Here is a 43,579-nt window from a genome sequence, read left to right on the forward strand (position 1 = left end):
GGCCGGTCGGTCGCGGCGCCGAGAGCGGACTCGGGCAGCGGTGCGGAGAGGATCGCGGCGATCTCGGGCCGGGGCGCGGGCTGCGGCGCGCACGCCCCGGCGTAGTCCTTGGCGCGGACGGCCTTGGTGATCCAGGTGCGGTCCAGCACGCGCCGCTCGTCGGCCTCGGCGACCAGGTCCTCGGACTGGTTGTAGTCGCCGTCGGCGGCCTGGACGGCCCACAGGTGGACGGCGACGCCGTGCTCCTTGGCGGCCATCATGCCGGGCAGCAGGTCGCCGTCGCCGGTGACGAGGACGACGTCGGAGCAGGCGCGGTTGCGGGCCAGTTCGGTCAGCTCGGCGTGCATCGCCGCGTCCACGCCCTTCTGCGCCCAGCGGCCGTCGCTGCGGGTCAGGGCGCCGAGCCGGACGGTGACCCGGGGCATCACGCGCAGTCTGCGGTGCTCGGGCTGCGGGACGCGGTCGGGGGCGCCGTCGAACCAGTAGATACGCAGCAGTGGCTGCTGTGTGTCGGATTCGGCGCGCTCACGAAGCCCCTGGATGAGGGCGGCGTGGTCGACGGTGATCCGGGACCGCGAGGGCTCCCCGGCGAGGAGACTCGCCGCGGCTCCCAGCAGATACCCAGCGTCCACCAGGACGATGCAGCGGTCCACGCGACTCACCCTCTTCCCAGGAGGTTTGCTTCGGGCTTGCTTCGAGTCTGCCCGACGGCGCGAAGGTTAACGGCCGGAACTCGATCTTCGGCGTGGCGTTTCGGGACGGGCCGCTCCGACCAGCCCTGTCACACACGGTAATTGTCCGACATGCGATCGTTGTCGGCCTGTGTGAATCTGGTCCCGGCCCTGGCCCCTAGTCCCCCACAGGAGGCATCACCATGGCCAAGAACAAGAACCGTGACCGTAAGCAGCAGCGTCCGACCGAGCGTGGTCAGCGGGCGGACCGCAACCCCGCCTCGCAGACGGAGCCCCAGCCCGAGGTCGAGGTGACCCCCGGCGAGATGGCGCCGTCCGGCAAGCGAAAGCGCAGCTTCGGCCACAACTGACATCTGCGTGACGGCTGTTGAGCCCACGCACATGCACGAGGGGCGTACCCGGTGACGGGTACGCCCCTCAAGCGCATCAAGTGCCGTGCGTCGCCCGGCCGGGCAGGACGGCCACCCGGCCAGGCGGGACGGTCATCCGGCCAGGCAGGACGGTCCGAGCAGCACCTTCAGGTCACCGAAGAGCGCCGGGTCCGGCTTCACCCGGTGCCGGTCCAGCCGCAGCACGGTCGTCTTGGTCGGTCCCTGGAGCTTGATCCGGACCTCGCTGTCGCCCTTGTGGTGACTGAGGACCTCGCCGAGGCGGCTGACCAGCGGCGGAGTGACCCTGGTGGCCGGGATGGTGAGGACCACGGGCGCGTTGGTGCCCGCGTTCGACAGGTCCGGCACCATCAGCTCCATCGCGACGAGCCGCGGGATGTCCTCGCGCTTGTCGAGGCGGCCCTTGACGAACACCACGGCGTCCTCGACGAGTTGGGTCGAGACGAGCTGATAGGTCGCCGGGAAGAACATGCACTCGATCGAGCCGGCGAGGTCCTCGACGGTGGCGATGGCCCAGGCGTTGCCCTGCTTGGTCATCTTGCGCTGCAGGCCCGAGATGATGCCGCCGATGGTGACGACCGCGCCGTCGGAGTGCTCGCCCCCGGTCAGCTGGGAGATGCCCGCGTCGGCCTTGTCCGACAGGATGTGCTCCAGGCCGAACAGCGGGTGGTCGGAGACGTACAGACCGAGCATCTCCCGCTCCTGGGCGAGCAGATAGGTCTTGTCCCACTCGTCCGGGGAGAAGTCCACGTCGAGCCCGAACCCCGGCTCGCTGGTCTCGGCCTCGCCCATGCCGCCGAAGAGGTCGAACTGGCCCTCGGCCTCCTTGCGCTTGACCGCGACCACGTTGTCGATCATCGGCTCGTAGTGCGCGGTGAGGCCCTTGCGGGTGTGGCCCATGGCGTCGAAGGCGCCGGCCTTGATCAGGGATTCGGTGGTGCGCTTGTTGCAGACCACCGCCTCCACCTTGTCGAGGTAGTCCGGGAAGGAGACGTACTTCCCCTTGGCCTTGCGGCACCTGATGATCGACTCGACCACGTTCGTACCGACGTTGCGGACGGCGGAGAGGCCGAAGAGGATCACGTCGTCGCCCTGGGCCGCGAAGTTGGCCATCGACTCGTTGACGTCCGGCGGGAGCACCTTGATGCCCATGCGGCGGCACTCGTTGAGGTAGACGGCCGACTTGTCCTTGTCGTCCTTCACTGATGTGAGGAGCGCGGCCATGTACTCGGCGGGGTGGTTCGCCTTGAGGTACGCCGTCCAGTACGAGACCAGTCCGTACGCGGCGGAGTGCGCCTTGTTGAACGCGTAGCCGGCGAAGGGGACCAGCACGTCCCACAGGGCCTGGATGGCCTCGTCGCTGAAGCCCTTCTTGCGGGCGCCCGCCTGGAAGAGGACGAAGTTCTTCGCGAGCTCCTCGGGCTTCTTCTTGCCCATCACGCGGCGGAGGATGTCGGCCTCGCCGAGGGAGTAGCCGGCGATGATCTGGGCGGCCTTCTGCACCTGCTCCTGGTAGACGATCAGGCCGTGGGTGACGTCCAGGACCTCCCTGAGCGGCTCCTCCAGCTCGGGGTGGATCGGTGTGATGTCCTGCTGCCCGTTCTTGCGCAGGGCGTAGTTCGTGTGGGAGTTCATGCCCATCGGGCCCGGGCGGTACAGGGCCGACACGGCGGAGATGTCTTCGAAGTTGTCCGGCTTCATCAGCCGGAGCAGGGAGCGCATGGGGCCGCCGTCGAACTGGAAGACGCCGAGGGTGTCGCCGCGCTGGAGCAGTTCGAAGGTCGTGGGGTCGTCGAGCGGGAGGCTCAGGAGATCGATGTCGATCCCCTTGTTGGACTTCACCATCTTGACGGCGTCGTCCATGATCGTCAGGTTGCGCAGGCCCAGGAAGTCCATCTTCAGCAGGCCGAGCGACTCACAGCTCGGGTAGTCCCACTGGGTGATGGTGACCTTGTCCGTGTGCCTGACCCAGACGGGGACGTGGTCGGTGATGGTCTCGCTGGACATGATCACGCCGGCGGCGTGCACGCCCATCTGCCGGACCAGGCCCTCGACGCCCTTGGCGGTGTCGATGACCTTCTTCACGTCCGGCTCGTTCTCGTACATCGCCCGGATCTCGCCGGCCTCCGAGTAGCGGGGGTGCTCGGGGTTGGTGATGCCGTCGAGGTTGATGCCCTTGCCCAGGACGTCGGCGGGCATGGCCTTGGTGAGGCGGTCGCCCATCGCGTAGGGGTAGCCCAGCACGCGCGCCGAGTCCTTGATCGCGTTCTTGGCCTTGATGGTGCCGTACGTGCCGATCATGGCGACCTTGTCGGCGCCGTACTTCTCCGTCACGTAGCGGATCACCTCGACGCGCCGGCGCTCGTCGAAGTCGATGTCGACATCGGGCATGGAGATGCGCTCGGGGTTGAGGAACCGCTCGAAGATCAGGCCGTGCGGGATCGGGTCGAGGTCCGTGATGCCGAGGGCGTAGGCGACGATCGAGCCGGCCGCGGAGCCCCGGCCGGGGCCGACCGCGATGCCCTGCTTCTTGGCCCACATGATGAAGTCGGCGACCACGAGGAAGTAGCCCGGGAAGCCCATCGAGATGATGGTGTCCATCTCGTACTCGACCTGCTTCATGCGGTCGTCCGGGATGCCGTCCGGGAAGCGGCGGTTCATGCCGCGCAGGGTCTCCTCGCGGAACCAGCTGACCTCGGTGTAGCCCTCGGGGATGTCGAACTTGGGCATCAGGTCGCGCTTCTCGAACATGCCCGTGGTGTCGACCATCTCGGCGATCAGGCGGGTGTTGGCGCAGCCCTCCTGCCAGGCGTCCGAGGAGTCGATGGCGTACATCTCGTCGGTGGACTTGAGGTAGTAGCCGGTGCCGTCGAACCTGAAGCGGTCGGGGTCGGAGAGGTTCTTGCCGGTCTGGATGCACAGCAGGGCGTCGTGGGCGACCGACTCGTGCGCGTACGTGTAGTGCGAGTCGTTGGTGACCAGCGGGGGGATGCCGAGCTTCTTGCCGATCTCCAGCAGGCCGTCGCGGACCCGGTGCTCGATCTCGATGCCGTGGTCCATCAGCTCCAGGAAGTAGCGGTCCTTGCCGAAGATGTCCTGGTAGTCGGCGGCGGCCTTGAGGGCCTCGTCGAAGTGGCCGAGGCGCAGCCGGGTCTGGACCTCGCCGGAGGGGCAGCCGGTGGAGGCGACGATCCCCTCGGACCACTTCGCGATGGTCTCCTTGTCCATCCGGGGCCACTTCTGCAGCCAGCCCTCGGCGTACGCGTCGGAGGACAGCCGGAAGAGGTTGTGCAGGCCGGTCGAGTTCACGGCCCACATCGTCTTGTGGGTGTAACCGCCGGAGCCGGAGACGTCGTCCCGCTTCTGGTGCGGCTGGCCCCACTGGATCTTGCGCTTGTTGCGCCGGGACTCGGGGGCGACATAGGCCTCGATCCCGATGATCGGGGTCACTCCGGACTTCTGGGCGGTGTGGAAGAAGTCGTAGGCGCCGTGGAGGTTGCCGTGGTCGGACATGGCGATGTGCGTCATGCCCATCTCGTTGCACGCGTTGAACATGTCCTTCAGCCGCGCGGCACCGTCCAGCAGCGAGTACTGGGTGTGGACGTGCAGGTGCGTGAACGGCGGCTTTGACACGGCTGCGGCCTCCAGGGGGAACGGGGTCGGACGGGGTCCGGCAGGCTGCGGAGAGTCTGGGGGACAGCGTCGAAGTCTATGCCTCGGCACTGACACCTGGAGGGCCGACCCGCGTACCTTCGTGCGAGGCTTCGCGGGCACTCCCGCGGGCCGCCGCACGTTAGGCAGAGGGCGGACCTGCCGCCCCGAACGTATGCACCAGGAGGCACCCAGCGATGTCGTTCCCGCCGCTCGACGACGAGCACCGCGGTGAGGAGATCCTCGCCGTCATCGACACCGCCTTCGGGCAGCTGCTGGCCGCCGACCCGGCCGCGTTCCGCGTCAAGTTCCGCAAGATGGCCGCCTCGGCCTTCGCCTTCTACCGGGGCACGGCCGGGCTGTTCTACCACGACCTCACCATGTCTGATCAGTTCGGGTCGAAGCGGGGCGGCCCGTACCTGGACGAGCGCACCTCGCGCGTGTGGATCCACGGCGACCTGCACGCGGAGAACTTCGGCACGTACATGGACGCCAACGGCCGCCTGATCTTCAATGTCAACGACTTCGACGAGGCCTACGTCGGCCCCTTCACCTGGGACCTGAAGCGCTTCGCCGCCTCCGTCGCCCTCATCGGGTACGCGAAGGCCCTCGCCGACGAGCAGATCACCGAGCTGGTGCGGGTGTACGCGGGCGCGTACCGGGAGCGGATCCACGCCCTGGCGACGGGCGCGAAGAGCGACGAGGTGCCGCCGTTCACGCTGGACACCGCGCAGGGCCCGCTGCTGGACGCGTTGCGTGACGCCCGCTCGCTGACCCGCTTCGGCCTGCTGGACTCGATGACGGAGATCCGCGACTTCGAGCGCCGCTTCGCCCCGGGAGGCGGCTCGGTCGAGCTGGACGCGGCCACGCGCTACAAGGTCCTCGCCGCCTTCGACGGCTACCTGGAGACGCTCCCTGACAGCTCCCTGGCCCGCCCGGACTCCTACCGTGTGAAGGACGTCGTCGGGCGGCGCGGCATCGGCATCGGCTCGGCGGGGCTGCCGTCGTACAACATCCTGCTGGAGGGGCACAGCGACGCCCTGGAGAACGATGTCGTGATCTACATCAAGCAGGCCCAGACCCCGGCCGTCTCCCGGCACATCACGGACCAGGCGATCCGCGGCTACTTCCAGCACGAGGGGCACCGCACGGTCATCTCCCAGCGCGCCCTGCAGGCGCACGCCGACCCGTGGCTGGGCTGGACCGAGCTGGACGGCGCGGGCCAGCTGGTCGCCGAGGTCTCGCCGTACGCGGTGGACCTCGACTGGGGCGACATCGACGACCCGGAGGAGATCGCCCAGGTGGTGGCCGACCTCGGCCGGGCGACGGCCACGATGCACTCGGCGGCGGACGACCAGTCCGGCGAGTCCCTGGTGCCGTTCTCCACGGAGCGGGCCATCGACGCGGCGATCGCGGCCGACGAGGAGGGCTTCGCGCCGATGCTGATCGACTTCGCGCACAGCTACGGGGCCCGCGCGCGTGCCGACCACCAGACCTTCGTGGACCTGTTCCGCAACGGCCGGATCCCGGGCCTGTAAGGACCCCTGAGCCGGGGCTTTGGCCATCCGCTCACTCACAGGCATCCTTTAGGGGTCCCTTACCGGTCCCCATGACAGACTCTCCTTTCGCTATGGACATATCCGGGATCCAGCTCAGAGCCGTACGCGCGGCGCTGTTCACGGCCGTGGTCGTGACGCTCAGCACCGCGTCGCACGTACTGCTGTCCCAGGCTCCGCTGCCGGTTGGCACGGTGGCCGCGGTCGCCGCCGCCGTGTTCGTGATCGCGTTCGCCCTGGCGGGCCGGGAGCGCTCCTTCGGGAGGATCTCGGCCCTGCTGATCCCGCTGGAACTGGCCGCCGACACGGTGTTCACCACCGGTCAGCACGCCTGTTACGGCCGCGCGGGCGGTCCGGTCACCGGGCCACTGCGCTCGGTCGGCCTGGATGTGCTCTGCGGCGGCGGAGAGGTCGGCACCCCTCTGGCCCGGATGGCCGGGGCCACCGGCACCGACCGGCTGGCGGCCACGGTCGCCCATGCCGAACCGGTCACCGCCTGGCTGCTGCTCGGCGCGCACATCGGCGTCGGGCTCATCGCCGCCGTCTGGCTGCGCCGCGGCGAGCGTGCCCTGGCCCAGCTGCTGCGGGCGGTGACGGCGACGACGTTCCGGCCGCTGCTGCTGGCGGTCGCCGCGGTCGCGGTGGAGCGGGCCCCGGCCGGACGGCGCCTGGAGCGTGCCGCCGACCGCACGCCCACAGCCCGCGACCGGATCCTCACGTACTCCCTGGGGCGGCGTGGACCGCCGTGCTCACCCGCCTTCGCGTAAGGCACCCCCGTCGCTGGAGGCTCCTGCGCCTCCCCGCGGCCCTTCGAGCACCAGCAGTCCCCCTACGTTTCCCGCACACACAGGTGTGCGCGTCCCCACGGAGAAACCACCATGAGCAAGCGGAACAGCCAGGCGTCGAAGACGGCGGCCCGCGAGCGGCTGCGCATCGAGCGTGAGCGCGAGGCGAAGCGGGCGAAGACCAAGCGGCAGGTCATCGTCGCCTGCTCGATCGTCGGCGTCCTGGCGATAGCCGGCGGCATCGGCTACGCCGCCGTCCAGGCCAACAAGCCCACCCACTGGGAGGCGGTCAAGGACGAGAAGGTCGTCGCCCCGGCCAACACCACGGGCACCGACGGCACCACGGTCGTCATCGGCAAGGACTCGGCGAAGAAGACGCTGAAGATCTATGAGGACGCGCGCTGTCCCATCTGCGCCCAGTTCGAGCAGACGGTCGGTCCGACGGTGAAGAAGGACATCGACGACGGCAAGTACAAGATGCAGTTCGTCGGCGCCACCTTCATCGACAACAAGGACAACGGCGAGGGCTCCAAGAACGCGCTGAGCGCCCTGGGCGCCGCGCTGAACGTGAGCGACAAGGCCTTCCTCGACTACAAGGCCGCGCTGTACTCGGCGAAGTACCACCCGGAGGAGACGACCGACAAGTTCAAGGACGACAGCTACCTCATCAAGGTCGCGGACAGCGTCCCCGAGCTGAAGGGCAACAAGAAGTTCCAGGACGCGGTCGAGAAGGGAACCTACGACGCCTGGGCGATGGCCATGTCGAAGACCTTCGACGACAACAAGGAAGGCGTGAAGGGCACCCCTGCCTTCGTCATGGACGGTAAGCAGTTGAACGGCGGCAGCCCGCTGATGACGGTGGCCGACTTCAACCGGGTCGTGGGCGAGGCCCTCAAGAAGTGACGGCAGGCCGGGCACCGGTCGGCATGTGAAGAGCGGGCGAACTTCCGGAGTTCGCCCGCTCCGGCGCATACCGACCAGTAACCTGATCGGTCGTGACCAGTCGATACAGATCATCGAATACGTCAGAGGGCCTCAACTCCCTCACCCCACGCCGCCGTACGGTCGTCAAGGCCGCGGCGGCGACCGCTGTCCTGGCCGGCCCGCTGGCGGCAACCCTGCCGGCGCGCGCCGTCGACCAGGCACCCGGCTTCCTGCACGGCGTCGCCTCCGGCGACCCGTTGCCGGACGGCATCCTGCTGTGGACCCGTGTCACCCCGGTACCGGAGGCGATACCCGGCTCCGGGCTCGGCCCGGACACCGAGGTGAGCTGGATCGTCGCCGAGGACAAGGCGTTCACCACCGTCGTCGCCAAGGGCTCGATCACCGCCACCGCCACCTCCGACCACACCGTGAAGGCCGACGTCCGCGGTCTGCGGCCGGGCACCGGCTACTGGTTCCGCTTCTCCGCCGGCGGCACCGACTCCCCCGCCGCGCGCACCCGTACCGCCCCGGCCCACGACGCCGCCGTCCCGGGCCTGCGCTTCGGCGTGGTCTCCTGCGCCAACTGGGAAGCGGGCTGGTTCTCCTCGTACCGCCATCTCGCGGCCCGCGGCGACCTGGACGCCTGGCTGCACCTCGGCGACTACATCTACGAGTACGGCACCGGCGAGTACGGCACCCGCGGCAAGGTCGTCCGCCCGCACACCCCGGCCCACGAGATCGTCACGCTCGCCGACTACCGCGCCCGGCACGCCCGTTACAAGACCGACCCCGACCTCCAGGCGCTGCACGCCACAGCCCCGGTCGTGGCGATCTGGGACGACCACGAGTTCGCCAACGACGCCTTCTCGGGCGGCGCGGAGAACCACACGGAGGGCGCGGAGGGCACCTGGTCCGCCCGTCAGGCCGCCGCCAAGCAGGCCTACTTCGAGTGGATGCCGGTGCGCACGGCGACCGCGGGCACCACCTACCGCCGGCTGCGCTTCGGCAAGCTGGCCGACCTCTCACTGCTGGACCTGCGCTCGTTCCGCTCCCAGCAGGTCACGGTCGGCGACGGCGAGGTCGACGACCCGGACCGCACGCTCACCGGCCGGGCCCAGCTCGACTGGCTCAAGGCGGGGCTGAAGTCGTCCGACACCACCTGGCGGCTGGTCGGCAACTCGGTGATGATCTCGCCGTTCGCCATCGGCTCGCTCTCCGCCGAACTGCTCAAGCCGCTGGCCAAGCTGCTGGGCCTGCCGCAGGAGGGCCTCGCCCTCAACACCGACCAGTGGGACGGCTACACCGACGACCGCCGCGAGATCCTGGCGCACCTGCGGACGAACGCCATCCGCAACACGGTCTTCCTCACCGGCGACATCCACATGGCCTGGGCCAACGACGTGCCGGTGGACGCCGGTACGTACCCGCTGTCCCCGTCGGCCGCCACGGAGTTCGTCGTCACGTCGGTGACCTCCGACAACCTCGACGACATCGTCAAGGTCCCGGAGGGCACGGTCTCCGCGGTCGCCTCGCCGGTCATCCGCGCCGCCAACCGCCATGTCCACTGGGTCGACACCGACCGGCACGGCTTCGGCGTCCTGGACATCACGGCCGAGCGCGCGCAGATGGACTACTACGTCGTCTCCGACCGCACGAAGCGCGACGCGACCGCCAAGTGGTCCCGCTCGTACCGCACCCGCAGCGGAACGCAGAAGGTCGAGCGTGCCTACGACCCGGTGTAACCGCCGCTACAGGGTCTCGAGGAAGCCGAGCGCCACCCGCCAGGTGGCCTCGGCGGCCTCCTCGTCGTAGTCCGGCAGGTCGGGGTCGGTGTAGAGGTGGCCGGCCCCGGCGTACCGGTACACCTCGACGTCGGCGCCGGTGCGGCCCATCTGGAGGTACCAGGCGCTGAGCCAGTCGTCCGTCTCGAAGGGGTCCGGCTCGGCCACGTGCAGCTGGACCGGCAGGTCCTCGGCCGTGACGTCCGGCGCGATGTCCGACGTGCCGTGCAGGAGCAGCAGGCCGCGCGCCTTGTCGTCGCCCAGGGCGAGGGTCTGGGCGACGGAGGCGCCGAGCGAGAACCCGGCGTACACCAACCCGCGGTCGGAGTAGGGAGCGGCGGCCAGCACGGCCCGCTTCAGCAGCTCCTCCTTGCCGATCTTCTCCTTGTGCTCCATGCCCTCCTCGACCGACTCGAAGGTGCGCCCCTCGAAGAGGTCGGGCGTCCACACCTCGTGTCCGGCCGACCGCAGCCGGTCAGCGGCCCGGAGCACCGCGGGCCGCAGCCCGAAGGTCGAGTGAAAGAGCATGATGTTCATGAGGCCATGGTGCCAGCCGGGTGTGACGAGCCCGGGCCCCGGCACTACCCAGCACGCAGCGGAAGTCACATGTTCATACACCCCGGGAGCCGGTTAGGTTCGGGGGCATGGAAAACCTGCTACGACCGCTGATCGTGGTCGGTGGCTCGGTCGTGCTCACGCTGGTGATCGGCTGGGCCACCGACTTCCTGCTGCGCAAGGCCGACGAACGGCACCACGAGACCCCGCTGTGGGGTCTGCTCCGCCGTGGCCGTATCCCCTACATGATCGTCCTCTTCGCGGCCCTGCTGAGAGGGTCCTACGACGAGGCGGACCTGCTGGAGAGCCGCGCGGACGGAGTCGGCCGGACGCTGACCCTGATTCTGATCGGGTCGGCCGCCTGGCTGGTCATCCGTATCGCGGCGGCGATCGTCGAGACGTCGTACAGCCGGTACGCCAACGCCCGGGTCCACCGTGATCCGGCCAGGGTCCGCCGGGTGCGCACCCAGGTGACGCTCATCATGCGGGTGGTGTCCGCTGTCGTCGGTGTGGTGGCCGCGGCGACGATGCTGCTGACCTTCCCGGCGTTCCGGGCGGCGGGCGCCTCGCTGCTGGCCTCGGCCGGCATCCTCGGCATCGTGGCCGGTGTGGCCGCGCAGTCCACGCTGAGCAATATGTTCGCAGGGTTCCAGATCGCCTTCGGCGACATGGTGCGCATCGGGGACACGGTGGTGGTGGACGGCGAGTGGGGCACGGTCGAGGAGATCACCCTGACCTTCCTGACCGTCCGTACCTGGGACGAGCGGCGCATCACCATGCCGGTGTCGTACTTCACGTCCAAGCCGTTCGAGAACTGGTCGCGCGGCACCCCGCAGATGACGGGCATCGTCTTCTGGCACCTCGACCACTCCGCCCCCGTGGAGGCGATGCGCGACAAGCTCCGCGACATCCTGCGCGAGTGCCCGGCCTGGGACGGCCGCGCCTACAACCTGTCGGTCACGGACACCACTCCGAACACGATGCAGGTGCGCGCCCTGGTGACGGCCAAGGACGCGGACGACATCTGGACGGTGCGGGTCACCGTCCGCGAGCAGATGATCGGCTGGCTGGCCGACGAGCACCCGTACGCCCTGCCCCGGGTCAACACGGCCGACGCGGTCCTTCCGCCGCCCTACAGCGGCAACGGCCACCGCTCGTCCCCGGACGGCGTACCGGCCCAGCAGCGCCGCTACCACGGCAACCACAACTCGGGGCGGCCGGAGCGCTGAGCCCCCGCACGGAAGGAAAGGAGGGGCTCCCCGCGGCGTGGGGAGCCCCTCCTTTCCTTCCGCCGGTCAGTGGCCGCGCTCGGCGCCGCCGTTGACCTGGATGATCTGCGAGGTGATGTGCCCGGCGCCCGGGGAGGCCAGCCAGTGCAGGGTCTCGGCGACGTCCCCCGGGGTGCCGGCCCGGCCGTTCGAGGTCTCACCGATGAGTCGCGCCCGCCGTTCCCCGGCCATCGCGTCCCCGAAGAACTCGGTGTCCTCGATGTACCCGGGCGCCACCAGGTTCACGGTGATGCCGCGCGGCCCCAGCTCCCGGGCCAGATCGTGGGCGTAGGGATGCAGCCCCGCCTTGGCCGCCGCGTACGCCCCGCTCCCGGACCCCCGGTAGGCGGCGATGGAGCTGAGGAACAGCACCCGTCCGCCGGGCTCGGCGAGCCGCGGCTTCAGCGCCTCGGTGAGCAGGACCGCCGTCAGGGTGTTGAGCCGGAAGTTCACACTCCAGGTGTGTGCGACGGCCGCGAGCGGATCGTCCCCCGGGGCATCCGGTTCGAGCAGCCCGTTGCCCCCGGCGCTGTGCACGAGCACGTCCACAGCCCCCAGCTCCCGTTCCACGAAGGCGGCGACACCGCGCACGTCCTCCGGCTCGGCGAGATCGGCGGCGTACGTCAGCGCGCCGGGCACCTCGGCCCGCTCCAGCACGTCGGCCCGCCGCCCGAGCAGCAGCACCCGATCCCCGTCCGCGGCGAACACCCGGGCCGCCGCGAGCCCAATTCCGGTTCCTCCACCACTGATTACCACATTCCGTGCCATACGGCCGACCCTACGGCTCCCCGGCCGCCCACCGTCAAACCGGCAGCCGCAGCGGCCGGTGACTCACCGCAGGCTACGGACGTCGAGGTGCCGCAGAACCCGGTCGACCACCTCGGGATCCGCCCCGGGCTCGCTGCGCGCCGCCAGCACCTCGTGCCGCGCCGCGCTCAGCATCTCCTGCTGGATGCGCCTCAACCGCTTCACCCGCCGGGTGCCCTCCCGGTACGCCTCCCGCCGCTCGTCCTCCGCCAGTTCGGGACTGATCCGCACCCCGATGTCGTAGGCCCGCCGCAGCATCTGCTCGGAGAGTTCCTCCGGCAGCTCCTCGTTGTCCTCGATCTCCCGCAGCCGCTGCTTCGCCGCCTTGGCCGCCCGGATCGCCAGCGCCTTCGCGAGTTCCTTCTCCCGGTCCGTGTCGGCCTTCACCCCGAGCCGCCGCACCAGCCACGGCAGCGTCAGGCCCTGCAGCACCAGCGTCGCCATGATCACCCCGAACGCGATGAAGATGATCTCGTCCCGGCTGGGGAACGGCGCGCCCGCATCGGTCTCCAGCGGAATGGCCAGCACCAGCGCCACCGAGGCCACCCCGCGCATCCCCGACCACCACATCACCACGGTCTCGCGCCAGCTCACCGGGATGTCCTCGTCGTAGTCCCGCCGGGCGTGCAGCCGTTTGGTCAGCCAGGTCGCCGGCAGCAGCCACAGCAGCCGGGCGAACACGACGACGACCACCACGACCGCCGCCCACCCCAGCAGCTCGCCCCACCGCCCGGAGGCCGTGCGGATCGCGTTGTGCAGCTCGAGACCGACCAGCCCGAACGCGACGCCGGTGACGAGCGTGTCGACGACGTTCCAGAACGTGTGTCCGGCCAGCCGTGTCATGACGTCGTCGGCGTCCGAGCCGTACTCCGCGAGGAACAGCGCGGTGGTGAGCACGGCGAGCACGCCGGACCCGTGCAGCTCCTCGGCCATGACGTACGCGGCGTACGGCACCAGCAGGGTCAGGCCGACCTGCAGGGTGGCGTCGCCGAGCACTTCCATCAGCTTGTTCGCGCCCCAGCCCAGCGCGAGGCCCACGGCCACCGCCACCACGGCGGACAGCACCAGATCGAGCCCGGCCTCCCAGGGCGAGAACGTCCCGCTGACGGCGGCGGCGATCGCCACGTGGTAGAGGACGATGGCCGTCACGTCGTTGAACAGGCCCTCGCCCTCAAGGATCGACACCAGCCGGCGCGGCAGTCCCAGCTGTCCGGCGACGGCGGTCGCCGCGACCGGGTCCGGCGGCGCCACCAGCGCGCCCAGCGCGAACGCCGCGGCGAGCGGCAGCCCCGGCACGATCGCGTCGGCGACGGCCGCCACGCAGGCCATGGTGACGAACACCAGCGCCACGGCCAGCAGGAAGATCGGCCTCTTGTTCGCCGCGAACTGCCGCCAGGACGTGCGCCGCACGGCGGCGTACAGCAGGGGCGGCAGCAGCAGCGGCAGGATCAGGTCCGGCGCGATGTCGACGTTCGGTACGAACGGCAGCAGAGCGAGAACGATCCCCAGAAGCGTCATCAGTACCGGCGCCGGCACCTTGAACCGGTCGCCCAGCGGGACACTGATCACGGCCCCGAGCAGCAGCACGAACAGCAGGGCCAACTGATCCACGGTCAGCGCTCCGGGAGGTCAAGTGGTCACACGACTGACTTCAAGCCTGCCACGCAACTCCCATGACAAACCGTTTCGGCGCCGGCCACGGGAGACTAGAGGGAACGCCGCATCGCCTGGTGCGGAAGGCCCGCCTCCAAGTACTCGGGCCCGTACGGCTCATAGCCGAGCCGCTCGTAGAAGCCGAGCGCGTGCGTCTGCGCGTGCAGGTCCACGGCCGCGAGCCCCCGTGAGCGTGCCGCGTCCTCGACGGCCCGCACCAGGGCGGCACCGACACCGAGCCCGCGCGCGGGTCTCGTCACGGCGAGCCGGCCGAGGGAACCCACCGACGGGCCGGCGCCGGTCTGCGCCACGGCCGCCTCCCCGTGCAGCAGCCGCCCCGTCCCGAGCGGCACGCCGTCCTCCCGGACCGCCAGCACATGGACCGCGCCGGCGTCGTAGGCGTCGTACTCGAGGTCCTCCGGCACGCCTTGCTCGCCGACGAAGACCTCCTTGCGCACCGCGAAGCACGCTTCACGATCTGCCGGGTCCTCGGCGACCCGCACGACGTACGGGGTGCTCACGCGTACGTCTCCTCGCGGACCTGCTCCAGGGCCTTCTGCAGGTCCTCCGGGTAGTCGCAGGAGAACTCCGCCCACTGCCCGTCCCCAGGGTGCTCGAACCCGAGCCGCACCGCGTGCAGCCACTGGCGGGTCAGGCCCAGGCGCTTGGCGAGCGTCGGGTCGGCGCCATAGGTGAGGTCGCCGACGCAGGGGTGCCGGTGGGCGGCCATGTGGACGCGGATCTGGTGCGTGCGGCCGGTCTCCAGCTTCACATCGAGGAGCGACGCCGCACGGAAGGCCTCGATGAGGTCGTAGTGCGTGACGGACGCCTTGCCCTCGGCGGTGACCGCCCACTTGTAGTCGTGCTGCGGGTGCCGGCCGATGGGCGCGTCGATGGTGCCGCTCGTCGGGTCGGGGTGGCCCTGGACGAGCGTGTGGTACCGCTTGTCGACCGTGCGCTCCTTGAACTGGCGCTTCAGCGAGGTGTAGGCGCGCTCCGACTTGGCGACGACCATCAGCCCCGAGGTGCCCACGTCGAGCCGGTGCACGATGCCCTGGCGCTCGGCGGCGCCGGAGGTGGAGATCCGGTACCCGGCGGCGGCCAGGCCCCCGATGACGGTCGGCCCCGTCCAGCCCGGCGACGGGTGCGCGGCGACCCCGACGGGCTTGACGATCACGACCACGTCATCGTCGTCGTGCACGATCTCCATACCCTCGACCGGCTCGGCGACGACCTGTACCGGCGCGGGCGCCTGCGGCATCTCGACCTCCAGCCAGGCGCCGCCGTGCACGCGCTCCGACTTGCCGACCACCGATCCGTCGACCGTGACCTTCCCCGCGGCGGCGAGCTCGGCCGCCTTGGTACGGGAGAAGCCGAACATGCGGGAGATGGCGGCGTCGACGCGCTCGCCCTCCAGGCCGTCGGGCACGGGCAGGTTACGGATCTCGGGAAGCGTGCTCACCCGTCGAGTATGCCGGACGGCTCCGTCGGGGCTGCACGCGCGCTCAGTCCTTGTGGACGGTCCCGTCGGGGTCGAGGCCCCTGAACGACAGCAGCACGATCAGGATGCCGCCGCACACGATCGCCGAGTCGGCCAGGTTGAAGACGGCGAAGTGCTTGGGCGCGATGAAGTCCACGACCGCGCCCTCGAAGACGCCCGGCGCCCGGAAGATCCGGTCGGTGAGGTTGCCCAGCGCACCGCCGAGCAGCAGACCGAGCGCGATCGCCCAGGGCAGGCTGTAGAGCTTGCGGGCGAGACGGGCGATCACCACGATCACCGCCGCCGCGATCATGGTGAAGATCACGGTGAAGGCCTCACCGAAGCCGAAGGCCGCGCCCGCGTTGCGGATCGCCTCGAACCTCAGCCAGTCGCCGACGATCTCGATGGGCGGGTGGTGCTCCAGCTTGGCCACCACGATCATCTTGCTGATCAGGTCGAGGGCGTACGCGAACGAGGCGACGGCGAACAGCACCGCGATCCGGCGCCGGCCCCGGGGCTGCCCGGCACCGGACTCGCCGGGCGGGGTGCCTTCGGAGTCGGGCCGCTCCTTGCCGCCCCCGGCCGCGTCCGGTGTGTCCGGCGTACCGATGATGCGCTCCGCCTCTGCCACGTGAGTCCCTCAACCTAGGTGCCTGACTGAGGACGAGGGTACGGCACACCCCGTACGTCCCACGTGCTCAGGAGACATTCCGCGGCCGGTCAGTACCGGCGCTCCTGCTTCTGCTTGCACTCCACGCAGAGCGTGGCCCGGGGGAAGGCCTGCATGCGTGCCTTGCCGATGGCGTTTCCGCAGTTCTCGCACAGGCCGTAGGTGCCCGCGTGCAGGCGTTCCAGGGCACGCTCGGTCTGGAGGAGCATCTCCCGCGCGTTGGCGGCGAGGGCCAGCTCGTGCTCGCGGGTGATGTTCTTGGTGCCGGTGTCCGCCTGGTCGTCGCCGGCGCCGTCCCCGGAGTCCCGCATCAGACCGGCGAGCGACCGCTCCGACGAGGAGATCTCCTCGCGCAGCCGGATCTCCTCGGACGTCAGCTCGGACCGCGCTTCCTCGACCTCCTCCGCCGTCCAGGGGTCCTCGCCCGGGCGTACCGCGAGCTCACCGGGCTCCGCCGCGGCGATCCGTGCCTTCGGAACGGCGGTCTTCGCCGCCGTGGCCGTGCCAGGAGTCTTCTTCGCAACCACCGTCGTCGCTCCCGTCTGCTGGGCGGCCTCGGCCGCACCCGCTTTCTTGGCCGTGCTGCTCGCGGCCGTGTCCTGTGTGACCGCGCCGGTCCGGGCAGCGCCCTTCCCGGCGGCGGTCCTGGTGGTGCTCTTGCCTCCGGCGGCCTTCTTGGCCGGGGCCTTCTTCGCGGCGGGCTTCTCGGGGGCGGCCTTCTTGACGCCCACCGCTTTGTCGCCCGTCGCGCCCGTCGCCTTACCGACGGCGCTCTTCCCGGCGCGGGCGGTCTTCCCGGCGTCGGTCTTCCCGGTGGTGGCTTTCCCGGCCGAGGCGATCTTCGCGGCTGTCGCCTTCCCGGCCGAGGCGGTCTTTCCGGCTGCGGCCTTCCCGGCCGAGGCGGTCTTCCCGGCCGCCGCCTTCCCGGCCGAGGCGGTCTTCCCGGCTGCCGCCCTCTTCCCTGCCTCCTTCTCGGCCGGTGCTCTCTCCGCCGGTGCCTCGGCCGACTCCATCTCCGCCGATGCCCCGTCCGCCGGCACCTTGGCCCGCGCCGTCTTGGCCGGTGCCTTCACCGCCGATGCCTTGGCCGACGCCCGGGGGCGTGGTGTCTTGGCCGGTGCCTCGGCCGGTACCTCGTCCGCCGACGCCTTGGCCTGTGCCTTCCCTGCCGCCGGCTCGGCCGCGGGCTCCTCGCTCGCGGCCCCCTTGGCCGCGGCCTTCCCGGTCGCCGTCTTCTTCTCGGCCGCCGTCGTGCCCTCGACCGTCTTGCCCCGGTCCTCCTTCGCCGCCCGCCTCGCCGAGCCCCCCTGCGTGGACTTCTTCCCGCCCACGTCCTTGGCCGCGCCGCCTGAGGCCTCCGCGGATCTGCCGGACGCCGGCTGCTGTACGGCGGTCTTCTTCGCCACCATGGCCGCGGCCCCTTCACATATTGTGATCTTGCTCGCGAATCGTGCTGGGACGATAAATCGACTCGAGTCCCGCGGCAACGGGGCACACCGCCCGATTCGCCCGCCTCGCGCACGCCGCGGCGAACCTGCATCCGTTGTGCCCAGCTCCCCGCCCGGTAATCCGCTGAGCCGGACGTCCCAGGATCCGAACACCTATACCACCCCATTAAGGTCATCAAACCCATTTCGCACTCCCCGGCACCCGGCGGCCCGGAAAACCGGTCGGCCGCCGCCCGCGCGGCGCCGTACACTGGTCGGAGCGAAAAAGCGTGGATGGGGACGAGTAGCGGCGTACGCAGCCCAGAGCGACCCGGGGACGGTGGAAGCCCGGGGGCCGGCGCGACGTGAAGATCACCCCGGAGCCGCCGGAAGAACGCCGCAGCGAGAATGCGGCCAGTAGACCCGGCATCGCGACCCCAATGAGGGGGCCAACCGGCGCACACCCCGTGCCGGAGGGCCAAGGAGGGTGGTACCGCGGGAGCGCGCCGAAGGCGGCGCAGGCAGACGTAGCTCTCGTCCCTCCGGACGGAAGGCAGCAAGTCCGCCGGAGGAAGCCCGCTGATGACATCGCCGACGTACCGCCAGGTGCCCGCCCAGGTCGACCTGCCCGCCCTCGAGCACGCCGTGCTCGACTTCTGGCGTGAGCAGAAGATCTTCGCCAAGAGCCTGGAGCAGTCCGAGGGCCGCCCCGAATGGGTGTTCTACGAGGGCCCGCCCACCGCCAACGGCATGCCGGGTGCCCACCACATCGAAGCACGCGTCTTCAAGGACGTCTTCCCCCGCTTCCGCACCATGCGCGGCTACCACGTGGCCCGTAAGGCCGGCTGGGACTGCCACGGCCTCCCGGTGGAGCTCGCCGTCGAGAAGGAGCTCGGCTTCTCCGGCAAGCAGGACATCGAGGCGTACGGCATCGCGGAGTTCAACGAGAAGTGCCGCGAGTCGGTGACCCGGCACACGGACGCCTTCGAAGAGCTCACGACCCGCATGGGCTACTGGACCGACCTTCAGGACCCGTACCGCACGATGGACCCCGAGTACATCGAGTCGGTCTGGTGGTCGCTGAAGGAGATCTTCGACAAGGGCCTGCTCGTCCAGGACCACCGTGTCGCCCCCTGGTGCCCCCGCTGTGGGACGGGCCTGTCCGACCACGAGCTGGCGCAGGGCTACGAGACGGTCGTCGACCCGTCGGTGTTCGTCCGCTTCCCCCTCACCTCCGGCCCGCTGGCCGGCGAGGCCGCGCTCCTGGTGTGGACGACCACGCCCTGGACCCTGGTCTCCAACACGGCGGTCGCCGCGCATCCCGAGGTCACCTATGTCGTCGCGACCGACGGCGAGGAGAAGCTCGTGGTCGCCGAGCCGCTCGTCGCCAAGGCCCTCGGCGAGGGCTGGGAGACCACCGGTGAGACCTTCACGGGCGCCGAGATGGAGCGCTGGACGTACCAGCGCCCCTTCGAGCTGGTGGAGTTCCCGGAGCCGGCGCACTTCGTCGTCAACGCCGAGTACGTCACCACCGAGGACGGCACGGGTCTGGTCCACCAGTCCCCCGCCTTCGGTGAGGACGACCTCAAGGTCTGCCGCGCCTACGGCCTGCCGGTCGTGAACCCCGTCCGCCCGGACGGCACCTTCGAGGAGGACGTCCCGCTGGTCGGCGGCGTCTTCTTCAAGAAGGCCGACGAAAAGCTCACCGAGGACCTCCAGCAGCGCGGCCGGCTCTTCAAGCACATCCCGTACGAGCACAGCTACCCGCACTGCTGGCGCTGCCACACCGCGCTGCTCTACTACGCGCAGCCCTCCTGGTACATCCGCACCACCGAGGTCAAGGACCGCCTCCTCGCGGAGAACGAGGGCACCAACTGGTTCCCGGACACGGTCAAGAACGGCCGGTACGGCGACTGGCTGAACAACAACATCGACTGGGCCCTGTCCCGCAACCGCTACTGGGGCACCCCGCTGCCCATCTGGCGCTGCGAGGACGACCACCTCACCTGCGCGGGATCCCTCGCGGAGCTGACCGAGCTGACCGGCACGGACCAGTCGGGCCTGGACCCGCACCGCCCGTTCATCGACGACGTCACCTTCGCCTGCCCGCAGGGCGGCTGCGGAAAGACGGCCACGCGCGTCCCGGAGGTGATCGACGCCTGGTACGACTCGGGTTCGATGCCGTTCGCGCAGTGGGGCTACCCGTACAAGAACAAAGAGCTGTTCGAGGCCCGCTACCCGGCGCAGTTCATCTGCGAGGCCATCGACCAGACCCGCGGCTGGTTCTACACGCTGATGGCGGTCGGCACGCTCGTCTTCGACAAGTCGTCCTACGAGAACGTCGTCTGCCTCGGCCACATCCTCGCCGAGGACGGCCGCAAGATGTCCAAGCACCTGGGCAACACCCTGGACCCGATCCCGCTCATGGACCGCCACGGCGCCGACGCGGTGCGCTGGTTCATGGCGGCCGGCGGCTCCCCGTGGGCGGCCCGGCGCGTGGGCCACGGCACCATCCAGGAGGTCGTCCGCAAGACACTCCTGACGTACTGGAACACGGTCGCCTTCCAGGCCCTGTACGCCCGAACGTCGAACTGGGCCCCGTCCGAGGCCGACCCGGCCCCGGCCGACCGCCCGGTCCTGGACCGCTGGCTGCTGTCCGAACTGCACGCCCTCACCGACCAGGCCACCCAGGCGCTGGACGCCTACGACACCCAGCGCGCCGGCAAGCTGCTGTCCGCGTTCGTCGACGACCTGTCGAACTGGTACGTGCGCCGCTCGCGTCGCCGCTTCTGGCAGGGCGACAAGGCGGCGCTGCGCACGCTGCACGAGGTCGTCGAGACGGTCACGCAGCTGATGTCCCCGCTGACGCCGTTCATCACCGAGCGGGTCTGGCAGGACCTGATCGTCCCGGTCACCCCGGGCGCTCCGGAGTCGGTCCACCTGTCCACCTGGCCGGAGGCGGACCTCACCGCCATCGACCCGGAGCTGTCGAAGCAGATGGTGCTGGTGCGCCGGCTCGTGGAGCTGGGCCGTGCCACGCGCGCGGAGTCGGGCGTCAAGACGCGCCAGCCGCTGTCCCGCGCGCTGATCGCGGCGACGGGCTTCGAGACGCTGGACTCCGAACTGCGCGCGCAGATCACGGAGGAGCTGAACGTCGAGTCCCTGGCGACCCTGAGCGAGGTCGGCGGCAGCCTGGTCGACACCACCGCGAAGGCCAACTTCCGCGCCCTGGGCAAGCGGTTCGGCAAGCGCGTCCAGGACGTGGCCAAGGCCGTCGCGAACGCGGACGCCGCCGCCCTGTCGCTTGCCCTGCGCGAGGGCACGGCGTCGGTCGAGGTCGACGGTGAGACCATCACGCTGGCACCCGACGAGGTCATCATCACGGAGACCCCCCGTGAAGGCTGGTCGGTGGCCTCCGACTCGGGCGCGACGGTCGCACTGGACCTGGAGATCACCGAGGAGCTCCGCCGTGCGGGACTGGCCCGTGACGCGATCCGCCTGATCCAGGAGGCCCGCAAGAACAGCGGCCTCGACGTGGCCGACCGCATCGCACTGCGCTGGACGGCCACGGACCAGGCGACGGTGGCGGCCCTGACCGACCACGCAGGCCTGATCGCCGACGAGGTTCTGGCAACCGACTTCGGTCAGGGCGAGGCGGACGCCGGCTACGGCGACCCGTTCACGGACGAGGGCCTCACCCTCACGTTCCGCCTGCGCAAGGCGTAGCCCACAGGCCGAAGGCCCGGTCCCGCCAAAGATCTCGGCGGGACCGGGCCTTCGGCGTTGCGTACGCACGAACATGGCTACGCGGACACGAACGCGCGTGGCAAAAGGGCGGGCCCCGGGTTCACACCCGGGGCCCGCCCTGAACGCTGCCGACGTCTATGCCGTACTACTGGCCATCAGGCCGTCAGTTGTCATCCTCGTCGATCAGGAAGCCCCGCATGGGCGAGGGCGCCTGGCCCATCGGCGACGGGCCCTGCGGGCGTACCGGCGCCATCGGCTGGGTCATCGCCGGCGACATCTGCTGCTGACCGCCGTAGGACGGAGCAGCCGGTGCGGGACCGCCGCCCATCGTCGGGTTGCCGCCGCCGTAGGACGGTGCGCTCGCGCCGGCCGGAGCCATGGAGGGCGCCGAGGACGGCGGGAGGGACGCGGTCGCCGGAGTGCGCGGCGGGGCCAGCGAGTCGTCGGCCTGGGTCTCCAGCTGACGCAGCTGCGACTCCAGGTACGACTTCAGGCGCGTGCGGTACTCGCGCTCGAAGCCGCGCAGGTCCTCGACCTTGCGCTCCAGCGTGGCGCGGGCGGACTCCAGGGAGCCCATCGCGACGCGGTGCTTCTCCTGCGCGTCCCGCTCCAGGGCGTCGGCCTTGGCACGGGCGTCACGCTCCAGACCCTCGGCACGCGAACGCGCCTCGCCGACGATCTTGTTGGCCTCGGAACGAGCCTCGGCGATCGCCTGGTCGGCGGTCTGCTGGGCCAGCGAGAGGACACGGGCGGCGCTGTCGCCACCGGGGCCTCCCTGACCGGGGCCGCCCATCGGACCGCCCATCGGGCCGGGGCCGCCCATGGGGCCGCCCATCTGCTGCTGCATCGGGGGCTGGCCCATCGGACCCGGACCCTGGCCCATCGGGCCGGGACCCTGGGGTCCACCCTGACCGCCGGGACCGGCGGGCAGCTGCGGGGCACCGCTCGGCAGCTGGGGCGGACCACCCATGGGGCCACCCATCTGCTGCTGCGGCGGGCCCGATATGCCGGCGGGGACAGGACCACCCGGACCGCGCATACCCTGCTGCTGCTGTTGCTGTTGCTGCTGGTGTTGCTGCTGGTGTTGCTGCTGCTGATCCTGCTGCGGCTCCGGAGGCTTGCGCATGTTCTGCTGGTTCTGCGCAGCAGCGCGAGTGGCCGCGGCCAGTTTGGCGCGCAGGTCCTCGTTCTCACGGAGCAGGCGGGTCAGTTCGGCTTCGACCTCATCGAGGAAGGCATCGACCTCGTCCTCGTCATAGCCTTCTCGGAGGCGGACGGTCGTGAACTGCTTGTTCCGCACGTCCTCGGGGGTCAACGGCATCTCTTCACCTCAACGTAGTCGTCGGCATTCGGCAAGACCGCATCTCTCACATCGTTCACATCGCGTTCCGCACAAGCGTGATCAGGATGTAGACGATGATCATCAGCACGAAGAAGGACAGGTCGAGCGCCACGCCCCCGAGACGCAGCGGCGGAATGACCCGCCGCAGAAGCTTGAGCGGTGGATCAGTGACAGTGTAGGTGGCCTCCAGAACGACCACCATCGCCTTGCCGGGTTGCCATGAGCGGGCGAACTGGAAGACATAGTCCATGACCAACCGGAAGATGAGCACGATGAGGAAGCACATCAGCGCGATGTAGACGACATCCAGAACCACGCTCATGACCTCTTGCTTCCCTCTCCCCTGTGCCCTGCTCGGTACTGCTGTTTCCGGTGGTGCGTCTCAGCTCTGGTTGAAGAACCCGCCCTCTGCGATGCGGGCCTTGTCCTCCGCTGTGACATCGACGTTAGCAGGCGACAACAGGAACACCTTCTGCGTCACCCGCTCGATGCTGCCGTGAAGACCAAACACCAGACCGGCCGCAAAGTCGACAAGTCGCTTTGCATCTGTGTCATCCATCTCAGTCAGATTCATGATCACCGGGGTGCCTTCACGGAAGTGTTCCCCGATGGTACGGGCCTCGTTGTAGGTCCGTGGGTGAAGCGTGGTGATCCGGTACGGCTCTCGTTCCGACACGACCTTGGGCATGATCACCGGTGCGTTCTTCTCCAGACTTGCGCGTTCTTGTGTGATGGATGCCACGGGCGCGATGCGCGCCGGACGGCTGGATTCCGCGGGGAGCGAAGCGGAGCGGGCGGCCGGTTCGCGGGGCGCGGGCGGCTGTACGACTCGTACCTCTTCGTCCCTTTGGGGCTGATGTGAGACGTGCGGCTGGTGGGACGGCTCGTGCCGTCGGTGGTCCCGCTCGGGCTCCGGGTCCAGCTCGGGTTCGAAGTCGTCGTCGGGGTCGAATCCGCGGCCGTCGTACCCATCGTCCTCCACGAGGCCGAGGTAGACCGCCATCTTGCGCATCGCGCCGGCCATGCTCTGAGTCCTCCGCTCTGTGGTGGATCGGCTGACGACTGCCAAGTGCCCGCGATCCACGTGGTCCTTGAATCCGCCTATCGGCGGCAATGACCATATTTTCTGCTGTGGTCCGACTTCTTGGCGACGTTACCCGAGCCTGGGGCGGACTCCGAGTACCGCACTGCCGACGCGCACATGTGTCGCTCCGGCCGACACGGCCTGTTCGAGGTCCGTACTCATCCCTGCCGAGACCATGGTGGCAGCCTGATGACTCCGGCGCAGGTCGGTCGACAAAACCATCAGCCGCTCGAAGGCCGCTTGTTCGCGTCCCGCGTACTCGCCCGTGAGCGGCGCCACGGTCATCAGTCCGTCGAGCCGGAGCCCCGGGGCCCCGGCCACGAGATCGGCCAACTCCCCGATTCCGCCGGGCCCGATCCCGCCCCGCTCGCCCCGGCCGCTCTCGTCGGCGTCGAGTGCGACCTGGAGGAGACATCCCAGTTCACGCCCGGCCCGGACCGCCTCCTTCGACAGGGCGGAGACGAGCCTGGAACGGTCGACGGACTGCACGAAATCCGCGTAACCGACCACCGATCGCACCTTGTTGGTCTGGAGTTGCCCCACGAAGTGCCATGTGAGGGGCAGATCCGAGCAGGCCTCGGCCTTCGGGGCCGCGTCCTGGTCACGGTTCTCTGCGACGTGCCGCACGCCGAGTTCGGCGAGGATCCGCACATCGCTCGCGGGATAGGTCTTGGTGACCACGATGAGGGTCACCTCGTCGCGCGCACGCCCCGCTGCGGCGCACGCGTCGGCGATGCGCCGTTCCACTTTCGCCAGGTTCGCGGCGAGTTCGTCCCTACGGTCCGTCATGTCCTGTCAGTCCAGCCACACATAACCCGCGAGCCGACCGGTGGTGCGGTCGCGGCGGTACGAGAAGTGATCGCGCGACTCCAGCGTGCACACCGGCGACTGCTCCCGGTCGCGCACCCCGAGCCGATCCAGCTGGGCGTGCACTCCGGCAGTCACGTCGACCGCCGGTGTACCCCAACTCGTCTCGGCGTACGCCGCCGGCTCGACGGCGGACACCTCGGCGCGCATCGCCTCGGGCACTTCGTAACACCGGCCGCAGACGGTGGGCCCGGTGCGGGCCACGATCCGGGAGGGCTCGGCACCCAGGTCCGTCATCGCGCGCAGCACGGCCGGGACCACTCCGGCGATCATGCCGGGCCGGCCCGCGTGTGCCGCGGCGGCGACACCGGCGACCGGGTCGGCCAGCAGCACCGGCACGCAGTCGGCGGTGAGTACGGCGAGGGCGAGCCCCCGGCGCGTGGTGACGACCGCGTCGACCGACGGGACCGGGGCCGAGGATCCCCACGGCCCGTCCACCACCGCGACGTCGGCCCCGTGCACCTGGTTCATCCAGACCACCCCCTTCGGCTCGATGCCGAGGGACTTGGCGGCCAGGTCCCGGTTGGTGCGTACGGCGTCGGGGTCGTCACCGACCGCTCCGCCGAGGTTGAGCTCCTCATACGGAGCGGCGCTCACCCCGCCCCACCGGTCGGTGAAGCCGAAGTGCGCGCCGCTCGCGCTTTCGCGCTGTCCTATCACGACTGAAGGATCACTTGAGGAAGTCCGGTACGTCCAGTTCCTCGGCCGCGCTGTCCGAGTAGGTCCGCGGCGCCGGCGTGACCGGCGGGGCGACCGGGATGTCCTTGACCGGCTCCGGAGCGGGCTCCGGGTCCTCCTTCGGGGTCACGCTGCCGAGCGATCCGAAGGACGGGCGGCTCTCGGTCTGCCGCGCCGGGACCGGCTCCTCGCGCTTGGCCGAGGAGGAGCCGAGGACGTTGTCCCGCTTGGCGGGCGGCTGGCCACCGTCGAAGCCGGCCGCGATCACGGTGACCCGCACCTCGTCGCCGAGGGCGTCGTCGATCACCGCGCCGAAGATGATGTTGGCCTCGGGGTGGGCGGCCTCGCTCACCAGCTGGGCGGCCTCGTTGATCTCGAACAGGCCGAGGTCGGAGCCACCGGAGATGGAGAGCAGTACGCCACGGGCGCCGTCGATGGACGCCTCCAGCAGCGGCGAGGAGATCGCCATCTCGGCCGCGGCCACCGCGCGGTCGTCGCCGCGTGCCGAGCCGATACCCATCAGGGCCGAGCCGGCCTCGGACATGACCGACTTGACGTCGGCGAAGTCGAGGTTGATGAGGCCCGGGGTCGTGATGAGGTCGGTGATGCCCTGGACACCGGAGAGCAGGACCTGGTCGGCCGACTTGAAGGCGTCCAGCACCGAGACCTGGCGGTCCGAGATGGACAGCAGCCGGTCGTTCGGGATGACGATGAGGGTGTCGACCTCTTCGCGGAGTTCGGCGATGCCGTCCTCGGCCTGGTTCGCGCGGCGCCGTCCCTCGAAGGTGAACGGGCGCGTGACCACGCCGATGGTGAGGGCACCGAGCGAGCGTGCGATGTTGGCCACGACGGGCGCGCCGCCGGTTCCGGTGCCGCCGCCTTCACCGGCTGTCACGAAGACCATGTCGGCCCCCTTGAGGACCTCCTCGATCTCCTCGCGGTGGTCCTCGGCGGCCTTGCGGCCCACGGCCGGGTTGGCTCCGGCGCCGAGTCCGCGGGTGAGTTCACGGCCGACGTCCAGCTTGACGTCGGCGTCGCTCATCAACAGAGCTTGCGCGTCGGTGTTGATGGCGATGAACTCGACGCCCTTGAGACCGACCTCGATCATCCGGTTGATGGCATTGACACCACCGCCGCCGACACCGATGACTTTGATGACTGCGAGGTAGTTCTGCGGTGCTGCCACGTCGAAGGCCTCTCGCCTCGAGTTACGTGTCGCCGAATCAACGTGACGCCCTGCGCCCCGCGACCCGACGACTGATGCCGAATGGGACGGTCCGTATCGCCGACCCGAACCCTAACCCTGAAGTTTAGGGTTACCAGTGTGTCTGTTCCTTGGAGTCTTCTGAACAGGACACTAAGTCGACAAGTGGCGCACGTTCAACGAACACGCCGAACCTCCCGTTTTTCTTTTCACCCTATGTGATCAGCCGTAGCACTGCCCAACCAGGGTGCTGGCCTGCGCTGATGTGCGTCAACTCCCTGATGACGCCGGGGCGGTGGGCACACTCACGTCGAAGTACCCCGCATCGGGCGTTGCTTTCAACAAGGCGGTGAGGGTACGGGCCTTCGCGGTGCCCTTCTCGCTGCTCCCCCAGACGACCGTGCGGCCGTCTCTCAACTCCAGCGAGATGTCGTCGTAGGAACGGACCTTGACGGTCCGTGTCTCGCGCGCGACGGCGGCCGGAACGGCGCGGGCGACACCGACCGCCTCGCGCACCAGCCGGGACTCCCCGAAGCGGCGCAGACTGGCGGCGGCCGAGCCAGAGCGGGAGAGCGTCAATTCCAGTGCCGGGACGCCTTTCGGGGCTTCAGAAACCGTGGCGAAGCGGACACCTTCATCGTCCACTTCGACGAACTTTTCACCCTGGTGGACAATCAGAACCGGAGTCCGCTCCACCACTTTCAGATCGATTCCATGAGGCCAGGAACGGACCACGTCAACCGCGTCAATTCGGGGCAATTTCCGGCGCAGTCGTGTCTCGATCGCACCGGTGTCGACGGAAATCAGCGGCTTCCCGAGCGGAACCGCTGCGGCGGATTCGACCTGATCGGAAGTCAGAACCCGGGTGCCCGACACGGAGACCTCCTCGGCGCGCAGCCAGTCGGAGCCGTAGAAGAGCCAGGCCGTCGGGATGCCGAGGAAGACCAGGGCGAGGCCCAGGAGGACGATCGCGCGGAGCCTGGCCCGCCTCGACCGCAGGCGGGGCGGCGGGCCGGACGACTCCTGCTGACGTTCACCGCGCTCGGCGGTGGTCGATCCGGCCACGCTCCCTGCCTTCCGTCATACAGTCCTATCGATGTGCACGACTGGCGGCGATCGCCTCGTACACCATGCCGACGAGCAGGTCGTCGGCGTCCCGGCGGCCGAACTCGGCGGCGGAGCGGGACATCTGGTACAGCCGGTGCGGGTCGGCGAGCACGGGCAGGACGTTGTGCTGGACCCACTCGGGAGTCAGCTCCGCGTCGTCGACCAGCAGTCCGCCACCGGCCTTGACCACCGGCTGGGCGTTGAGCCGCTGTTCGCCGTTGCCGATGGGCAGCGGGACGTAGGCGGCCGGGAGCCCGACGGCGGAGAGTTCGGCGACGGTCATCGCACCCGCGCGGCAGAGCATCATGTCGGCCGCGGCGTACGCGAGGTCCATCCGGTCCAGGTAACTTACCGGGATGTAGGGGGGCATCCCCGGCATCTGGTGGACCTGCGGCAGTTCGTTCTTCGGGCCGACCGCGTGCAGGATCTGGATCCCGGCCTGCTGGAGCCAGGGCGCGACCTGCTGGACGACCTCGTTCAGGCGGCGGGCACCCTGGGAGCCGCCGGTGACCAGCAGGGTGGGCAGATTCGGGTCGAGGCCGAACGCGGCCCGGGCCTCGGGACGTACGGCGGCCCGGTCGAGCGTGGCGATGGAGCGGCGCAGCGGAATGCCGATGTAGCGGGCGCCCCGCAGCTTGCTGTCGGGCGTGGAGACGGCGACCTGGCTGGCGTACCGCGAGCCGATCTTGTTGGCCAGGCCCGGGCGGGCGTTGGCCTCGTGGATCACGATCGGCACGCCCAGGCGCTTGGCCGCGAGGTAGCCGGGCAGGGCGACGTAGCCACCGAAGCCGACCACGGCGTCCGCCCGGGTGCGCTCCAGGATCTGCTCGGTCGCCTTGATGGTGCCGCGCAGCCGGCCCGGGACGGTGATCAGTTCGGGGGTGGGCTTGCGCGGCAGCGGAACGGCGGGGATCAGCGCCAGTTCGTATCCGCGCTCGGGCACGAGACGGGTCTCGAGGCCGCGCTCCGTGCCCAGGGCCGTGATGCCCACGCTCGGGTCCTGCCTGCGCAGGGCGTCCGCGAGGGCGAGCGCGGGCTCGATGTGGCCCGCGGTTCCCCCGCCGGCGAGTACGACATGCACCGAAATTCACCGCTCTCCGGACGAGCGCGCCGCCGAGGCGCGCCGTCTCATCGTGTTCCATCTCCGGGAGGCTCCGGCCGGCCTTTCGGTCCGCGCAGGGCCCCCCGCCCCCCGCTTTCTACCAAAGCGGGGTTGCCGCATCGCAAGCGCCATCCGCGCAGCGGGGTCCTGGCGCGCGAAGGCGATCAGCAACCCGATGGCGAACATGGTCGGCAGCAGGGCGGACCCTCCGTAGGAGAACAGCGGGAGGGGGACACCGGCGATCGGCAGCAGACCGAGCACCGCACCGATGTTGATCACGGCCTGCGCCGTGATCCAGGTGGTCACGCCTCCCGCGGCATACCTCACGAAGGGGTCCTCCGTGCGTCCGGCCACGCGGATACCCGCATAGCCTAGAGCCGCGAAGAGGGCGAGTACCGACAGCGTCCCCGCCAGGCCCAGTTCCTCACCGGTGACGGCGAAGATGAAGTCGGTGTGGGCTTCGGGGAGTTGACCCCATTTCTCCACACTCGCACCCAGCCCGGAACCGAAGATTCCGCCCGAGGCGAGGGCGTAGATCCCGTGCACGGCCTGCCAGCAGTCGACGGGTCCCGACTGGGGCTCGGTGGCGCCCAGGCACTGCAGCCGGGCCATGCGGTTGGGGCTGGTCTTGATGAGGATCAGGCCGAGGACGGCGGCGATCGACAGCACGCCGGCGAACAGCCGCGTGGGCGCGCCGGCCAGCCAGAGCAGGCCGAACAGGATGGCCGTGAGGATGATCGCGGTTCCCATGTCGCCGCCGATCATGATCAGACCGAGCAGCATGAAGCCCGCAGGCACCAGCGGCACGAGCATGTGCTTCCACTGGGTCAGCAGCTTCCTCTCCTGCTTGCGGGCGAGCAGGTCCGCGCCCCACAGCACGAGGGCGAGCTTGCCGAACTCGCTGGGCTGGATCTGGAAGGAGCCGCCGAGGGAGATCCAGTTCTGGTTGCCGTTGACCGACACCCCTATCCCCGGGATCTGCACCAGGACCATGAGGACGACGGCGCCCGCGAGGATGGGGTAGGCGAGTGCCCGGTGCAGTCTCACCGGCATCCGCGAGGCCGCGAGCAGCAGAACGGTGCCGATCCCCGCCGCGAGCAACTGCTTGCGGAAGAAGTACGAACCGGGCAGCGACATCTGGAGCGCGGTGATTTGGGAGGCCGAGTAGACCATCACCAGGCCCAGCACGGTGATCAGCAGACTGCCGCCGAGGATCAGGTAGTAGGCGGTCAGCGGCCGGTCCCAGCCGCTGCGTGCGCGGAGGTAGAGGCTCAGGGCGCGGTTCTGGCGCGCGAGCCGGGGCGCGACGGGGCGCTTGGGGGCACGTGAGGTCGCAGGCCGTCCGGTGCGGCTGGTGGGCATCGCGGCTCACCCCGCCATGCCGGAGGGGAGCGTCGCGCGGTGCACGCCCCCTGGCCGCTCGGGCACCAGCCACATCCGTGTCACGCGTCCCTCCCAGGTACGCCCGGCACCGCCGCCGGGCGAGGCGGACCCGGGTCAGCCGTCGGCGGAGCCGAGTTCACGGACGGCGTCCGCGAAAGCGTCCCCGCGCTTGTTGTAGTTGGCGAACATGTCCATGGAGGCACAGGCCGGAGCCAGCAGTACCGTGTCGCCCGCTTGAGCGAGTTTCCGCGCCTCCCGGACCGCCGCGCGCATCGCCCCAGTGTCGGTCCGTTCGAGGTCGACGACGGGTACCTGCGGGGCGTGTCGCGCGAGGGCTTCCCGGATGAGCGCGCGGTCCGCGCCGATCAGCACGACACCCCGCAGCCGCTTCGCCGACGCTGCGACCAGTTCATCGAAGGTCGCGCCCTTCGCGAGCCCGCCCGCGATCCACACGATCGGCTCGTACGCCGCCAACGAGGCTTGTGCGGCATGCGTGTTGGTGGCCTTGGAGTCGTCGACGTAGGCGACCCCGTCCACGTCGGCCACGTGAGCGATGCGGTGGGCGTCCGGGGTGAAGGCCCGCAGGCCGTCCCGTACGGCCCTGGCGGGCACGCCGTAGGCGCGGGCGAGGGCCGCAGCCGCGAGGGCGTTGGCGATGTTGTGCGGGGCCGGCGGGTTCACGTCGGCGACCTCGGCGAGCTCCTGGGCGTTCTTCTGCCGGTCCTCGACGAAGGCCCGGTCGACCAGGATGCCCTCCACGACGCCGAGTTGGGACGGCGCCGGGGTGCCGAGGGTGAAGCCGACGGCCCGGCAGCCCTCCTCGACGTCGGCCGCGCGGACCAGGTCCTCGGTGGACGGCTTGTCGGTGGCGTCCACGTTGTAGACGCAGGCGACGCTGTTGCCCTCGTAGATACGGCCCTTGTCGGCGGCGTAGGCCTCCATGGAGCCGTGCCAGTCGAGGTGGTCGGGGGCGAGGTTCAGCACGGCCGCCGAGTGGGCGCGCAGGGAGGGCGCCCAGTGCAGCTGGTAGCTGGAGAGTTCCACGGCCAGGACGTCGTACTGCTCCTCGCCGAGCACCGCGTCCAGCAGGGAGACGCCGATGTTGCCGACGGCGGCGGTGCGCAGGCCCGCCGCCCTCAGGATCGAGGCCAGCATCTGGACGGTGGTGGTCTTGCCGTTGGTGCCGGTGACGGCGAGCCACGGAGCGGCGTCGGGGCCGCGCAGGCGCCAGGCCAGTTCGACGTCGCCCCAGACGGGCACGCCCGCCTGCTCCGCCGCCGCGAACAGCGGCTTGTCCGGCTGCCAGCCGGGCGCGGTGACGATCAGCTCGGAGCCCTCGGGCAACGTGTCGCCGTCGCCGAGGCGCACGGTGACGCCGAGCGCCTCCAGCTCGGCCGCCTGCGCCCGCGCGCGCTCGTCCGCGCCGTCGTTGACGACCGTGACGCTCGCGCCGAGGCCGTGCAGCACCTTGGCCGCCGGGACGCCGGAGACGCCGAGTCCGGCGACGGTGACGTGCTTGCCCTGGAAGTCGAAGGGCTCCGAGGAGGTCACTTGTCCGCTGCCCATCCTGCGTAGAAGAGGCCGAGTCCGACGATCACACAAATGCCCTGGATGATCCAGAAGCGGACCACGATGAGTACTTCGGACCAGCCTTTGAGTTCGAAGTGGTGCTGGAGTGGCGCCATCCGGAAGACGCGTTTCCCGGTCAGACGGAAGGAACCGACCTGGATCACCACGGACATGGTGATCAGGACGAACAAGCCACCGAGGATGGCGATCAGCAGCTCGGTGCGGGAGCAGATCGCGAGGCCGGCGAGCACACCGCCGAGCGCGAGCGAACCGGTGTCACCCATGAAGACCTTGGCCGGCGACGTGTTCCACCACAGGAAGCCGAGGCAGGCGCCCATCAGCGCCGAGGAGACCACGGCGAGGTCGAGGGGGTCGCGCACCTCGTAGCAGGCGCCCGGGTTGGTCAGGGTCTGCGCGTTGGCGCAGGACTCCTGGAACTGCCAGACGCCGATGAAGGTGTAGGCGCCGAAGACGAGCACCGAGGCGCCGGTGGCCAGACCGTCCAGGCCGTCGGTCAGGTTCACGCCGTTCGACATCGCCAGGATCATGAACAGCGCCCAGACGACGAACAGCACGGGGCCGATCGTCCAGCCGAAGTCCGTGATGAACGACAGCTTGGTGGAGGCCGGGGTGTTGCCGCGGTTGTCCGCGAACTGGAGCGACAGCACCGCGAAGGCGATGCCGACGGTCAGCTGGCCGGCCATCTTGGCCTTGGCGCGCAGACCGAGCGAGCGTCGCTTGACGATCTTGATGTAGTCGTCGAGGAAGCCGACCAGACCCATGCCGACCATCAGGCCGAGCACCAGCAGACCCGAGAAGGTCGGCGCCGCGTCGACGTCCGGGTCCAGATACCCCGTGATCACCTTGGCCAGGAAGTACGCGGCGACCGTCGCCAGGATGAAGGCGATGCCGCCCATGGTCGGCGTACCGCGCTTGCTGGCGTGCTCGCGCGGGCCGTCGTCGCGGATGTACTGGCCGTAGCCCTTGCGTGCGAGGAGTTTGATCAGCAGCGGGGTGCCGACCAGCGTGAGAAAGAGACCAATGACTCCTGCGAACAGGATCTGCTTCATCATCGGGCGGAAACCTCACCCTCGGCACCGGTCTCCATGAGCGCCTGCGCCACGCTCTCGAGACCGACCGAACGGGACGCCTTCACGAGCACGACGTCCCCCGGGCGCAGCTCGCTGCGCAACAGGTCGACCGCCGCCTGTGCGTCGGACACGTGCACCGACTCCTCACCCCACGAACCCTCGTTATATGCGCCCAGTTGCAGCCAGGCGGCTTCCCTGCCACCGACCGCGACGAGCTTGCTGACGTTGAGCCGGACGGCGAGCCGCCCGACCGCGTCGTGCTCGGCGAGAGCCTCGTCCCCGAGCTCGGCCATCTTGCCGAGCACCGCCCACGTACGGCCCCCCTTTGCCTGTGAGGCTTTGCCCATCGCCGCGAGCGCGCGCAGAGCGGCTCGCATGGACTCGGGGTTCGCGTTGTAGGCGTCGTTGACGACCGTCACGCCGTCCGGGCGCTCGGTGACCTCCATCCGCCAGCGGGAGAGGGAGCCCGCCTCGGAGAGCGCCACGGCGATCTCGTCAGCGGACATGCCCAACTCGTGGGCGACGGCGGCCGCGGCGAGCGCGTTCGACACGTGGTGCTCACCGTACAGGCGCATGGTCACATCACTTGCACCGGAGGGTGTGTGAAGCCTGAACGAGGGCTGTCCGGTGTCCGTGAGTCGCACGTTCTCGGCGGAGACGTCCGCTTCGCCGGACTCTCCGAAAAGGAGCACCTTCGCCTTCGTACGGGTGGCCATGGCCCGTACGTAAGGGTCGTCCGCATTGAGGATCGCGGTACCGCCCTCGGCCTCGGACGGCAGGGCCTCGACGAGCTCGCCCTTGGCCTGCGCGATCTGCTCGCGGCCGCCGAACTCGCCGATGTGGGCACTGCCGACGTTGAGGACGAGACCGACCTTCGGGGGTGTCAGGCCGGCGAGGTAACGGATGTGCCCGATGCCGCGGGCGCCCATCTCCAGGACCAGGAACCTGGTCTCCTCGGTGGCGCTCAGCGCGGTCAGCGGCAGCCCGATCTCGTTGTTGAGCGAGCCGGGCGTGAAGACCGTCGGGGCCTTGCGCCCGAGCACCTGCGCGATGAGGTCCTTGGTGCTGGTCTTGCCGGCCGAACCGGTGAGGGCGACGAGGGTGGCGCCGAGGCGGCGTACGACGTGCCGGGCGAGGGCGCCGAGGGCGGTCTGGACGTCGTCCACGACGATCGCGGGCACGCCGACGGGCCGGGTGCCGAGCACGGCCACCGCTCCCGCCTCGACGACCGCCGCCGCGAAGTCGTGGCCGTCCACGCGCTCCCCGGCGAAGGCCACGAACAGGCTGCCCGGCCCCGCCTCGCGGGAGTCCCGGACGACCGGGCCGGTGACCTGGACGGACGGATCCGGTATGTCGTGCGTCTGCCCGCCGACGACTTCTGCGATCTCGGCGAGGGAGAGGGCGATCACAAGTTCATCCCCTGGGTCTTCTGGATTTTCATCCCTGGGTCTTCTGGATGGCTTCGCGGAGCACCTGGCGGTCGTCGAAGGGACGGACCACCCCGGCGATGTCCTGGCCCTGCTCGTGGCCCTTGCCCGCCACCAGCACGGTGTCGCCTGGTTCGGCGCGGGCGACGGCGGCGGCGATCGCGGCGGCCCGGTCCTCGAAGACCTGCACCTCGCCGCGCTCGTGCGCGGGCACGGACGCCGCGCCCTGGAGCATCGTGGCGAGGATCGCGAGAGGGTCCTCACCGCGAGGGTTGTCGGAGGTCAGTGTGGCGGTGTCGGCCAGCCGCGCCGCGGCGGCGCCCATGGGCTCGCGCTTGGTCTTGTCCCGGTCGCCGCCGCAGCCGAGGACGATGTGCACCTTGCCCTCGGTGACCTTGCGCAGGGCGCGCAGCACGGACTCGACGGCGTCGGTCTTGTGGGCGTAGTCGACAACCGCGAGGTAGGGCTGCCCCGCGTCCACGCGCTCCAGACGGCCCGGGACGCCGGGCACGGCGGCGACGCCGTCGGCGGCGGCCTGCGGGTCGAGGCCTGCGACGGCGAGGGCGACGATCGCGGCGAGGGTGTTGGCCACGTTGAACGGGCCCGGCAGCGGCGACTTGGCGGTGATCCGCTCGCCCTTGGGGCCGATGACGGTGAACGTCGAGTCGAGTCGGCCGACCTCGACGTCCTCGGCGCGCCAGTCGGCGTCGGGGTGGCCCTCGGCGGAGTAGGTGACGACCGGGACGGTGGCTTCCTTCGCCAGCCTGCGGCCGTACTCGTCGTCGACGTTGACCACGCCGAGCTTGCCCCGTTTCGGGGTGAACAGCTGCGCCTTCGCCTGGAAGTAGTCCTCCATGCCCGAGTGGAACTCCATGTGCTCCGGGCTGAGGTTGGTGAAGACGCCGATGTCGAAGACGCAGCCGTCGACCCGGCCGAGGACCAGGGCGTGGCTGGAGACCTCCATGGCCACCGCGTCGACACCGCGTTCGCGCATGACCGCGAACAGGGCCTGCAGATCGGTGGCTTCGGGGGTGGTGCGCTCGGACTTGATGCGCTCGTCGCCGATGCGCATCTCGACCGTGCCGATCAATCCGGTGGACCGGATCGTCTTCAGGCCGCCCTCGACGAGGTAGGCGGTGGTGGTCTTGCCGGAGGTGCCGGTGATGCCGATCTGGAGCAGGTCCCGGCCGGGGTGGCCGTAGATCGTGGCGGCCAGCTCGCCCATCCGCCCGCGCGGGTCGTCGACGACCAGCACCGGCAGTCCGGACGCGGCGGCGCGCTCGGCGCCGGTCGGGTCGGTCAGCACGGCGGCGGCGCCGAGGCTCGCGGCCTGCTCGACGAAGTCGGCACCGTGCAGCCGGGCCCCCGGGAGGGCGGCGTACAGGTCGCCGGGGCGCACGGCGCGTGAGTCATGGGTGATGCCCGTGACCTCGGCGGCGTTCTGCGGCGTGGAAGCACCCAGCTGATCGGCGAGTTCCGCGAGGGGTGTGGCGGAGACCTGCACCGGCCTGGGCGGCCCGGGGTATGTCACGGGATGGCCCTTCTGGGTGGTTTGGGACTGATCAGCGTGTGGCACGGCGGTGAGCGTACCGGGCGTACCCGCCTCCGGGCGAAGTGAGGGGCTGGGGCTGCTCTCGTTGCCGGGGTCGGGGGTGATCGTTGTCACGGAGGCGGTCCTGGTGGCTCGGTGGGGCTGAGTACTGATCAGGGCGTGTCCGCCCTGATCACGGCTTGAAGGAGACGGGCATCCTCGCGGGCTGGGCGCCGGTCGGCGGGACCTGGAGGGACTTCAGTGCGAACTCCATGACCTTCTTGTAGACGGGTCCGCAGATCTGACCGCCGAAGTAGCTGCCCTGGGTGGCGTTCTGGATGGCGCAGTAGACGGTGACGCGGGGCTTGTCGGCGGGCGCGAACCCGGCGAACGACGAGGTGTAGCCCTTGTACTTGCCGGTGGCCGGATCCACGCGGTTCGCGGTGCCCGTCTTGCCCGCGACGCGGTAGCCGGGGATGCGCGCCTTGGTGCCGGTGCCCTCCTCGTCGTCCACGACGGACTCCAGCATCCGGGCGAGGGTCTTCGCCGTCTTGGCGTCGACGACCCGGTGTTTCGCGGGCTTGGGGGCCGGCGTGAAGCGCCCGTCGGGTCCCTTGGTGCCGCGCACGAGGGTGGGTTCGACGCGGACTCCGCCGTTGGCGATGGTCGAGTACACGGAGGCGGCCTGCATGGCGTTGATGGAGACGCCCTGGCCGAAAGGGATCGTGTACTGCTGCGAGGTCGACCACTTGTCGGGCGGGGCGAGGATGCCCTTGGTCTCGCCGGGGAAGCCGAGTCCGGTGTAGCTGCCGAGGCCGAACTTGCGCAGGTAGTCGTAGAGGACCTTGTTGGCTTGGGCCTGCGTCTTGCCGAGCTGCCCGGTGGCGAGGATGGTGCCGATGTTGCTGGACTTGGCGAGGACGCCGTTGAGCGTCAGGTACCAGGTCGGGTGGTCGATGTCGTCCTTGAAGAGCCGGTCGCCGCGGTGCAGCCGGTTGGGCACGACCACATGCGTCCCCGGTGTGGCGGCGTTCTGCTGGAGGACGGCCGCCATCGACATGACCTTGGCGGTGGAACCGGGCTCGAAGGCGTCCTGGAGGGCGGCGTTGCCGAGGGCGGCCGGGTCCGCGTCCGACAGGTCGTTCGGGTCGAAGCCGGGCGAGTTGGCCATGGCCAGGATCTGCCCGGTGCGGGTGTCCTGGACGATGACGTAGCCGCGGTCGGCCGCGGACTCCTTCACCTGGTCGCTGATGGCTTTCTGGGCGGCCCACTGGATGTCGCGGTCGATGGTGAGCTCGACGTCGCTGCCGGGGACGGCGGGTGTCTCGGTGGAGCCCGCGGTGGGCACGAGACGGCCGCCGGACTGGGCGTAGCGGATCTTGCCGTCCTTGCCGGCGAGCTGCTTGTTCAGCTGCAGTTCGATGCCGCCGCCGGGCTTGCCCTCGCCGTTGACCCAGCCCAGTATCCCGGCGGCGAGGTCGCCGGCGGGGTACACGCGCTTGCTGGTGGCGACGGAGAACACACCCGAGAGGACGTTGGGCGTGGACTTGTCCGTCTCCGCCTTCTTGGCGAGCGCCGACTTGAGGTCCTTGATCTGCTTCCAGACCTGCGGAGTCTGACGGGAGGCCAGTTTGACGTAGCGCAGGGCCTTGTTCTTCGGGCGCAGCTTCTCGACCAGGTCTTCCTGCTCCTGACCGAGGATCGGCGCTAGGAGGGCCGCCGCCCGTTCGGGCCCGTCCCCGATCTTCAGCATCTTCGGGGCGAACATCGTGGGGTCGGCGGTGATGTCGTAGGCGTCCTCGCTGGTCGCGAGGGCCACGCCGGACCGGTCGGTGATCTCGCCCCGGTCCGCGGCCAGCACCTGCCCGACGTAGCGGTTCTGCTCGGCCTTGGCGGCGTACGTGCTCGCGTCGACGGCCTGCACCTGGAAGAGCCGCACGACGAAGGCGGCCAGGACCAGGGTCAGGGCGAGTCCGACCAGGCGCAGGCGGGGGCGGGGGCTGCCGAGCCGCAGCGGCCCGGGTGCCGCCGGACGGGCCTGCCCCGGCCTCCGTGCCGGACGGGCGCCGGGGCCGAGCCTCGCCATGGCCCACAGGATGTGTTTGGGTGGGAGTTGCCACCGCACACGTGCGGGAACGCGGCGCAGCAGGAGGCCCGCGAGGCGCAGTTGACGGGTGACGGTGGCTGGTGCGGGGGCCGGTCTGCCGTACGACTTGTGGGCGTACGGCAGCAGGGAGGCGTACGCCAGATGTGCCACGCGCCGCCACAGCACCTCGCGCGCCGGTACGAGGAGGGGCTGCGTCGGTGGGCGCAGCAGGAAGTCGTCCACCTCGCGTGCCTCGGGTACGGCGGCCAGGAAGCCGTAACGCTCGCCCGTGTCCGGATCGGTCGCGGTCAGCATGCGGTACGGGTCGAGAGGCCGTCGTTCGCACCGCGACCGTCCAGTCGTTGAGATTTCACCTACCCGGTTGAGGGTTCGGTAAGGCTCCCCTTATATGCTGGCGACGCCGATCAAGCCCCGGACCGGGCCGCAGTTGCCTGCCCGCCCTCCCGCACGACAGGATCCGACATGCGCACCACCTCCCGCGGCCTCATAGCGGCGCTCGCTCTCACCCCCGTGCTGACCGGCTGCTTCGCGCCCGGCGACAGCGACACCGGGGCGGGGTCGGGCGGGCGGCTCCGGGTCGCGCTGGCCGTACCGCCGGTGCAGGCGCTGTCCCCGTACAGCAACGACGCCACCGTGCTGAGCAAGCTGTCCGTTGCCGAGGGCCTCACCGCGCTCGACGAGAACGGCACGGCCAAGCCCGCTCTGGCGAAGTCCTGGAAGCAGGACGGCGACACCACCTGGACCTTCGAGCTGCGCAAGGCCGAGTTCCAGGACGGCACCGAGCTCACCGCCCGGGCCGTCGTCGACGCACTCGATCACGCGAGCGCGGCCAAGCCCAAGCCCCGCGTGCTGAGCGACGTGTCACTGACCGCCAAGGCCGACGACGCCGACACCGTCACCCTCACCACCAAGTCGCCCGACCCGGTGCTGCCGCTGCGACTGGCCAGCCCCGCACTGGCGATCCTGTCGGCGAAGGCGTACGCGAAGGACGGCTCCGCCAGCCCTGTCGGCACCGGCACCGGTCCGTTCGAACTCACCCGGCTGAGCGGCAAGAGCAAGGCCACCCTCGACCGCTTCGACGGCTACTGGGGTGGCAAGGCGAAGGCGCCCGGCATCGACGTCAGCTGGATCGCGGACGGAACGGCCCGTGCCAACGCACTGCGCGGCGGCGAGACCGACGTCGCCGAGTGGATCCCGACCGCCCAGGCCAAGCTGCTCGACAAGAAGACCCGGCACGAGGTCCCCTCGGTGCGCACCGACAGCCTGATCCTCAACACCGGCAGCGGCCTGTTCACCGACGCCGGGCTGCGCGCCGCCGCCCGTCAGGCCGTCGACGGCTCCGCGCTGGTCGACTCCGTCTTCGGCGGTTACGCCGACCCCGCGCAGGGCCTGTTCGGGCCCGCCGTCCCCTGGGCGGCGGGCAAGCGCACCGAGGTGACGGGCCGTGCCGAGGCCGCGACCGCCGCCGAGGTCAAGACCGGGGCCAAGGGCAGGACGCTGCGGCTGGCCACCTACACCAACCGGGCCGAGCTGCCCGAGGCCGCGGCCGTGCTCCAACAGCAGCTGGAGAAGGCCGGATTCACCGTGAAGCAGGACGTGCGCGAGTACACGCAGATGGAGGGCGACCTCCTCGCCGGGAAGTACGACGCCCTCGTCTTCTCCCGGGTGACGCTCCTCGACACCGGCGACGCGGTCGACTACCTCGCCAGCGACTTCACCAGCGAGGGCGTCTACAACATCGCCGGGCTGAAGGACGCCGCGGTGGACAAGGCCATCCGGGCCGCCGCCGCCGAGCGGGACACCGCCGGGCGCCAGGAGAAGATCATGCGGGCGGAGGCGGCGATCCTGCGCACCGACGCGGTGGTGCCGCTGGTGCACGAGCAGGCCGTTCAGGGCATCGCGGACGATGTCGAGGGCGTGATCCTCGACCCGCGCGAGCGGTCCCTGATCGACGTCGACACCCGCCTCAAGTAAGCCCGTATGAGTTTCGCGCGCACGTCCGTCGCCGCACGCCCGTCCCTCTGGCCGGCGGCGGCCGGCCGTGTGCTCGCCGGTTGTGCACTGCTCGGCGCCGTGGCGCTGCTCCCCTGGTTGTCCGGTGCCGACCCGGCCCGAACGGTGCTGCGGGCGCGCTCCGCCGACCAGAACCCCACACCTGCGGAACTCGCCGCCGTGCGCGACCAACTGGGCCTGGACCAGGGCCCGCTGGTCCACCTCGGCCACTGGCTGGCCGGCCTGCCGCGCGGGGACGCGGGCGTCTCATGGGTCTCCGGCGCACCGGTCATGCCACAGGCGGGGACGGCCCTGTCGGTCTCCCTGACGCTGATGCTGGGCGCGTTCGCGGTGACCGTCCTGGTCGCCGCGCTGGTGTGCGCCCGCACCGTGTTCCTCGGCTCCCGGCGACGGTTGCGGCAGGACCGGGCGGGCACGACGGCCGCCGTGCTGGCCGCCCTGCCGAAGTTCCTGCTCGCCTCGGTGCTGGCGACCGTGTGCGGGGTCTGGTGGGGGTGGTTCCCGTCCAGCGGCTGGGAGGGGCCGCAGTCGATGGTGCTGCCCTCGCTCGCCCTCGGCATCCCGTCGGGCGCGATGCTCGGCGGCATGCTCGACCAGGCGCTGCCCGCCGCCTTCCACGAACCGTGGGCGCGCACGGCGTACGCCGTCGGGCTCCCGCCCGGCAACATCGCCCGCAACGCGCTGCGCCGCACCCTGCCCGGCATACTGCCGCAGCTGCTGCCGACCGTCGTGGCCCTCGTCGGCGGTGCGGTCGCGGTGGAGAAGATCTTCAACATCCCGGGGCTCGGCCGGCTCGCCCTGGAGGCCGCCGTGGCGCAGGACCTCCCGGTGCTCCAGACCGCGACCCTGGCGCTGGTCCTGCTCGGCGTGAGCGCCGGCATCCTGATCCGGGCCCTGCGCCACGCGCTCCTCGGCCGCCCCCTGCGCGACGGCGCCCTGCCGACCCTGCACCGGCCCCCGCTCGTCCCGCCGCGTTCCCTGCGCTGGATCACCGCGGCATGTTCGGTGGTCCTGATCGCCCTCGTCACGGCGGGCCTCCTGCGCGACCCCTTGCAGGTCGACACGGCGGCGCGGCTGGTGGCGCCGTCCCTCGAACACCCCCTGGGCACGGACGCGCTGGGCCGGGATCTGCTGGCCCGGCTGGGCCACGGGGCGCTGCGCACGGCCGGTGTCGCCCTCGCCGTGACGGTGGTCAGCGCGATCACCGGTCTCATGCTGGGTATGGCGCCGCGGGCGAGCGCCGGTCCGACCGAGGTCGTGTCGACCCTGCCCGCGGTCCTCTCCGGACTGCTCATCGCGGGCGTTACCGGGCCGTCGGTGTGGGGCGCGGCGTGCGCGGTCTGCGTGGTCGGCTGGAGCCCGTACGCCGCCCAGACGGCCGCGCTGCTCGAACAGGAACGCGCGAGCGGTCACATCGCCGCATCCGTCGCACTCGGCGCGGGACGGCCGCACCTGCTGCGACGTCACATGCTCCCCGCGGTGCTGCCGGCCCTTCTCCGCAATGCCCTGCTGCGGCTGCCGACCGCCGTCCTGGTACTGGCCTCGCTCGGCTTCCTCGGCCTGGGCGAACAGCCGCCCACCCCCGAGTGGGGCCGGCTCCTGTCGGAGAACCAGCCGTACGCCGAACTCGCCCCCTGGACGGTGCTCGGCCCGGCCGCCGCCCTGGTGGTGCTCTCCGTGCTGGCGGTGACGGGCAGCGCGCTGGGACGCCCGAAAGGCGAGTAGCAGGCGCCCAGGTCCGTGGAGTCCACGGGCCTGGGCGCCTGCTACTCGCCTTTCGGGCGGGTCTTCAGACGGGGCGCGTCTCGTCGACCACGTAGCCCCGCCGCTTGTCCACGACGTTACGCAGAGGGCGGCCTTCGACGTGCCGGGTGAGGTTGTCGAGGAACACCTCGACGAGCGCCTCCCGCTCGCCGGTGGTCTCCCCCGCCGTGTGCGGGGAGATCATGACACCGGGCATGTCCCACAGCGGTGACCGGGCCGGCAGCGGCTCCTGGCCGAAGACGTCCAGGGCGGCTCCGGCGAGCCGGCCGGCGGCGAGGTGGTCGATGAGCGCCTCCTCGTCGACGAGTCCGCCCCGGCCGACGTTGATCAGCCGGGCCCCCGGCTTCATGGCCGCCAGCACGGAGGCGCCGACCATGCCCCGGGTGTCCTTGGTGAGGGGCGCGGCCAGGACGACGTAGTCCGCCTCCCTCAGGGCCGCGGGCAACGTCGTCGCACCGTGGACCGTGCCGAAGTCGGGGTCGTCCGTGCGGGCCTTGCGGCCGACGCCGCAGACTCGCATCCCTACGGCCCGCAGCAGCCGGGCGATGGCCCGGCCGATGGGCCCCGTGCCCCATATCAGCACCGTGCGTCCGGTGATGCCGTCGCTGGGTCGCGGACGCCACTCGCGACGCCGCTGGTGCTCCCAGGTGCCGGGGAAGTCCTTGGCGAGGGCGAGGATCAGGCCGAGCACGTACTCGGCGGTCGGCCGGTCGTAGACGCCGCGGGCATTGGTGAGAACGACACCCGGATCGTCCACCAGGGCGGGGAAAAGCATGGAGTCCACGCCCGCGGAAGACGCGTGCACCCAGCGAGGTGCCTTCTCGGGGTTGTCGGGCCAGGCCTCGCGGATGGCCGGTGTGATGGTGACCCAGGCCAGGAGGGCGTCGGCGCCGGGGAGGAGGTAGGGCAGTTCCTCCTCGGTGGCGTAGACGGTGTCCGCGAGACGTTCGATGAGTGCGGTGGCGGGGGGCCGGTTGCCGCGGTAGAGGACGACGAGGCGCTGGTCGGGCATGTCAGGCTCCGACGGGGACGGCGATGTACTTGTACTCCAGGAACTCGTCGATGCCGACGCGTCCGCCTTCGCGGCCCAGGCCGGACTGCTTGACGCCGCCGAAGGGGGCGGCGGGGTTGGAGACGAGGCCGGTGTTGAGGCCGATCATGCCGCTCTCCAGACGCTCGCTGACGCGCAGGGCGCGGTCGAGGTTCTGGGTGAACAGGTAGGCCGCCAGGCCGAATTCGGTGTCGTTGGCGGCGGCGATGGCCTCGTCCTCGTCATCGAAGGTGAGGAGGGCGGCGACGGGGCCGAAGACCTCGGTGTCGATGATGGCGGCCTCGGCGGAGACGCCGGTGAGGACGGTGGGCGGGTAGAAGCAGCCGGGCCCTTCGGGGAGTTCGCCGCCGGTGAGGACCGTGGCTCCGCGCTTGACCGCGTCGCGGACGACGTCGTGGGCCTTGCTGCGGCCGGCGACGTCGATGAGGGGACCGACGTCGGTGCCGGGTTCGGTGCCGTCGCCGACGGTCAGGGCGGCCATGCGGGCGGCGAGGCGGGTGGCGAACTCCTCGGCGACGGAGGTGTGGACGTAGATGCGGTTGGCGGCGCAGCAGGACTCGCCCATGTTGCGCATCTTGGCGACCATGGTGCCTTCGACGGCGACGTCGAGGTCGGCGTCGTCGAAGACGATGAGGGGGGCGTTGCCGCCCAGTTCCATGGAGGTGCGGATGACGTTGTCGGCGCACTGGGCCAGCAGGATCCGGCCGACCTGGGTGGAGCCGGTGAAGGAGAGCTTGCGGATCTTCGCGCCGCGCAGCAGCGGCTCGACGACACCGGCGGCGTCGGTGGTGACGACGATGTTGAGGACGCCGTCGGGCAGACCGGCTTCCTCCAGGATCGCGCCGAGGGCGAGGCTGGTCAGGGGGGTCTGGGG

Annotated in this window: 34 protein-coding genes; 9 read left to right on the forward strand and 25 right to left on the reverse strand. The window is 70.4% G+C overall.

Annotated features, from left to right (window positions below; genetic code table 11):
- Positions 1 to 653: NYN domain-containing protein (locus tag C1J00_RS04550; protein ID WP_146046133.1), on the reverse strand; the 653-nt coding region annotated here is incomplete at its 3' end.
- A 221-nt stretch (positions 654 to 874) separates the two neighbouring features.
- On the opposite strand from C1J00_RS04550, the gene C1J00_RS45030 reads away from it, so the two are divergent.
- Entirely contained in the window at positions 875 to 1,042 is a 168-nt protein-coding gene (locus C1J00_RS45030) for a hypothetical protein (RefSeq protein WP_180989403.1), read from the forward strand.
- A 132-nt stretch (positions 1,043 to 1,174) separates the two neighbouring features.
- On the opposite strand, the gene dnaE is transcribed toward C1J00_RS45030, so the two are convergent.
- Positions 1,175 to 4,714 carry a DNA polymerase III subunit alpha gene (gene dnaE / locus C1J00_RS04555; protein WP_102907731.1) on the reverse strand — a complete coding sequence of 1,180 codons (3,540 nt, stop codon included), beginning with the start codon at positions 4,712 to 4,714 and terminating at the stop codon, positions 1,175 to 1,177.
- Positions 4,715 to 4,929: 215 nt separating this feature from the next.
- On the opposite strand from dnaE, the gene C1J00_RS04560 reads away from it, so the two are divergent.
- From C1J00_RS04560 to C1J00_RS04575, 4 genes are all read left to right on the forward strand, one after another.
- Complete coding sequence (locus C1J00_RS04560) at positions 4,930 to 6,270, forward strand: DUF2252 domain-containing protein (protein WP_102907732.1); 1,341 nt, start codon at positions 4,930 to 4,932, stop codon at positions 6,268 to 6,270.
- Between the two features lie 92 nt (positions 6,271 to 6,362).
- Positions 6,363 to 7,055: a hypothetical protein gene (locus tag C1J00_RS04565; protein ID WP_102907733.1), complete on the forward strand. Its 693-nt coding sequence runs from the start codon at positions 6,363 to 6,365 to the stop codon at positions 7,053 to 7,055.
- A gap of 111 nt (positions 7,056 to 7,166) precedes the next feature.
- Positions 7,167 to 7,976: a thioredoxin domain-containing protein gene (locus C1J00_RS04570; RefSeq protein WP_102907734.1), complete on the forward strand. Its 810-nt coding sequence runs from the start codon at positions 7,167 to 7,169 to the stop codon at positions 7,974 to 7,976.
- A gap of 92 nt (positions 7,977 to 8,068) precedes the next feature.
- Complete coding sequence (locus C1J00_RS04575; RefSeq protein WP_102907735.1) at positions 8,069 to 9,739, forward strand: alkaline phosphatase D family protein; 1,671 nt, start codon at positions 8,069 to 8,071, stop codon at positions 9,737 to 9,739.
- A 6-nt stretch (positions 9,740 to 9,745) separates the two neighbouring features.
- On the opposite strand, the gene C1J00_RS04580 is transcribed toward C1J00_RS04575, so the two are convergent.
- A complete protein-coding gene (locus tag C1J00_RS04580; protein WP_102907759.1) occupies positions 9,746 to 10,315 on the reverse strand; it encodes a dienelactone hydrolase family protein in 570 nt (189 codons plus the stop codon).
- Positions 10,316 to 10,422: 107 nt separating this feature from the next.
- Between C1J00_RS04580 and C1J00_RS04585 the strand changes: the two genes are divergently transcribed.
- Positions 10,423 to 11,562, forward strand: coding sequence for a mechanosensitive ion channel family protein (locus C1J00_RS04585; protein ID WP_102907736.1), 1,140 nt, complete (start codon positions 10,423 to 10,425; stop codon positions 11,560 to 11,562).
- A gap of 66 nt (positions 11,563 to 11,628) precedes the next feature.
- On the opposite strand, the gene C1J00_RS04590 is transcribed toward C1J00_RS04585, so the two are convergent.
- The 6 genes from C1J00_RS04590 to C1J00_RS04615 form a co-directional block, all read right to left on the reverse strand.
- Positions 11,629 to 12,369 carry an SDR family NAD(P)-dependent oxidoreductase gene (locus C1J00_RS04590; RefSeq protein WP_102907737.1) on the reverse strand — a complete coding sequence of 247 codons (741 nt, stop codon included), beginning with the start codon at positions 12,367 to 12,369 and terminating at the stop codon, positions 11,629 to 11,631.
- 63 nt (positions 12,370 to 12,432) lie between these two features.
- Complete coding sequence (locus C1J00_RS04595; protein ID WP_102907738.1) at positions 12,433 to 14,019, reverse strand: Na+/H+ antiporter; 1,587 nt, start codon at positions 14,017 to 14,019, stop codon at positions 12,433 to 12,435.
- A 95-nt stretch (positions 14,020 to 14,114) separates the two neighbouring features.
- On the reverse strand, positions 14,115 to 14,582 hold the full coding sequence (locus tag C1J00_RS04600) for a GNAT family N-acetyltransferase (RefSeq protein WP_102907739.1): 468 nt from the start codon (positions 14,580 to 14,582) through the stop codon (positions 14,115 to 14,117).
- Positions 14,579 to 15,523 (reverse strand): RluA family pseudouridine synthase, encoded by a 945-nt coding sequence (locus tag C1J00_RS04605; RefSeq protein ID WP_102907740.1) that lies wholly within the window; start codon positions 15,521 to 15,523, stop codon positions 14,579 to 14,581. Before C1J00_RS04605 ends, C1J00_RS04600 begins: the two co-directional genes overlap by 4 nt.
- Positions 15,524 to 15,566: 43 nt before the next feature.
- Positions 15,567 to 16,172, reverse strand: coding sequence for a signal peptidase II (lspA, locus tag C1J00_RS04610; RefSeq protein WP_102907741.1), 606 nt, complete (start codon positions 16,170 to 16,172; stop codon positions 15,567 to 15,569).
- An 89-nt stretch (positions 16,173 to 16,261) separates the two neighbouring features.
- The gene (locus tag C1J00_RS04615) at positions 16,262 to 17,620 is read right to left on the reverse strand and encodes a TraR/DksA family transcriptional regulator (RefSeq protein WP_245936197.1); all 1,359 of its coding nucleotides are present in this window, start codon (positions 17,618 to 17,620) and stop codon (positions 16,262 to 16,264) included.
- 600 nt (positions 17,621 to 18,220) lie between these two features.
- Here C1J00_RS04615 and ileS point away from each other — a divergent pair.
- Positions 18,221 to 21,364, forward strand: a complete 3,144-nt coding sequence (gene ileS, locus C1J00_RS04625; protein WP_102907742.1) for an isoleucine--tRNA ligase — start codon at positions 18,221 to 18,223, stop codon at positions 21,362 to 21,364.
- Positions 21,365 to 21,548: 184 nt separating this feature from the next.
- Here ileS and C1J00_RS04630 read toward each other — a convergent pair whose 3' ends face one another.
- The 14 genes from C1J00_RS04630 to C1J00_RS04700 all read right to left on the reverse strand — a co-directional run bounded on the left by C1J00_RS04630 (position 21,549) and on the right by C1J00_RS04700 (position 37,856).
- Entirely contained in the window at positions 21,549 to 22,706 is a 1,158-nt protein-coding gene (locus tag C1J00_RS04630; RefSeq protein ID WP_102907743.1) for a DivIVA domain-containing protein, read from the reverse strand.
- A gap of 55 nt (positions 22,707 to 22,761) precedes the next feature.
- Positions 22,762 to 23,049, reverse strand: a complete 288-nt coding sequence (locus C1J00_RS04635; RefSeq protein ID WP_062926337.1) for a YggT family protein — start codon at positions 23,047 to 23,049, stop codon at positions 22,762 to 22,764.
- A gap of 60 nt (positions 23,050 to 23,109) precedes the next feature.
- Positions 23,110 to 23,751 (reverse strand): cell division protein SepF, encoded by a 642-nt coding sequence (locus tag C1J00_RS04640; protein ID WP_102907744.1) that lies wholly within the window; start codon positions 23,749 to 23,751, stop codon positions 23,110 to 23,112.
- 129 nt (positions 23,752 to 23,880) lie between these two features.
- Positions 23,881 to 24,600 (reverse strand): YggS family pyridoxal phosphate-dependent enzyme, encoded by a 720-nt coding sequence (locus C1J00_RS04645; RefSeq protein ID WP_102907745.1) that lies wholly within the window; start codon positions 24,598 to 24,600, stop codon positions 23,881 to 23,883.
- 6 nt (positions 24,601 to 24,606) lie between these two features.
- Positions 24,607 to 25,338, reverse strand: a complete 732-nt coding sequence (pgeF, locus tag C1J00_RS04650; RefSeq protein WP_102907746.1) for a peptidoglycan editing factor PgeF — start codon at positions 25,336 to 25,338, stop codon at positions 24,607 to 24,609.
- A gap of 10 nt (positions 25,339 to 25,348) precedes the next feature.
- Positions 25,349 to 26,542, reverse strand: coding sequence for a cell division protein FtsZ (gene ftsZ, locus C1J00_RS04655; protein WP_102907747.1), 1,194 nt, complete (start codon positions 26,540 to 26,542; stop codon positions 25,349 to 25,351).
- A 288-nt stretch (positions 26,543 to 26,830) separates the two neighbouring features.
- Positions 26,831 to 27,625, reverse strand: a complete 795-nt coding sequence (locus C1J00_RS04665; RefSeq protein ID WP_102907749.1) for a cell division protein FtsQ/DivIB — start codon at positions 27,623 to 27,625, stop codon at positions 26,831 to 26,833.
- Positions 27,626 to 27,650: 25 nt separating this feature from the next.
- Entirely contained in the window at positions 27,651 to 28,748 is a 1,098-nt protein-coding gene (murG, locus tag C1J00_RS04670; protein ID WP_102907750.1) for an undecaprenyldiphospho-muramoylpentapeptide beta-N-acetylglucosaminyltransferase, read from the reverse strand.
- Positions 28,749 to 28,754: 6 nt separating this feature from the next.
- Entirely contained in the window at positions 28,755 to 30,131 is a 1,377-nt protein-coding gene (ftsW, locus tag C1J00_RS04675) for a putative lipid II flippase FtsW (protein ID WP_102907751.1), read from the reverse strand.
- Between the two features lie 135 nt (positions 30,132 to 30,266).
- Positions 30,267 to 31,718 (reverse strand): UDP-N-acetylmuramoyl-L-alanine--D-glutamate ligase, encoded by a 1,452-nt coding sequence (gene murD, locus C1J00_RS04680; RefSeq protein ID WP_180989404.1) that lies wholly within the window; start codon positions 31,716 to 31,718, stop codon positions 30,267 to 30,269.
- Positions 31,700 to 32,791 (reverse strand): phospho-N-acetylmuramoyl-pentapeptide-transferase, encoded by a 1,092-nt coding sequence (gene mraY, locus C1J00_RS04685; protein WP_102907753.1) that lies wholly within the window; start codon positions 32,789 to 32,791, stop codon positions 31,700 to 31,702. The genes murD and mraY overlap by 19 nt, the downstream gene beginning before the upstream one ends.
- A complete protein-coding gene (locus tag C1J00_RS04690) occupies positions 32,791 to 34,221 on the reverse strand; it encodes a UDP-N-acetylmuramoyl-tripeptide--D-alanyl-D-alanine ligase (protein WP_102907754.1) in 1,431 nt (476 codons plus the stop codon). Before C1J00_RS04690 ends, mraY begins: the two co-directional genes overlap by 1 nt.
- 28 nt (positions 34,222 to 34,249) lie before the next feature.
- Complete coding sequence (locus tag C1J00_RS04695) at positions 34,250 to 35,770, reverse strand: UDP-N-acetylmuramoyl-L-alanyl-D-glutamate--2,6-diaminopimelate ligase (protein ID WP_102907755.1); 1,521 nt, start codon at positions 35,768 to 35,770, stop codon at positions 34,250 to 34,252.
- A 193-nt stretch (positions 35,771 to 35,963) separates the two neighbouring features.
- Positions 35,964 to 37,856 (reverse strand): peptidoglycan D,D-transpeptidase FtsI family protein, encoded by a 1,893-nt coding sequence (locus tag C1J00_RS04700; RefSeq protein WP_102907761.1) that lies wholly within the window; start codon positions 37,854 to 37,856, stop codon positions 35,964 to 35,966.
- 483 nt (positions 37,857 to 38,339) lie between these two features.
- Between C1J00_RS04700 and C1J00_RS04705 the strand changes: the two genes are divergently transcribed.
- On the forward strand, positions 38,340 to 39,851 hold the full coding sequence (locus C1J00_RS04705) for an ABC transporter substrate-binding protein (protein ID WP_102907756.1): 1,512 nt from the start codon (positions 38,340 to 38,342) through the stop codon (positions 39,849 to 39,851).
- Between the two features lie 6 nt (positions 39,852 to 39,857).
- Positions 39,858 to 41,615: an ABC transporter permease subunit gene (locus C1J00_RS04710; RefSeq protein ID WP_102907757.1), complete on the forward strand. Its 1,758-nt coding sequence runs from the start codon at positions 39,858 to 39,860 to the stop codon at positions 41,613 to 41,615.
- Positions 41,616 to 41,679: 64 nt separating this feature from the next.
- Here the strand turns inward: C1J00_RS04710 and C1J00_RS04715 are convergent, their stop codons facing one another.
- Both C1J00_RS04715 and C1J00_RS04720 read right to left on the reverse strand, forming a co-directional pair.
- A complete protein-coding gene (locus tag C1J00_RS04715; RefSeq protein ID WP_102907758.1) occupies positions 41,680 to 42,666 on the reverse strand; it encodes a D-2-hydroxyacid dehydrogenase in 987 nt (328 codons plus the stop codon).
- 1 nt (position 42,667) lies between these two features.
- A partial coding sequence (locus C1J00_RS04720) for an aldehyde dehydrogenase family protein (RefSeq protein WP_146046134.1) occupies positions 42,668 to 43,579 on the reverse strand: 912 nt, incomplete at its 5' end.

Source organism: Streptomyces cahuitamycinicus, assembly GCF_002891435.1.
Taxonomy (GTDB): domain Bacteria; phylum Actinomycetota; class Actinomycetes; order Streptomycetales; family Streptomycetaceae; genus Streptomyces; species Streptomyces cahuitamycinicus.

Coding starts and splice junctions, on each gene's coding strand:
- C1J00_RS45030 (WP_180989403.1), top strand. CDS start 875: ATGGCCAAGAACAAGAACCGTGACCGTAAGCAGCAGCGTCCGACCGAG.
- C1J00_RS04585 (WP_102907736.1), top strand. CDS start 10,423: ATGGAAAACCTGCTACGACCGCTGATCGTGGTCGGTGGCTCGGTCGTG.
- ileS (WP_102907742.1), top strand. CDS start 18,221: ATGACATCGCCGACGTACCGCCAGGTGCCCGCCCAGGTCGACCTGCCC.
- C1J00_RS04635 (WP_062926337.1), bottom strand. CDS start 23,049: ATGAGCGTGGTTCTGGATGTCGTCTACATCGCGCTGATGTGCTTCCTC.
- C1J00_RS04630 (WP_102907743.1), bottom strand. CDS start 22,706: ATGCCGTTGACCCCCGAGGACGTGCGGAACAAGCAGTTCACGACCGTC.
- C1J00_RS04565 (WP_102907733.1), top strand. CDS start 6,363: ATGGACATATCCGGGATCCAGCTCAGAGCCGTACGCGCGGCGCTGTTC.
- C1J00_RS04560 (WP_102907732.1), top strand. CDS start 4,930: ATGTCGTTCCCGCCGCTCGACGACGAGCACCGCGGTGAGGAGATCCTC.
- C1J00_RS04615 (WP_245936197.1), bottom strand. CDS start 17,620: ATGGTGGCGAAGAAGACCGCCGTACAGCAGCCGGCGTCCGGCAGATCC.
- C1J00_RS04580 (WP_102907759.1), bottom strand. CDS start 10,315: ATGAACATCATGCTCTTTCACTCGACCTTCGGGCTGCGGCCCGCGGTG.
- C1J00_RS04640 (WP_102907744.1), bottom strand. CDS start 23,751: ATGGCCGGCGCGATGCGCAAGATGGCGGTCTACCTCGGCCTCGTGGAG.
- C1J00_RS04710 (WP_102907757.1), top strand. CDS start 39,858: ATGAGTTTCGCGCGCACGTCCGTCGCCGCACGCCCGTCCCTCTGGCCG.
- C1J00_RS04715 (WP_102907758.1), bottom strand. CDS start 42,666: ATGCCCGACCAGCGCCTCGTCGTCCTCTACCGCGGCAACCGGCCCCCC.
- C1J00_RS04700 (WP_102907761.1), bottom strand. CDS start 37,856: ATGGCGAGGCTCGGCCCCGGCGCCCGTCCGGCACGGAGGCCGGGGCAG.
- C1J00_RS04570 (WP_102907734.1), top strand. CDS start 7,167: ATGAGCAAGCGGAACAGCCAGGCGTCGAAGACGGCGGCCCGCGAGCGG.
- ftsW (WP_102907751.1), bottom strand. CDS start 30,131: ATGCCCACCAGCCGCACCGGACGGCCTGCGACCTCACGTGCCCCCAAG.
- C1J00_RS04705 (WP_102907756.1), top strand. CDS start 38,340: ATGCGCACCACCTCCCGCGGCCTCATAGCGGCGCTCGCTCTCACCCCC.
- mraY (WP_102907753.1), bottom strand. CDS start 32,791: ATGAAGCAGATCCTGTTCGCAGGAGTCATTGGTCTCTTTCTCACGCTG.
- murD (WP_180989404.1), bottom strand. CDS start 31,718: ATGGGCAGCGGACAAGTGACCTCCTCGGAGCCCTTCGACTTCCAGGGC.
- C1J00_RS04590 (WP_102907737.1), bottom strand. CDS start 12,369: ATGGCACGGAATGTGGTAATCAGTGGTGGAGGAACCGGAATTGGGCTC.
- C1J00_RS04645 (WP_102907745.1), bottom strand. CDS start 24,600: ATGACGGACCGTAGGGACGAACTCGCCGCGAACCTGGCGAAAGTGGAA.